50 protein-coding genes and 1 tRNA gene (1 of these 51 running past the window's edge) are annotated in these 57,671 nt (G+C 39.6%); 9 read left to right on the top strand and 42 right to left on the bottom strand.

Annotation, left to right across the window (positions count from 1 at the left end; translation table 11 throughout):
• The 4 genes in view from EKM69_RS01400 to EKM69_RS01385 are tightly spaced (at most 21 nt apart) and all read right to left on the bottom strand, a layout consistent with a single transcriptional unit that may run on beyond the window.
• A protein-coding gene (locus EKM69_RS01400; protein WP_125707368.1) for a GNAT family N-acetyltransferase crosses the window boundary here: on the bottom strand, window positions 1–282 show its 5' portion. It extends 183 nt beyond the left edge of the window; the window shows 282 of its 465 coding nt (coding positions 1–282); it begins with the start codon at window positions 280–282; its stop codon lies off the left edge, out of view.
• On the bottom strand, window positions 279–740 hold the full coding sequence (gene tsaE / locus EKM69_RS01395) for a tRNA (adenosine(37)-N6)-threonylcarbamoyltransferase complex ATPase subunit type 1 TsaE (RefSeq protein ID WP_125707366.1): 462 nt from the start codon (window positions 738–740) through the stop codon (window positions 279–281). The genes EKM69_RS01400 and tsaE overlap by 4 nt, the downstream gene beginning before the upstream one ends.
• Window positions 741–761: 21 nt before the next feature.
• Window positions 762–1,730 (bottom strand): phosphate acetyltransferase, encoded by a 969-nt coding sequence (pta, locus tag EKM69_RS01390; RefSeq protein WP_125707364.1) that lies wholly within the window; start codon window positions 1,728–1,730, stop codon window positions 762–764.
• Window positions 1,731–1,732: 2 nt separating this feature from the next.
• Window positions 1,733–2,425, bottom strand: coding sequence for a uracil-DNA glycosylase (locus EKM69_RS01385; protein WP_125707362.1), 693 nt, complete (start codon window positions 2,423–2,425; stop codon window positions 1,733–1,735).
• An 83-nt stretch (window positions 2,426–2,508) separates the two neighbouring features.
• Here EKM69_RS01385 and EKM69_RS01380 point away from each other — a divergent pair, with 83 nt between their 5' ends.
• Together EKM69_RS01380 and EKM69_RS01375 are read left to right on the top strand one after the other, a co-directional pair.
• Complete coding sequence (locus EKM69_RS01380; protein ID WP_125707360.1) at window positions 2,509–3,393, top strand: Cof-type HAD-IIB family hydrolase; 885 nt, start codon at window positions 2,509–2,511, stop codon at window positions 3,391–3,393.
• Window positions 3,390–3,929 (top strand): LURP-one-related/scramblase family protein, encoded by a 540-nt coding sequence (locus EKM69_RS01375; RefSeq protein WP_125707358.1) that lies wholly within the window; start codon window positions 3,390–3,392, stop codon window positions 3,927–3,929. Before EKM69_RS01380 ends, EKM69_RS01375 begins: the two co-directional genes overlap by 4 nt.
• A gap of 616 nt (window positions 3,930–4,545) precedes the next feature.
• Here EKM69_RS01375 and EKM69_RS01370 read toward each other — a convergent pair.
• The 13 genes from EKM69_RS01370 to EKM69_RS01310 all read right to left on the bottom strand — a co-directional run bounded on the left by EKM69_RS01370 (window position 4,546) and on the right by EKM69_RS01310 (window position 18,565).
• A complete protein-coding gene (locus EKM69_RS01370) occupies window positions 4,546–5,067 on the bottom strand; it encodes a GNAT family N-acetyltransferase (protein ID WP_225423799.1) in 522 nt (173 codons plus the stop codon).
• Between the two features lie 631 nt (window positions 5,068–5,698).
• Entirely contained in the window at window positions 5,699–6,223 is a 525-nt protein-coding gene (locus EKM69_RS01365) for a hypothetical protein (RefSeq protein ID WP_125707354.1), read from the bottom strand.
• A gap of 106 nt (window positions 6,224–6,329) precedes the next feature.
• Complete coding sequence (gene smpB, locus EKM69_RS01360; RefSeq protein WP_125707352.1) at window positions 6,330–6,800, bottom strand: SsrA-binding protein SmpB; 471 nt, start codon at window positions 6,798–6,800, stop codon at window positions 6,330–6,332.
• 6 nt (window positions 6,801–6,806) lie between these two features.
• Window positions 6,807–9,149, bottom strand: coding sequence for a ribonuclease R (gene rnr / locus EKM69_RS01355; RefSeq protein ID WP_125707350.1), 2,343 nt, complete (start codon window positions 9,147–9,149; stop codon window positions 6,807–6,809).
• Window positions 9,142–9,891 carry an alpha/beta hydrolase gene (locus tag EKM69_RS01350; protein WP_125707348.1) on the bottom strand — a complete coding sequence of 250 codons (750 nt, stop codon included), beginning with the start codon at window positions 9,889–9,891 and terminating at the stop codon, window positions 9,142–9,144. The genes rnr and EKM69_RS01350 overlap by 8 nt, the downstream gene beginning before the upstream one ends.
• A 56-nt stretch (window positions 9,892–9,947) precedes the next feature.
• Window positions 9,948–10,184: a preprotein translocase subunit SecG gene (gene secG / locus EKM69_RS01345; protein WP_125707346.1), complete on the bottom strand. Its 237-nt coding sequence runs from the start codon at window positions 10,182–10,184 to the stop codon at window positions 9,948–9,950.
• Between the two features lie 73 nt (window positions 10,185–10,257).
• A complete protein-coding gene (locus EKM69_RS01340; protein ID WP_125707344.1) occupies window positions 10,258–11,799 on the bottom strand; it encodes a ClC family H(+)/Cl(-) exchange transporter in 1,542 nt (513 codons plus the stop codon).
• 26 nt (window positions 11,800–11,825) lie between these two features.
• Window positions 11,826–12,878, bottom strand: a complete 1,053-nt coding sequence (locus EKM69_RS01335) for an oxidoreductase (RefSeq protein WP_125707342.1) — start codon at window positions 12,876–12,878, stop codon at window positions 11,826–11,828.
• Between the two features lie 87 nt (window positions 12,879–12,965).
• The gene (gene eno / locus EKM69_RS01330) at window positions 12,966–14,267 is read right to left on the bottom strand and encodes a phosphopyruvate hydratase (protein WP_125707340.1); all 1,302 of its coding nucleotides are present in this window, start codon (window positions 14,265–14,267) and stop codon (window positions 12,966–12,968) included.
• Between the two features lie 91 nt (window positions 14,268–14,358).
• A complete protein-coding gene (gene tpiA, locus EKM69_RS01325; RefSeq protein WP_125707338.1) occupies window positions 14,359–15,111 on the bottom strand; it encodes a triose-phosphate isomerase in 753 nt (250 codons plus the stop codon).
• Between the two features lie 21 nt (window positions 15,112–15,132).
• Window positions 15,133–16,347 carry a phosphoglycerate kinase gene (locus EKM69_RS01320; RefSeq protein WP_125707335.1) on the bottom strand — a complete coding sequence of 405 codons (1,215 nt, stop codon included), beginning with the start codon at window positions 16,345–16,347 and terminating at the stop codon, window positions 15,133–15,135.
• A gap of 108 nt (window positions 16,348–16,455) precedes the next feature.
• Complete coding sequence (gene gap, locus EKM69_RS01315) at window positions 16,456–17,484, bottom strand: type I glyceraldehyde-3-phosphate dehydrogenase (RefSeq protein WP_125707333.1); 1,029 nt, start codon at window positions 17,482–17,484, stop codon at window positions 16,456–16,458.
• 34 nt (window positions 17,485–17,518) lie between these two features.
• Entirely contained in the window at window positions 17,519–18,565 is a 1,047-nt protein-coding gene (locus tag EKM69_RS01310; RefSeq protein ID WP_125707331.1) for a sugar-binding transcriptional regulator, read from the bottom strand.
• Window positions 18,566–18,825: 260 nt separating this feature from the next.
• Between EKM69_RS01310 and EKM69_RS01305 the strand changes: the two genes are divergently transcribed.
• A tRNA-Arg gene (locus EKM69_RS01305) sits at window positions 18,826–18,897 on the top strand.
• Window positions 18,898–19,026: 129 nt separating this feature from the next.
• Entirely contained in the window at window positions 19,027–20,133 is a 1,107-nt protein-coding gene (locus tag EKM69_RS01300) for an acyltransferase (RefSeq protein WP_125707329.1), read from the top strand.
• Window positions 20,134–20,146: 13 nt separating this feature from the next.
• On the opposite strand, the gene EKM69_RS01295 is transcribed toward EKM69_RS01300, so the two are convergent.
• Complete coding sequence (locus EKM69_RS01295; RefSeq protein WP_125707327.1) at window positions 20,147–21,520, bottom strand: DHA2 family efflux MFS transporter permease subunit; 1,374 nt, start codon at window positions 21,518–21,520, stop codon at window positions 20,147–20,149.
• A gap of 92 nt (window positions 21,521–21,612) precedes the next feature.
• Here EKM69_RS01295 and EKM69_RS01290 point away from each other — a divergent pair, with 92 nt between their 5' ends.
• The 4 genes from EKM69_RS01290 to EKM69_RS01275 all read left to right on the top strand — a co-directional run bounded on the left by EKM69_RS01290 (window position 21,613) and on the right by EKM69_RS01275 (window position 25,254).
• Complete coding sequence (locus tag EKM69_RS01290) at window positions 21,613–22,038, top strand: MarR family winged helix-turn-helix transcriptional regulator (RefSeq protein ID WP_125707325.1); 426 nt, start codon at window positions 21,613–21,615, stop codon at window positions 22,036–22,038.
• 13 nt (window positions 22,039–22,051) lie between these two features.
• A complete protein-coding gene (locus EKM69_RS01285; protein WP_125707323.1) occupies window positions 22,052–22,591 on the top strand; it encodes a GNAT family N-acetyltransferase in 540 nt (179 codons plus the stop codon).
• Between the two features lie 122 nt (window positions 22,592–22,713).
• Window positions 22,714–23,304 (top strand): ATP-dependent Clp endopeptidase proteolytic subunit ClpP, encoded by a 591-nt coding sequence (clpP, locus tag EKM69_RS01280; protein ID WP_125707321.1) that lies wholly within the window; start codon window positions 22,714–22,716, stop codon window positions 23,302–23,304.
• Window positions 23,305–23,856: 552 nt separating this feature from the next.
• Window positions 23,857–25,254 (top strand): DHA2 family efflux MFS transporter permease subunit, encoded by a 1,398-nt coding sequence (locus EKM69_RS01275; RefSeq protein ID WP_125707319.1) that lies wholly within the window; start codon window positions 23,857–23,859, stop codon window positions 25,252–25,254.
• 70 nt (window positions 25,255–25,324) lie between these two features.
• On the opposite strand, the gene whiA is transcribed toward EKM69_RS01275, so the two are convergent.
• From whiA to rapZ, 3 genes are read right to left on the bottom strand one after another with little or no spacing between them, the layout of a single operon-like run.
• Window positions 25,325–26,260 carry a DNA-binding protein WhiA gene (whiA, locus tag EKM69_RS01270; protein ID WP_125707317.1) on the bottom strand — a complete coding sequence of 312 codons (936 nt, stop codon included), beginning with the start codon at window positions 26,258–26,260 and terminating at the stop codon, window positions 25,325–25,327.
• Between the two features lie 2 nt (window positions 26,261–26,262).
• The gene (locus EKM69_RS01265) at window positions 26,263–27,300 is read right to left on the bottom strand and encodes a gluconeogenesis factor YvcK family protein (protein WP_404825382.1); all 1,038 of its coding nucleotides are present in this window, start codon (window positions 27,298–27,300) and stop codon (window positions 26,263–26,265) included.
• A complete protein-coding gene (rapZ, locus tag EKM69_RS01260; protein ID WP_125707313.1) occupies window positions 27,281–28,195 on the bottom strand; it encodes an RNase adapter RapZ in 915 nt (304 codons plus the stop codon). The genes EKM69_RS01265 and rapZ overlap by 20 nt, the downstream gene beginning before the upstream one ends.
• A gap of 620 nt (window positions 28,196–28,815) precedes the next feature.
• Here rapZ and EKM69_RS01255 point away from each other — a divergent pair.
• Entirely contained in the window at window positions 28,816–30,822 is a 2,007-nt protein-coding gene (locus tag EKM69_RS01255; RefSeq protein WP_125707311.1) for a cation:proton antiporter, read from the top strand.
• A 31-nt stretch (window positions 30,823–30,853) separates the two neighbouring features.
• On the opposite strand, the gene uvrA is transcribed toward EKM69_RS01255, so the two are convergent.
• The 21 genes from uvrA to secA all read right to left on the bottom strand — a co-directional run bounded on the left by uvrA (window position 30,854) and on the right by secA (window position 57,262).
• Complete coding sequence (uvrA, locus tag EKM69_RS01250; RefSeq protein ID WP_125707309.1) at window positions 30,854–33,715, bottom strand: excinuclease ABC subunit UvrA; 2,862 nt, start codon at window positions 33,713–33,715, stop codon at window positions 30,854–30,856.
• 2 nt (window positions 33,716–33,717) lie between these two features.
• A complete protein-coding gene (uvrB, locus tag EKM69_RS01245) occupies window positions 33,718–35,730 on the bottom strand; it encodes an excinuclease ABC subunit UvrB (protein WP_125707307.1) in 2,013 nt (670 codons plus the stop codon).
• Window positions 35,731–35,843: 113 nt separating this feature from the next.
• Window positions 35,844–37,091 (bottom strand): MFS transporter, encoded by a 1,248-nt coding sequence (locus EKM69_RS01240; protein ID WP_125707305.1) that lies wholly within the window; start codon window positions 37,089–37,091, stop codon window positions 35,844–35,846.
• Between the two features lie 11 nt (window positions 37,092–37,102).
• A complete protein-coding gene (locus tag EKM69_RS01235) occupies window positions 37,103–38,395 on the bottom strand; it encodes an alkaline phosphatase family protein (protein WP_125707303.1) in 1,293 nt (430 codons plus the stop codon).
• A gap of 123 nt (window positions 38,396–38,518) precedes the next feature.
• Window positions 38,519–40,237 (bottom strand): phospho-sugar mutase, encoded by a 1,719-nt coding sequence (locus tag EKM69_RS01230; RefSeq protein ID WP_125707301.1) that lies wholly within the window; start codon window positions 40,235–40,237, stop codon window positions 38,519–38,521.
• Window positions 40,238–40,880: 643 nt separating this feature from the next.
• Window positions 40,881–41,516: a hypothetical protein gene (locus EKM69_RS01225; protein WP_125707299.1), complete on the bottom strand. Its 636-nt coding sequence runs from the start codon at window positions 41,514–41,516 to the stop codon at window positions 40,881–40,883.
• Between the two features lie 553 nt (window positions 41,517–42,069).
• Window positions 42,070–43,032, bottom strand: coding sequence for a thioredoxin-disulfide reductase (gene trxB / locus EKM69_RS01220; protein WP_225423805.1), 963 nt, complete (start codon window positions 43,030–43,032; stop codon window positions 42,070–42,072).
• A 12-nt stretch (window positions 43,033–43,044) separates the two neighbouring features.
• Complete coding sequence (gene lgt / locus EKM69_RS01215) at window positions 43,045–43,884, bottom strand: prolipoprotein diacylglyceryl transferase (RefSeq protein WP_125707295.1); 840 nt, start codon at window positions 43,882–43,884, stop codon at window positions 43,045–43,047.
• Window positions 43,884–44,843, bottom strand: coding sequence for an HPr(Ser) kinase/phosphatase (gene hprK, locus EKM69_RS01210; RefSeq protein WP_125707293.1), 960 nt, complete (start codon window positions 44,841–44,843; stop codon window positions 43,884–43,886). Before hprK ends, lgt begins: the two co-directional genes overlap by 1 nt.
• 65 nt (window positions 44,844–44,908) lie before the next feature.
• Window positions 44,909–45,274: a phage holin family protein gene (locus EKM69_RS01205; protein ID WP_125707291.1), complete on the bottom strand. Its 366-nt coding sequence runs from the start codon at window positions 45,272–45,274 to the stop codon at window positions 44,909–44,911.
• On the bottom strand, window positions 45,275–45,571 hold the full coding sequence (locus tag EKM69_RS01200; RefSeq protein WP_125707289.1) for a PspC domain-containing protein: 297 nt from the start codon (window positions 45,569–45,571) through the stop codon (window positions 45,275–45,277).
• A gap of 54 nt (window positions 45,572–45,625) precedes the next feature.
• Entirely contained in the window at window positions 45,626–46,309 is a 684-nt protein-coding gene (gene phoU / locus EKM69_RS01195; RefSeq protein WP_125707287.1) for a phosphate signaling complex protein PhoU, read from the bottom strand.
• Between the two features lie 11 nt (window positions 46,310–46,320).
• Entirely contained in the window at window positions 46,321–47,085 is a 765-nt protein-coding gene (gene pstB, locus EKM69_RS01190; RefSeq protein WP_125707285.1) for a phosphate ABC transporter ATP-binding protein PstB, read from the bottom strand.
• A gap of 12 nt (window positions 47,086–47,097) precedes the next feature.
• Entirely contained in the window at window positions 47,098–47,907 is an 810-nt protein-coding gene (pstB, locus tag EKM69_RS01185; RefSeq protein WP_125707283.1) for a phosphate ABC transporter ATP-binding protein PstB, read from the bottom strand.
• Between the two features lies 1 nt (window position 47,908).
• Window positions 47,909–48,796 (bottom strand): phosphate ABC transporter permease PstA, encoded by an 888-nt coding sequence (pstA, locus tag EKM69_RS01180; protein WP_125707281.1) that lies wholly within the window; start codon window positions 48,794–48,796, stop codon window positions 47,909–47,911.
• Entirely contained in the window at window positions 48,796–49,716 is a 921-nt protein-coding gene (gene pstC, locus EKM69_RS01175; protein ID WP_125707279.1) for a phosphate ABC transporter permease subunit PstC, read from the bottom strand. Before pstC ends, pstA begins: the two co-directional genes overlap by 1 nt.
• Window positions 49,717–50,595: a phosphate ABC transporter substrate-binding protein PstS family protein gene (locus EKM69_RS01170; protein ID WP_125707578.1), complete on the bottom strand. Its 879-nt coding sequence runs from the start codon at window positions 50,593–50,595 to the stop codon at window positions 49,717–49,719.
• Window positions 50,596–51,417: 822 nt separating this feature from the next.
• On the bottom strand, window positions 51,418–53,064 hold the full coding sequence (locus EKM69_RS01165) for a sensor histidine kinase (RefSeq protein ID WP_125707277.1): 1,647 nt from the start codon (window positions 53,062–53,064) through the stop codon (window positions 51,418–51,420).
• 2 nt (window positions 53,065–53,066) lie between these two features.
• Window positions 53,067–53,735 carry a response regulator transcription factor gene (locus tag EKM69_RS01160; RefSeq protein WP_125707275.1) on the bottom strand — a complete coding sequence of 223 codons (669 nt, stop codon included), beginning with the start codon at window positions 53,733–53,735 and terminating at the stop codon, window positions 53,067–53,069.
• Window positions 53,736–53,737: 2 nt separating this feature from the next.
• Window positions 53,738–54,854 (bottom strand): peptide chain release factor 2 gene (gene prfB, locus EKM69_RS01155; RefSeq protein ID WP_125707273.1). Its coding sequence is split into 2 segments (ribosomal slippage): window positions 53,738–54,781 and window positions 54,783–54,854, totalling 1,116 coding nucleotides; the frame shifts between segments, so codons are not numbered across the junction.
• A gap of 47 nt (window positions 54,855–54,901) precedes the next feature.
• Window positions 54,902–57,262, bottom strand: coding sequence for a preprotein translocase subunit SecA (secA, locus tag EKM69_RS01150; RefSeq protein WP_125707270.1), 2,361 nt, complete (start codon window positions 57,260–57,262; stop codon window positions 54,902–54,904).
• Window positions 57,263–57,671 lie beyond the last annotated feature (409 nt).

Genomic DNA, 57,671 nt, shown 5'->3' with positions numbered 1-57,671 from the left:
CCACAAAGCTTTTTCAACGACGATACCTAATTCAGAGGTATATTCGTCAACTTGTTCTAAACGAGTAAAACCAATGATGTCATCACCCAAAATGGCGATCATCAATTCATCTTGTGGTGAATTGTAGATCTGGTCTAAGGAATTCATCTCGTCAGAAACGGACAAATTGTCCAAAGACTCGTGTTCGATAAAAGTACTTTCATGACTAGCTCGTTTTAAAAAGTCGATCAGCTTGGCAGCATCATCAGGGATCGCTTCACGGATTACTAGTTCTTCACTCATACGATCGCTCCAAAATCTCTAGTTTCATATTTCTTGCCGTAGAGTTTAACGACGATATCCCGGTCATCCTCGTTGTGACGCTTAATATTGACCGAAATGTGATCTTCGGGGACTTCATCTTTGATGAACTGAGGCCACTCGACAACGGTCACTCCACTGCCGTGGAAATATTCATCAAATCCTAAGTCCTCATCCATATTATTTTCTAGACGATAAGCGTCCATGTGGTAAAGTGGCATTTTGCCGTCTTGATACTCACGGATCAATGTGAAAGTCGGACTTTTGACATTTTTACTGATCCCTAAACCACGAGCCAAACCACGGGTAAACGTGGTCTTGCCCACACCGAGGTCGCCATTTAATAAAATAACATCCCCTGGTTTGACCAGTTTCGCAAAATTTTGTCCGAAAGTTTCGGTGTCTTGATACGAATGAGTTTGTAAACTATATTCCTGCATTTTTCTCCTCAATTATTTAAATTAAAGTGCTAAAGCAGCAGTCAAGATCGACAACTTATAAACATCATCAGCGTTGCATCCACGTGAAAGGTCTGAGATAGGTTTGTCCAAGCCCAACAAGATAGGACCAACTGCATCGAAGCCACCAAATCTTTGAGCGATTTTGTAGCCGATGTTACCTGATTGAAGTTCTGGGAAGATGAAGACATTGGCGTGTCCGGCAACTTCTGAACCTGGTGCTTTTTGGTTAGCAACTGATTGTACGAATGAAGCATCAAATTGCAATTCACCATCGATAGGAACATCTGGTGCCATTTCTTTAGCCAATTTTGTAGCTTCTTGAACTTTAGTTACTTGATCACCTTTGGCACTGCCCTTAGTTGAGAAACTCAACATAGCAACTTTAGGATCGATGTCGAACAACTTAGCTGATTTAGCAGCTTGAACTGCAACTTCAGCTAATGTTTGAGCATCTGGATCGATGTTGATAGCACAGTCTGAGAATAAGTATCTCTCGTCGCCTCTTTGTAAAATGAAGGCACCACTAATACGTGAGTTGCCTGGAGCTGTTTTAACAATTTGTAATGCTGGACGAACTGTATCACCAGTTGAGTGAACTGCACCTGATACCATTGCGTCAGCTTTATCAAGATATACTAACATTGTTCCAAAGTAATTAACATTTTGAAGCATTTCTTCAGCTTGTTCTTTAGTATTCTTACCCTTACGACGTTCAACGAAAGCATCGACCATGCTGTCGAATTCTGGGTATGTTTTAGGACTAAGAATTTCAATATCGCCTAAGTCAAAAGAATTGTCGCTGGCAACTTGTTTGATTTCTGTTTCGTCACCAAGCAAGATAGGCTTCAAAACTTTCTCACTGTTTAGTTTTGCGGCAGCTTCTAAAATACGAGGTTCGTCACCTTCTGGGAAAACAACCGTTAGATCCTTTCCGTTTACTTTTTCTTTCAAGCTATCAAATAAATCCATTATCATTCCTCCATTTCATTGACAATCGTTGGTAATTGCCAATTGATTACCCTTTCATTGTATCGTAAAAGCGCTTTATTTGTTTGAGAAAATGGTTTTGATCCAAAAAATCCTCGATAAGCCGATAATGGACTAGGATGAACTGACGAGATGATCGTATTCTTGGAAGTGTCGATCAGAGCTGATTTACTCTTAGCAGCACTACCCCACAAAATAAAGACGACCCCGCCTTTTTCGGATAGTTTCTGAATGGCAAAATCAGTCAATTGCTCCCAACCTTTACCACGATGTGAATAAGCTTGACCGCGATGAACGGTTAAAACCGAGTTCAATAATAAAACTCCTTGATCGGCCCAAGCTTTCAAATAGCCATGATTGACCGGAGTGCAGCCAATATCCGACTGCAATTCCTTGTAAATATTAACTAATGAAGGTGGAATCTTGATCCCGGGAGCCACGGCAAAGCTACAACCAATAGCCTGACCTGGTTCGTGATAAGGATCCTGACCCAAAATAACGACCTTCGTATCTTCAAAGGAAGTCCACTGAAAAGCTTGAAAGATTTGATACATATTAGGATAAATTTCCTTCGTGGCATATTCCTCTTTTAAGAAATCATGAAGCTTCTGATAGTATTCTTGTTGAAATTGACTTTGTAAAACATCTTGCCAGTCATTTTTAATAAATTTATGCACAAACAACACTCACCTTATTGAAAAATTTATTTTAAAAATATGTTAATATGCAACTATAAGTTTAACGCATGGAGGCTGAATTTATGATCAAAATCATCGCATCAGATATGGACGGAACATTGTTAAATGAAAAAATGATGATTTCGCAAAAAAATATTGAAGCCATCAACCAAGCTACCGCAAATGGGATCGATTTCTTAATTGCCTCTGGCCGCCAACTTGATGAAGCCAAACCTTTTTTGATGAACAAGTTCCACCCAGGATACATTACCTTAAATGGTGCCGAAGTTTACAACAAGGATGAAAAATTAGTTTCCAGTAATCCTGTTTCAAAGACTTCTGCCCACAAAGTTGCCAATTATATGGAAGAGCACAACTTATATTACGAGCTTATCACTGACAGAGGTGTTTTTTCCAATAGCTTAGAAAAAAGGACTGTCAGCATCGCCCAACTTCTCAACGTCTTGAATCCAACGACGACTTATGAAAAAGCTTTGGCAGATACTAAAGAAGTTTTGAAGCACGCTAAAACGATCTACGTGGATAACTATGATGAAATATTGAACGACGAAAATACTAAAGTCATGAAATTACTAGTTTTTGACAATCGCCAAGACGAAATTTTTAAACCTCTGAAAGCTAGTTTGGGAGCAATTGATGATATAGTTATTACATCATCATCTCCTAATAATTTGGAGATCAATAGTGTGGATGCCCAAAAAGGTACGGCCTTGATGGAATATGCTAAACAAAAAGGCGTCAAACCTGAAGAAGTCATGGCTATCGGCGATAACATGAATGACTACTCGATGATCAAAGCTGCAGGTGTGGGCGTGGCCATGAAAAATGCCGTCCCTGAGATCGCAGCTATCGCTGACGAACACACTGATACGAATGTAAATGATGGTGTTGCAAAGATAATCGAAAAAGTAATTCAAAATAACAAAACCGTAGGTAATTGTGAATGAACTTGTATATTCGAACAGCAGATCTGTTAGCTGGTAACTTGATGGTTGTTTCTAACATTAATAAGGAAACGGTCTTCATTGCCACTCGTGATAAAGAGAACCCTTATTTGATCCAGCTGTTTAATCGATTAAACGACAAAGTTGCTGAGATCAAGATGAAGAATAGTTTTTTGCGTAGCTTTTCCATCGAAGTAAACGGTGAAGAAGTCGCAACGATCAATACTATTCCGATGATTGAAGTTAAGTATGTTCATATCGGCAAGATCAATTGGAATGTGATCGGCAATATTCCTTTGTCTAATTATCATATTAAGAACAAGCACGATGTTGTGATGGAGGTGTCTCCGGTGATTTTGAGTTTGGGACAACCTGGGTTGCAACTGCGGTTCCGTGATATTGAGGATCTGGAATGCGGGGTTTTGATTGCGATTTTTCTTAATAAGTATGTTAAGACTCCTGGTAAGCCGTTTGATGATGGTGTTGGTCATTTTCATGGTAAGAAGCGGTTGTCTTATCTCAATTGTGATAGGTCTTGATGGGGTTTGATTTTTGGGTTTGATTTTTGGTTTTTTATGGCTGCCTTTTGGTGGTTATTTTTTTTGGAGTTTTTCTTTGTGGTGGTGGTATTTTGGTTGGTGGTTCACTGCCGGTTCTGGGGGAATTCCGGAAAATTCGCTGTGGAACGCTGTGGGCACCACTCTGAGCTATCCGGGAAGTTCACCCGGACATCTCACAGCTGGGCCTTCCACTAAGCGGTAAACCGCTAAGTGGAATTTCACAGCTGACAGCGATTTTCCTCCATCCCCCCAGAACCTAGGTTTGTACCAACAATCTTTTGTTGTTTGGGGTACGGTACTTAGTTTTTTCCTGCTGAACTGTTTTGGTTTGGATTTTGTTCCCTTGCTTTATCTGCCTTTCTCCCATTCTTGTTTGTGCTCCTTATCTGTTCAACTTTTTTTAGCGTTCTTCATCGATTGCTATTCTATTATTGTTTTATTATTGCTCTCTTCTCGCTTCGCTTGAATATCGCAGTTCCTAGTTTCTCCTATCCCTTCCTGTTGTATACAAAATAAGGCCGCATCCCCGTTTACTTTGCTTGGGGTGCGGCCTTTCCTTTTTGTTTATCTAATATCTTATATTTCTTGATTTGATTTAGCTTACTTTTTCTTCTTCAATTTCTTGTTCTAAATCATACTGCATGTGATCGTAAAGGTGACTTCCAATGTATAGTTGCCCTACTTTTTTGAAGCCTACTTTGTCATAGACGTGTTTTGCTGGTTCATTTTCTACGTCTACGTTTAGGCTTAGGACTTTTTCGCCCTTTTCTTGTAGTAATTTGATGAAGTCTTTTAGGGTTTTGGTTCCTATTCCTTGATTTTGGAATTCTGGTGCTACTGCAAAGGAGTCTAGGTACCATTCTCCTGGCCAGGCTTCTTTATCTGTAAATAGTGATTCTTGATTGATTCCGTGTTTTTTTAATATTTTTATTAGAGGGGCGTCTATGGTGTCTTCGTCTTCTTCTGGATAGCTGATGGCGATGGCTGCTACTTTGCCTTTTTCTTCATCTACTAGGATGTTGTCTAGGCCGTAGCGATAGTTTGGTAGTTCGAAGCCTTCTCTTATTACTTGTTTCATGGTTTCGTTTCCTACTTCCTTGAAGACTTCTAGTTCCATTTCGTCAAAAATTTGAAATAGCGTGGGCAATATCTGCTCGGCGTCTTCCTCTTTTGCATATCTAAACATTATTTCACCTCGAACAATATCATACAGTATTTGCTGGAAATAATACAATTTTTGCGATTTTTTTCATGATTGCTGCGTTATATCGTTGCTTTTGATATTTTTATTAAAATTTCTTTTGCCTTTTCTGATATTAAAAAAAGGCCGCTAACTGGCCTTTTTACATTTATATTTTTAATTTGTGGGACTGAACACAACCTCCTCTTTTTTATTTTTTATAAGGAAATGTCCCGCCTTGCCTTACAAGTTATAGCTTACTTTAGTTTGTTTTTTCTGAAAATATACAGTATTTAAAATTTGTTTAATTATTGGACATTTTGTTGTTTTTGAGTTGTTTTTGTTCTTTTTATAATTATTTTAGATACTAAAAAAGACCGTTTTACCGGCCTTTTTTATTTATATTTGGTGGTGGATTATGGGACTGAACACTGCCTCTATGTTGCTTTCAATATAAGAAAATGTCCCTTTTTTCTTACAAGTTTTATCCTACTTTAGTTCGTTGTTTCTGAAAATATACAATTTCTTTGATTTGTTTTACTTTTGAACATTTTGCTTGATATGTTCGTTATTTTAGATAATTTCTCAATAAGTCACCTTGCTCTAATAGTTGATCTACCATTTCTACTTTGGTAAGTTTGAGATCTTTTTCGAACCACGTTTGGATCGTGTGGACTATGCCTCCCATTAAATGATATTGGGAGGGTTTTAATTTGTTGTCCGGCAATTCAAATTTGTTGAAGCAACTGGCAAATTTGTTTAGCAAGTAGTCTGGCTTATTTAGGATGTTGCTTAGATTGGCTAAGTTTTGACACAAGATTTTGTTGGATAAAATAAAATCGACGACTGAGACGACTAGTTCTTCGTACGAGCTACATCCTTTCGTCACTTCTGCGATTATGTATTTCTCAAATAATTCGAAGTAAAAGTCTTCCATGCATTGGAAATGGTAGTAAATGACGCTTCGACCCTTTTGAGATTGCCGTTCTAAATCAGTTATCGTATATTTCATCATCACCCGGCTCGATAATGCTTCTTTGGCCGTGGAAAACAGGTGAAGCTGGGTCAGATTGATACTATTAATATTTTCCATAAGTAAATTCTATCACAACGATAAGTTTCAACGTATGATATTGGGCACTATACATTGTAAAGATTCATTTACAAAAACTATACAAAAAACGTGATCAGACTCGAGTCTAATAACGCATTTTCGTTGCGCGTTGGATCTCTCGTTCTTGATCACGTTTTTTGATTGTTTCTCGTTTGTCGTATTGTCTTTTACCTTGAGCAACACCGATCAATACTTTAGCAAAGCCATGTTTTAGATAGACTTTCAAAGGTATGACGGTGATTCCTTTTTCTTGGATGGTGCCGACGATACGATGGATCTCTTTCTTATGAAGCAGTAAGCGACGATTTCTCAATGGATCATGATTAAACTGGTTTCCTTGATCGTAGATGGCAATATTGACGTTTTCGAGCCATAATTGGCCATCCCTTGCTTGGACGAATCCATCTTTGATATTTATCTTACGAGCACGAATCGACTTGATCTCTGTTCCGGTCAATTCGATCCCTGCTTCGTAAGTATCGAGGATAGAGTAATCATGTCTTGCTTTACGATTGGTTGCTACTTCATTAGCAGATTTTTCATGATGTTTCTTCACAGCTCATCACCTGCTTTCGTATTTACCACGTCTCTTGTTATTGTTGTTAGAACGTCCGTGTCCACCACCACGACGATTGTTACCACCTTTGCCGCCTTTGTTACGGAAAGTGCTACGACTGTGGCTGGCACGACGTTTCTTGAATTCTTCTTCACGTTTCTTAACTTGTTCTTCTTCTTCTGGTGTTAAGACCCGTTCGAAGTCGATCTTACGTTGTTCAACGTCTGCTCTCATGAGCTTAACTTTGATCGGTTGACCAACTTTGAAGATCTTACCGTTACTTCTACCATGCATTGACATACTCTTTTCGTCAAATTCATAGTAGTCGTCTTTCATGTTTGAAATGTGGATCAAACCTTCAACGGTATTTTCCAATTGGATGAACATTCCAAAGCTAGTTACAGAACTAACAACGGCGTCAAATTCTTCACCGACTTTGTCTGCCATATATTCAGTCTTCTTCAGATCGTCAACGGCACGTTCAGCATCGATCGACTTTCTTTCACGACTAGAAGTATGGTCAGCAATTGGTGAAAGTTTTTCTTTCCACTTGTCTTTTTCTTTATCAGTAAATCCGAATTCTGCATATTCGTGGATCATTCGATGCACGATCAAGTCAGGATAACGTCTGATAGGTGAAGTGAAGTGAGTATAGTATTTAGCGGCTAAACCAAAGTGGCCTAGCGCTTCGTCAGAATATCTAGCTTGTTGCATACTACGAAGCAACATGATCGTGACAACTGCTTCTTCAGGTGTGTCAGTAACTTTAGCTAGCACATTTTGGAACATCTTAGGTGTGATGTCTTTGATATTACCTTTGACTTCAACGCCGATTGCAGCCACGAATTCGAAGAAGTTTTTAACTTTTTCTGAATCAGGCTTTTCGTGGACACGATACAAGAACGGTACGTGACTCAAGTTATAATGCTTAGCCACTGTTTCGTTAGCAGCCAACATGAATGATTCGATCATTCTTTCGGAAGTTCCACGATTTCTCAGCTTGATGTCGATTGGCTTACCGTTTTCATCAACGATGATTTGTGCTTCAGTTTCTTCAAAGTCGATCGCACCACGTTCATGACGCTTGTCGAATAAGATCTTATGAAGATCAGCCATGTCTTTGAGCATTGGTACTAAAGCAGAATATTCTTCAGTTAACTCAACGTCACCTTTTAAGATCTCGTTAACGTTGTTATAAGTCATTCGATATTTAGATTGGATCACACTTGGGAAGATGTCTTGTGTCAAAATATCGCCGTTTTCGTCGATCTCCATCTCACAAGTGAGAGCTAGACGATCTTCTCCTGGATTCAATGAACAAATACCGTTTGACAATCTAAATGGAAGCATTGGGATAACACGGTCAACTAAATAAGTACTCGTCCCACGTTTATAAGCTTCCTCATCGATCGGTGATCCTTCGCGAACGTAATGAGTAACGTCGGCGATGTGCACACCTAAATGATAATGACCGTTAGCCATTTTTTCGACTTCAACGGCATCGTCAAAGTCTTTTGAGTCATCCCCATCGATAGTGATGACGGTATTCTTAGTTAGATCACGACGACCTTCACGATCTGCTTCAGTAACATGATCAGGGATCTGTTCAGCAGCTTGAAGGACTTCTTGTGGGAACTCAGGGTTGATATCGTTATCCAAGACGATGGAAATGATATCAACACCCGGATCATTTTTATTACCAATGATCTCCAGAGCTGTACCTTCCATACTTTGTGGATGAGAATCACTAGGATATTCATCGATCGATACTTGGACCATATCGCCCATTTGTGGGTGAAGTCCCTTGTCTGAGATAAAAATCATATAAGTCGAAAAACGTTTTTCGTGACTTTGAACGTAACCGAAGTGACCGGACTTTTTAACTTGAGCATCACTATATGGGTGGAATTCACCCACCAATTTAGTTACAGAACGTTCGATGATCTTAGTGATCTTACCTTCAGGACCCTTATCGTCCCAAGGATTTGATGGTTTAGTGATCTGGATCTCGACCTCATCACCATTGACCGCATGGAGAGTGTTGTCGCGCATAATAAAAGCATCTGGTTCTACTTCGTCATAACGAACGAAACCAAATCCTTTTTCATTAGCCTTAAAAACACCTTCCAAGACTTGTGTTTGTGTTGCCATCTTAAATTCATCTTTGTTAGTCAAAGTGATCTTTCCTTCACCTTCTAAGACTGCCAAAGCTTTAACAACACGTTTGAATGCGGATGAACCGTGCATTCTTAGTGAATCCTCAACTTGTTCAGAAGTGTACCGACGATCGGGATTGCTTCTGAAAAATTCGAGAATATCTGAAATTAATTTATTTTCTTTATCAGGCATTTGTTTCCTCAATTTTTTCTAAAAAGTTTAGGACGTCAGTTTGGACGTCTTTATGAGCCTTATTAACCGTTAAAACGTGTCCTGCATCGTACCAATGAAGGTCAACGTCAGGAAGTATTTGTTTCACTTTATTCGCACCGTCGGGATCGACCATCACATCACTAGTTCCTTGTCCGACGAAATATGGGCCAATGATCTTGTTCAAGTTGTTTTCGACATTGTGCGTTTCTGAAATAATTTTGTTTAAAAAGTCATCTAAACGACTATCGATCATTGCCAACTTATCATTCATGACAGCTTCATCAGTCTCACTGATCTGATAGACTTTTTTCGCATAAATTAAAAATTCTTTTCGGACCATTGCGTAGCTACTATTGAATAATGGTGAACCAAAAGTCCCACCAGCTTCCACTTCGGGGAGTTCCTCGATGGCCTTCGTGGCAAAAATCGCACCGAGTGAAAGTCCAAAGAAATAAAACTTCGTCTTACCTTGTTCCTTCAAATAATTGACTGCATCGATTGCTTGTTGCCACCAAACGGTTGGATCACCTTGATCGATAATATCCAATGGCTCATAAGTTCCGTGGCCTTTAAACATTGGTGCATAAACGGAATAACCGTTTCTTTGTAAAAAACGTCCTAGCAAGCGCATGTCATTCGGTGTTCCTGAAAGTGAATGCATCAAAACGACAGCGGTTGGGCCGTTATCAAAATAAAATGGTTTCGGTTCAATCAGTTTCATTAAAATTACTCCTTATAACAAAAAACCCCCTGAGATTCTTCAGGAGGATAACTTGTCTAGTGAGATGATAAATATACTAAAACTAGTGACAAAGCGAAGAAGATGACTAGAAGGACATATGTTACCTTAACCATAAAGGCTTCAAATCCACGCTTCTTTTGGTTACTGAATAAATCTCCGCCACCACCGGAAAGTGCGTTCAAAGCATCTTGTTGCTTTGTTGGTTGCATTAATACCGCAATGATGATTAAGATCGAAACAATAATTAGTAATACTTCAAAAAGATTATACACCGGCAAAACCCCCGTTCATGGTGTTTAAAGCTGAAATCACTTCTAAAACAATAACACAAAACCATTCAAATTTCTAGTCTATTCCGTTGATAAGATCAGTCAGTTTTTTCTTCAAAACTGCTCGAGTTGCTCCATTGACCATCATCACGATCCGATCACCTGATTTAACAAGGGTATCGCCTCGTGGAATGATCTGCATTTCGCCTCGATAAATCGAAATAACTAAGACTGATTGTGGAAAATTAATATCCCGGATGTACTTGCCATCGATCGGACTGCCTTCAAAAACCGGGATCTCGACTCGATCATTGAATTTCGAAACTCGATTCAAGTATTTCTTGTTAACTGTTAGTTTTTCCTTCAAAGCTTCATAAATTGGCGAGCCGTTCATAATATCGACAACGATGTACGCTACCAAAGAGATCACCACTAACGGCATCAAGTGTCCTAAAGATCCAACCATTTCGGTCACTAAGATGATTGCTGTAAATGGTGCTTTAGAAATACAGGCAAAGTAACCGGCCATTGCAAAAATAATCAAGTTGCTTTCAAACGACAGTGGCAGAAAACCGATCTGATGCATGAATACTGCATACACTGCACCAATGACAGCACCTAAATTCAAGATCGGCAAGAAAATTCCACCCGGTAGTCCCGATCCGTATGAGATCATTGAGAAAACAAATCTCAACACTAAGATTCCGATTAGAACTAATAAACCAACTTTCATATTACTTAATGAAACGATCAAACCATTTCCACCGCCGATATATTTGGGAAACATCATCCCGATCGGCAATAGCAAAATCAAAGGAATTAAGCCTTGGAAACTCCGAGGTATTTTAGTTTTGGCAAAAATACTAGGCATCTCCAGCAAAACTACTTGATAAAGTCGTCCTAATAATCCCAGAATGATCCCTAAAACTAGCAAATGCCAATACATGTTGATCGGCAAACTGAATTTATAAGGGATGTTTAAAACTGGCGTCAGGCCAAAGACATACAGTGCTACTAAATTTGAACTGACCGAACTGGCCAAAGCCGTGATCCAAACCATTGGTGAAAAATTATGGTAGATCTCTTCAAGCACAAACATCGAGCCAGCTAACGGTGCGTTAAAAGCTGCTGCTAAACCCCCAGCAGCCCCACTAGCAATCAAGATCCGTTTTGAAACTGGTGAATCTAGTCTCCCTAGCTCACCAACTCCTTGACCAACTGAGGCACCTAATTGGATGGCTGGACCTTCACGACCTAGAAACAATCCTGGACCGATACTAATGATACCTCCGACGAATTTACGCCAAAGGACTGACCACCATTTAACTTCTAGTTCTCCGTCTAATTGAGCTTCAACTTGTGGAATACCCGAACCGGAAATATTTGGCTCTTTTTTTAACATCAAACTGACGATGATCCCAACTACGATCAAGCAGATCAAAACTAATACCCCTGTGATCAAACTAGTTCGTGCTGAAACGTAAAATCCTTGAAAAAGTTTGAGAAGCTGACCGATCGACCAGCGGAAAGAACTGACGACTGCTCCGGAAAAAATTCCGACGATGATCCCAAACAAAATCAACTTCAATTTATAAACATCGATTGAAGTGCTTTTCATTAAATTCCCCTCTATCTAATTAAATCTTAAAGTTTTGGTAGCTGGTAAACACTTGGAGAAGGTTGTTTAAATCCTGCTTCCAGTAATTCAATATCAGTGATTGCTTGTTCGTCAGTCACGATTTTTGGTCGATCATTGATCAGTGTTTCGTATACTGAATCGTAAAATTTCCCGTAATCACCTTGTGGCGTCTTGATCTGCTTTTTGATCCAATCGCCATTTGAATTATGATAATTTGCTACTCCATAATACATCGGACTATCTTCGCCAAATCCAGGAGTACCTGGCATGATTCCAGCCTTGAGGTCATTTTCTTGTTGGTCAGCGCCATACTTGATGAATGATCCGTTAGTTCCATGTACGATAAAACGTGGATAATCACTGGCAACGACAAATTCAGCTTTAACTTTCACTTTATTAGTCGTTCCATAATGCAAGTCGACGTCAAAATAATTGTCCACAGCATCGGCCTTTTCATTGTTGCGGATATCATAAACGGCACTATCTGGGCGACCAAATAAAGCTACCATCCGATCCATTAAGTGGATCCCTAAGCCGTAAAAAGTCCCTTGTTCTTTCGTTCCAGGATTAATTACCGTATTAGGACGATAATAATCGATATGAGATTCAACTTCCAAAATATCTCCTAAAAATCCTTGCTCGATCACTTGCTTGACTGCCAAATAATCACCATCAAAACGACGGTTTTGATAAGGAATAGCAATCACACCGATTTCTTTAGCCAGTGCTAAAAGTTCTTTGGCATGTTCAACACTATCAACAAAAGGCTTTTCAACGATAACGGATTTCTTAGCCAAAATAACTTGCTTGGCTAAGTCGTAATGCGTGCTAGCAGGCGTACAAATCGTCACTAAATCGATTTCAGGATCGTTTAGGACTGATTCCAAATCATTAGTAAAAATCGTACCTTGCTCTTCATATGGCTTTCTCAAAGATTCTGCTACTGGTTTTCTAGTAAAAACTTTTACGACTTCAAAGTCGGGACGAATATTTAAATAAGGTAAATGATAACGGTTGGCAGATTTACCAAACCCGATAAACGCTATTTTTAATGACATGATATTCTCCTTGTCTAGACATACTACCATCATATAATTTTAGGCAAAAAAAAACAGTCCCGAGGGGCTGTTTTATTTTGTGAACAATTATTTTCCAAGGTTGTAGAAACTGTGGATACCCTTGTATTCTGCTTGTTCGCCAAGTTGATCTTCGATTCTCATCAATTGGTTGTACTTAGCAATACGGTCTGTACGACTCATTGAACCAGTCTTGATTTGACCTGCGTTTGTAGCAACAACAAGATCAGCAATTGTTGTATCTTCTGTTTCACCTGAACGGTGAGAAACAACGGCTGTAAAGCCAGCTTCTTTAGCCATTTCGATAGCTTCAAATGTTTCTGTAAGTGTACCGATTTGGTTAACTTTGATAAGGATTGAGTTTGATACTCCCATATCAATACCCTTCTTCAAGTAGTCAGTGTTTGTAACGAACAAGTCGTCACCAACTAATTGAACCTTGTCACCAAGAGCCTTTGTAACTTTTTGCCAATCTTCCCAGTTGTTTTCGTCAAGTGGGTCTTCGATTGTGATAACTGGGTACTTGTCAACGATTCCTGCAAGTAAGTCGATGAATTCGTCAGTGTTCAATGAAGCACCGTTGTCGCCTTCACCCTTAAGTTCGTACTTGCCTGTTTCAGCATTGTAAAATTCTGATGATGCACAGTCAAAACCGATAGCGATATCGTCACCAGGCTTGTAACCTGCTTTTTCGATAGCTTCTACCAAGATCTTGAATGGTGCTTCGTTGTTTTCAAGGTCAGGAGCAAATCCACCTTCGTCACCAACAGCAGTGTTAAGGCCCATGCCTTCAAGAACAGCTTTAAGTGCGTGGAATGTTTCTGAACCCATACGTACGGCTTCATGAATTGATTTTGCACCAACAGGCATGATCATGAATTCTTGGAAGTCAACGTTGTTGTCAGCATGCTTACCACCATTGATAACGTTCATCATTGGTGTTGGAAGTACGTGAGCATTTGGTCCACCTAAGTATTCGTACAATGGAAGGCCGATTTCGTCAGCAGCAGCACGTGCAGCAGCTAATGAAACACCAAGGATAGCGTTAGCACCAAGGTTACCTTTGTTTTCTGTACCGTCAAGCTTGATCATAGCTTCATCAATAGCTCTTTGGTCAGTTACGTCCATGCCGATAACTGTCTTAGCAATCTTGTCATTTACGTTTGAAACAGCTTTAAGAACACCTTTACCACCGAAACGTGATTTGTCGCCGTCACGCAATTCAACAGCTTCGTGTTCACCAGTTGATGCACCTGAAGGAACATCAGCACGGCCAAAGCCACCTAATTCAGTATAGATTTCAACTTCAACAGTTGGGTTACCACGTGAATCTAGAATTTCACGACTTAAAACATCAGTAATTACAGACATATTTGTAAATCTCCTTTATGAGTTTAATACGTATTCATTCTAACTTGAAATAGATTCATGTCAAAACAAATTTAGTAGTTTTATTTATAAATTATTTTTGATAGTTAACTAATGCTAAGTATGATTCAGGATCCATACTTGCACCACCAACGAGTCCACCATCGATATCTTCTTTTGCCATCAATTCTTTAACGTTAGCAGGTTTTACTGAGCCACCGTAAAGAATTCTGATCTTGTCAGCTGTATCTTGATCATACAAGCTAGCAATCTTTTCACGAATAACGTGAACCATTTCTTGAGCTTGTTCAGCAGTAGCTGTTTTACCAGTACCGATAGCCCAGATTGGTTCGTATGCAATAACTGATTTAGCGATATCTGCAGCAGAGATTCCTGCAACAGCATTTTCGATTTGACCAGTTACCCATTCTTCAGCTTTTCCAGCTTCACGTTGTTCAAGAGTTTCACCACAGCAAATGATTGGCAACATGTTGTTGCTCAAAATTGCTTTAGCTTTCTTGTTGATATCTTCATCAGTTTCCTTGAAGTATTGTCTTCTTTCTGAGTGACCAATGATTACGTAGTCAAGACCCATTTCTGAAAGAGCTTTTGGTGATGTTTCACCAGTAAATGCACCAGCATCTTCAAAATATGAGTTTTCAGCAGCTGTCTTAAGAGGTGTACCTTCTGCACCAGCAACCAATGTTGTAAGGTCGATAGCAGGAGCACCAATAATAGCTTCAACGCCAGATTCTGGCAACTTGCCTTTGATACCGTCTAAAAATTCTTGGGTTTCTTTAGGATTTTTGTTCATCTTCCAGTTACCCGCAATAATAGGTGTACGCATAAAATAAATTCTCCTTAATGACTATTTGTCTGAAATTGAATCAATACCAGGTAATACTTTACCTTCAAGGTATTCAAGTGAAGCTCCACCACCAGTTGAGATGTGTGTCAACTTGTCTGCAATACCTAAACTCTTAGCAGCAGCTGTTGAGTCACCACCACCAACGATTGTGATAGCATCTGACAATTCACCTAAGGCACGACCTACTTCAAGAGTACCTTCAGCAAATTTGCTCATTTCGAATGCACCCATTGGTCCATTCCATACAACAGTCTTGGCACCGTTAAGCTTGTCTTTGAACAATGCAACAGTCTTAGGACCGATATCCAAGGCCATCTTGTCATCAGGAATATCAACACCGTCTGTTGTTTCTGCATCTGCATCATTTGAGAATTCTGCAGCAACGATATGGTCTACAGGAAGAACGATCTTGTCACCAGCCTTTTGAAGGAGGTCCTTAGCTAGTTCAACTTTATCTTCTTCGAATAGAGACTTACCGATCTTATGTCCTTGAGCAGCAAGGAATGTATAAGCCATTCCACCACCGATAAGGATGTGATCTGATTTTGGAATTAAGTTTTCGATAACTTCAATTTTATCTGAAACCTTTGCACCACCAAGGATAGTTACAAATGGGTGTACAGGGTTATCAACGGCATTACCTAAGAACTTGATTTCTTTTTCCATCAAGTAACCAGCAGCAACGGGCTTGCCAGCAGCTTTCATAGCTGTTGAAATACCAACGTTTGAAGCATGGCTTCTGTGGGCTGTACCGAATGCATCGTTAATGAATACATCACCTAATGATGCCCAGTATTCACCAAGTTTAGGATCGTTTTTACTTTCACGTTTACCGAAGTCATTGTCGATATCTTGGAAACGAGTGTTTTCCATAAGTAAAATGTCGCCATCTTTTAATTCGTTGATAGCATCTTCAAGTTCTTTACCTTCATTTTCAGGTACGAACTTAACAGGCATTCCACTTAATTCTTGTAGTTTAGCAGCAACTGGCTTCAATGATAAAGCTTTCTTATCTTCATCACTCTTAATTCTACCTAAGTGAGATAGTAAGATAACTTTTCCACCATTTTCTGAAACATATTTAATAGTTGGGATTGCACCAACGATACGGTTAGTATCGCCAACAACACCATCTTTAATAGGAACGTTGAAATCAACACGCATCAAGACTTTTTTACCTTTAACATCAACGTCAGAAACAGTAAGTTTTGCCATTTTAAATCCTCCGATTATATCTTTAAAAAAAAGCGGAAGGAGTTAGCCTCCCTCCGCCAATTTAATACATTAAATTAGGTTGTAAATTTTGCTATTTAAATTAAATGATTAGTTTAAGCTAGCAAATTTTTCAAGTGTACGAACCATTTGTGCTGTAAATCCTGATTCGTTGTCATACCATGCAACAGTCTTTACAACTTGGGCGTCACCTGTACCAACGATTTGTGTTTGAGTTGGGTCAAATACTGAACCGAATGATGTACCGATGATATCTGATGAAACAATTTCATCATCGTTGTAACCGAATGAAGGGTTGTTGTCTGTATATTTTTTAACAGCAGCGTTAACTTCGTCAACTGTAACTTCTTTTCCAAGAGTTGCAACTAATTCTGTAACTGAACCTGTGATAACTGGAACACGTTGTGCATGTCCATCAAGCTTACCTTTCAAGTCAGGAACAACAAGACCTAAGGCCTTAGCAGCACCAGTTGAGTGAGGGATGATGTTAGCAGCAGCAGCACGTGCAGCACGAACATTACCTTTACGTTCTGGACCATCTTGAAGCATTTGTGTAGCTGTGTAAGCATGGATTGTTGTCATTGTACCAGCTTTGATACCGAATTCTTTGTTTACGGCATTAGCTAATGGTGCAAGACAGTTTGTTGTACATGAGCCAGCTGAAGCAATCTTAACGTCGTTAGTTAAGATGTCATCGTTAACACCATAAACAACTGTAGGAAGGTCACCTGATGGAGCTGAGATCAATACACGTTTTGCACCGGCATCCAAGTGAGCTTGTGCCTTGTCAGCTGATGTGTAGAAACCAGTACATTCAAGAACGATGTCAACGCCATCGTTTGAAACCCATTTAAGGTCTGCAGCATTCTTTTCAGCGTATACAGGGATCTTGTTACCATCAACAACGATTCCATCTTCAGCAGCTGAGATAGCGTCAGCCTTGAAGTTACCATGAGCTGTATCATATTTAAGTAAGTGAGCAAGCATTGCAGGTGATGTCAAATCATTGATTGCAACAACTTCCAAATCTGTGTTTCCTTGAGCTTTTAGTTCGGCAATACGGCGGAATGCCAAACGACCAATACGTCCAAATCCATTAATACCAACTTTTGTAGTCATACAAAAATTCCTCCTTCAGGAAAGTAAAAATATATTATTTTAAAGGGTTATCCCTTAAAATCATCTTTGAGGCACCTTCATCAGTGATCAACACTGTATGAGATGGTGCATTTTTCATGTAAGCCTCAATGGCAGTAGCCTTAGATTTGCCACCAGCGATTGCGATTACATGTTTAATATTAACAAGGTCCCGGACGTGAAGTCCAATTCTAGGCACCTTGTAGACGAGTTTGCCATCACGGTCGAAGAAATCTCCGAATGCTTCAGCAACGGCTTCGCCATTACTGATCGTAAGCTTATCTTCATCTGAAAGATTTCTTCTTTCAGCCATGATGCTCGCAGTTCCTACACTGTGAACAACGACATTACATTGATAAATCAATTCAAGAACTGATTTAATAGAAGCTTCATTTTGAAGTGATTCAAAACTTCGTTCACTAATGTCTTCGGGTAAATACAATGCCCGATGTTGTCCATGTGTTCTATTCGCCATTTCAGCACAAACACTGTTTGCCTGAATTATTACTGACTCTCCAACTCCACCTCGGGCTGGTAAGAATAATAAATCACGATTCTTTGAAAGACTTGGTGATAAATTCCTAGCAACTCTGGCTAAAGTGCTACCGCCAGTAACAGCAATTAAACTCTTGCCATTAGGTAGAATAGATCCAAGTAACTGGTTAAGTCTTTGACCGAAGGAATCAACTACTCGATATTGTTTATCTGAATTACCAGGTAAAACAATGCAGCGTTCAATTCCTAGCTTCTTACTCAACTGTTGCTCTAGTAGTGCTGTTCCTTGAAAGTCAGCTAACATTTTATTCAGTTGACCATTGGCTTGAATCCCCGTCTTAGTCAATGACATCCCCGACTTTGAAGAATTGATCAATCCTTGATTCTTCAAAAGGTCTGTCTCAGTCCTAAGACTTCGTTCAGTAACATTAAGGTCATCTGCTAGGACCCGACGGCCCACCGGTTCCATTAATTTAATACTTTGTAGTATTCTAAAACGCTTCTCAACGGTCTTAATGAAATCGGGAGCAACCAAATCCAACAATTCTAAATCCTTATTGATTGTCATTTGATTTACTCCTTGGGACTAATCTCGTCCCTGTATGTCCTTTTGTGACCCATATACTCAAAAAATAAAAGCCCGGATAAACTTTGTTACCTCTCAAGCACAGTTCTTATTATAGACGGTCTTGGCTCAATTGCAAGTGGTATGGTTCAAAAACATGATATTTTTCTTCAAGCATTATTATTTATTAGATTGCCAGAGTTCATTCCTATCACAATAAATGTTTTACTTTTGTAGAATTTTTGCGATAATAGATAACAGATGCGTCGTTAGTATAATGGATAGCACTCAGGATTCCGGTTCCTGCAATGTGGGTTCGACTCCCACACGACGCATAATTGACCCAAGCAAAGTTGACGACTATTAGTCTGACTTGCTTGGGTTTTCTTTTTGCATTAATAGTAAATTTTAAATCCATAATGATCGACCAACAATTAAAGTTATCAAGTTAGTAAGGAGAAAATATGCAAAATTTGATCGATAAAAAAGCACCAGCTGATATTGGTGACTACATGAAAGTCTTTGCTTGCACTGCCGTCATGTTACAGTCAACTTTGAGCTTAGTTTTGACCACTAGTCCCAATACTCAAATCCAGTTACTGATCGGTTTTCTTTACAATTTAGTCAAATTCACTGCACCAGTGTTTATTTTCGGGATCTTGTACACCACTACGAGAACCTCAAAAAATAAAAATTTATCAGATTATCCTCATTATTTGCGTTCGCAGTGGTCCGCACTGTTTGTTCCAACGATTTGGTGGACGCTCATATACTTATTGATCATCCCTAACGTGCAAATGAAAAATCCTTACACTAACATTGGAAGCTTCCTCTGGCAGTTTATTAATGGAAACGCCGCCCCACATCTTTGGTACAACACGATGATGCTCCAATTCATCATTCTCATGCCTCTCTTTTGGGCACTAACTAATTGGATTGATCGTCATCCACAAATGCTGATATTTGTCATTATTGCTTCATTTATTTTATTTTTTATCTGGATCTGGTTTTATGACGCACAAGTCTTCCGAGGTCCTCATGAACACTCCTGGTATTTACTCGATCGGGTCTTTATCAGCTTTTTTCTCTATGGCATATTGGGGTCAATTGCATGGACTGCTCGGGAAAAATTTAACCGATCTATCAAAAAATCCTTCTTATTATTAATCCTTTTTTTCGCCAGCACTTTATTTTGGACTAATTCAGAACTAATGTCATACGGTTTTCCGCTCCATTTAAGTAATGCTCCTTATTACAAACCTTCCATGACCTTGTACAGTTTGGCGGTGATTGGATTAATTGCCTTTTTCGCCATCAAACAAATTGAGGCAAAAGCTAAATCACTACCTTGGTTCCACTTTTTAGCTACTTATGCTTATCGAGCTTACTTGTCGAATGTTTTTTGGCTCCAATTGATCTGGCAGCTCTTTGGAAAAAAATTAGCTAATACTTCTATCTTGTTAGCTTTAATCATTTCCTATTTATTGACTTGGATACTTTCGTTTGCTTCAGCCGTTGGTTTCCATCTTTTGTGGAAAAACATCAAAGAATCAAATAAGGCCCCCGCCTAATGACGGGAGCCTTTTAAATTGCTCTGGTTGTATAAAGTTTTCTGATGAAGATAAAACAAGTTAATAATAGGATCAAACAAGTGGTGAATCCTAATTTAATACCTACTAAGCCACCGGTGATTGTCGCTGCGTTGTGGTGTTGATTGCTTAATGTGATGACTGCAATCAATAATGCTGTACCAAACGAGGCAGCAACTTGTCTTAAAGTATTATACAGGGCAACGCCATCAGGAATGATTTCTGCTGGCAAATACGACAAGGCTTGTGTTTGGATCGGGATCAGCACTAAGACTAATCCAAACTGGCGCACGGTTTGTCCTAAGGTGATAGTCAAAATCGAAGTATCTTTATTGATCAAAGCTTGCATAGTTGTTCCGATGCAATCGATGGTGATTCCGGTCAAGACTAAATATTTTACAGGGTATTTATCAAACAAGTGACCACTGATCGGCGACATAAAAAATGTTACCATCGCACCTGGCAGTAAAACTAATCCAGATATCAAAGCCGATTTATGCATGACATTTTGAACCAAAATAGGTAATAAAATCGTATTTCCATACATCGTGACCATTAAGATCATGTTCAAAATACTGGCAACGTTGAATTGTTTATGTTCGAAAACATCCAAGTTGATAAAAGGATTTTTTGAGCCTTCTTGAGTTTTGAAAAATAAGAATCCAAAAATCAATCCTAAGACTAACAATCCTAAAATATTAAACGAAACGAAGTTGTACTCACCGACGTTTGAAAATGACCAAAGTAAACATAGTAACCCTAAACTGGCTGTGATCAATCCTTTGACATTGAAGACTAAATCAGTCTGGTGCTTGATTTTTGGCATTAAGACGATGGCTAAAATTATGGAAAGTAACGTAAATGGCATCGTCAGACTAAATAAATAACGCCAAGAAAGACTGTCGAGAATGAAACCTGAAACAGTTGGTCCAACAATCGGCGAAAAATTGAAGACAACACCGATGATACCCATGACGGCCCCACGATGCTTCTTATCAGCAGCTCGCATTGCAATCACATTGACTAATGGAATCATAACTCCGGCTCCGATAGCTTGGACCATTCGACCAATGATCAAGATCAAATACTGGTTGGCAATCGTCCCGACCAAGGATCCTAAAAGAAAAATCGTTGAAAAAGTTAGAAATAAATTTTTAAAGGAAAAACGTTTCATCAAATAAGCACTCGTTGGGATCATCAAGGCATTAGCTAGCATGTACCCGTTTGTCAACCACTGTGCCGAAGAATACGAAATGTGAAACACGCGCATGATCGGTGGAAGTGCCGTCGTCATCATTGTCGAGCTCAAGACCCCGAAGAAACTTCCAAATAAAACGATAAATAATGATAAGCGCATGCCTTTTTTCATGATGATCTCCAATTTATGATTTAGTTGACAAAAGCAACTTGAATTACTATATTAAAAATTAGTTGCTTTTGTCAACCGTAGGAGGTAAATAAATGGAAAAAGAAGAAATCTACAATGTCCGCGAGTTTGACCGTTTTTATACAAACATTCTTCAATTGACTGATAAATATCACTTACACACTAAATTCACCATTTTAGAATCACGGATCCTGTTAGAGATCGACCGTGGCGTTAATACTGCTAATCAGTTACTTAATTTGTTGAAGCTGGATAAAGGCTACATTAGTCGCGTTTTGAAAAAATTAGAAACCGAAGGTCTGCTTTTTAAAACAGCTGATCAAAACGACCTCCGAGTCAAATTTTTGCAGCTGACACCTGCTGGTCATGAAGCTTTGGACGAAATTAATCGTCGCGCCGATAAGCAGATCCAGGAGCTGTTCAAAAATGTTGAAAAATCAGAAATTAAGCCTATAATCAACGCCATGAAGAAGATTCAAACGGAGTTAGTTAGTGATTGATTGAGGTATTACTATGGCAAATATTTATTTGAGAAGATCAACTTCTTCAGACTTAAATAATATTATGGAGATCATCTATCAAGCGAAAGCCTTACTGAAACAAGATGGTAGTCCGCAATGGCAAAGTGGCACCCCGAATCGAGAAATGCTGTCCAAGGACATCGAACGAAAGATGCACTGGGTATTGATCGTCAATGGGGAAATTGCTGCTTGTGCTACACTCCAAACTTTTCCCGACCCGACTTATCGGATGATCCAAGGTAAATGGGAAAACGATATCGATCCTTATGCCACGATCCATCGAGTTGCCATTGCCAGTCAATTCCGGGGAATGCATCTCACTAAATACTTATTCAGCAATTTAATAACTATGGCCTTAGTTCAAGGTTTTAAAAACATTCGCATCGATACCTTCCGAGAAAATGTTCGTATGCAAGGCTTGATCAAATCGATGGGTTATCACTACTGTGGTCTGATCCACATCGATGATCCCCTCGATGATGAAAGATTAGCTTTTGAGTTAAATTTGCAATATAGCTCGATGATCAGCTAAATAATATGTCTCCTATTAGATAAATTTTTATTTACTAATGCTTCATTGTTGACCCTATATGATTTATATGCTAAATTAGCACTGTACTTTTAAGAGTGCTAATTAAAAATAGGAGGCATCTTATGTTAGTTCCTACAGTTATTGAACAAAGTTCACGTGGCGAACGTGCCTATGATATTTATTCAAGATTATTAAAAGATAGAATCATTATGTTATCTGGTGAAGTTAATAGCCAAATGGCAAATACAGTTATCGCTGAATTACTATTCCTCGATGCTCAAGATTCAGATAAAGACATTTCTATGTACATTAACTCACCCGGTGGTTCTGTTACCGACGGATTAGCTATTATGGATACAATGAATTTTGTTAAATCAGACGTGCAAACAATTGCTACTGGTTTGGCAGCTTCAATGGGAAGTGTCTTGTTGTCATCAGGTACAAAAGGCAAGCGTTTTGCCCTACCTAACTCAACAATTCTTATTCACCAACCACTCGGTGGTGCTCAAGGACAACAAACAGAGATTGAAATTGCTGCTCAAGAGATCTTGAAGACTAGAAAGAGATTGAACCACATTTTGGCAGACAACTCTGGCCAAACATTCGAAAAGCTTCAAAAGGATACAGATCGTGATAACTACATGACTGCCGAAGAAGCTAAGGATTATGGTTTGATTGACGGTATCATGACAAATAAACCAACTGAGAAATAATAGAGAGCGGAAGGCGACGGTCAGCTGCTGAGGATTTAAACACAGAGAGCGCAGCGAGGTTGGTCAGCTGCTGAGGATTAACGCGTATAGTCGAACAAGGTGCGGCGAAGCCGTGCCTCGACTATATGTGTTAACCGGAGGCCGCTACCTCGCGGAGATCGTTTTCACATCCTTGAGGATAAAGCAAAAAAAACACTATCAAAATTGCTGCAAGTTTAGCTATCCAAAATAAAAAGCACTATCCAATTTACAGCAAGTTTAACTAGCAAAAATAGATAGCACTATTTTATTTTTGAAGGAGCACCTCCGAATGTTGATTAATCGAAATCCGCAATCTTCTAAAATTAGTTCCAAATACTAAATAAGAGACTTCCACGGAAGTCTCTTTTTTTATATCAAAAAAACTAATTCGATAAATGAATTCAATTATTTTCGAAAACGATTCCATACTTATAAACAGTCGCTTAAGCCCACTCTAAAAGAATTCACAAGGATTCAGTCAATTGACCTAATTTTTTATTTAGTCTATTCTAAACTTCGAAGGGAGCAAATATGAACAATACAATAGAAAACTCTGTAAATCGTAAGTTTTTCGTCAGTACTTTATTAGCCGGAACTTTTACGATGTCGATCAGTCAGTCTTCACTTTCGACTGCTTATCCGACATTGATGAAGTTCTTCGGGGTCACTGCACCAACCATCCAATGGTTGACCACCGGATTCATGTTGATCATGTGTATCATGATGCCGATCAGTCCTTGGCTATTAAGTAATATTTCATTTAAGCAATTATTTTTAGGGGTCGTTGGGATATTTGGTTTGGGAACATTAGTCATCATCATTGCACCAAACTTCCCTATCGCAATGTTAGGACGAGCGCTGGAAGCCATTGGAGTCGGGATATTATTCCCTTCCTTCCAATCAGTCCTCTTGGAGATCACGCCAGAAAACCGGCGTGGTACAACGATGGGATTCGCCGGGCTAGTCATGGGATCAGCACTAGCTAGTGGTCCAATTATTTCCGGTATCGTCTTAAATTGGCTACATTGGCAGGGATTGTTCGTTATCTTTTTGATCATCATGGTAGCAATCTTCGTCTTAGGATTATTTTTTATCAAAGACGTCATGCCACGTAAAAAAGTCAGATTGGACTTCATTTCGATTGTCTACTTAGTCGGCTTAATTGGTTTACTTTACGTTGTGAACCAAGCCGGTTCAAAGCATCAACTAGATACTGTTTTATGGATCATCCTAGGTATTAGTATTATTTTGACCGCCTTATTCATCCACCGTGAGTTGACAGTCGATCAACCACTACTAGATCTTAAAGTTATGAAAAATTTCAACTTTGACTTATCAGTCTTACTAACTGGTTTTTCATACATCTCATTGATCGTTGTTACGATCATTTATCCACTTTATTATCAAAATATTTTACACACTTCAGTCTTAGTTTCTGGACTAGCCTTAGTTCCACCAGCAATTTTATTGAGTATCTTGAACCCACTAACCGGAAAACTCGCCGATAAGATCGGTTTCAAACCAACTCTATTAGTCGGCATGAGTATGATCGTAGTTGGTTGGTTCTCACTATTTATCATCAATACTAAATTAGGAATATGGCCAATGATCATCATCGCAATGTTGATCGAAGGTGGAAATGCCTTCGTTATGATGCCTGCAACTACCCTAGGTGGCAATTCCCTGCCTCAAGACCTAATTCCACACGGTACAGCTATTATCACGACTGTACGTCAATTATTGGGATCTCTAGGTGTTAGTGTCGCCACATTAGTATTAGTAACAGCAAACACTAACCATGGCTTACCTGCTAATGGTGGCTTAGCTGGATATCATGCCGTATTTAGATTTTTCTTCATCGTTGCTTTAGTCGGTTGGATCTTCGCTATCTTAGTCAAAGATTACAAGAAAAAAGCCGTTGCAAAATAATTAAGCTTATACCAAAAAGAGAGATTTTTATCTCTCTTTTTTTGTGACCAAATAAAAAAGCAAGTGCCCCTTAGACTCTTGCTTCTTCCGCAATACTATTCAATTTTCTAAGACGGTGATTGATCCCTGACTTAGAAATGGCCCCACTTGGTACCATTTCGCCTAATTCCTTCAAAGATACTTCCGGATTGTCCAATCTTAACACGGCAATCTCTTGAAGTTTGGCTGGCAGCGAATCCAATCCAACAGTGTCTCTTAAGTACTTGATATTTTCTACTTGTCGTTCAGCTGCAGCAACTGTTTTATTAATATTAGCATTTTCACAGTTTACTAAACGGTTGACCGAATTTCTCATGTCGCGCACGATCCGAATATCTTCGAATTTTAGCATGGCATTAGTAGCGCCGATCAATTGTAAAAAGTCGGCTATCCGCTCTGCTTCTTTCAAGTAGACGATGTAACCATTTCTTCGTTTAGTAGTCTTAGCGTTCAAACCGAAATGATTCATCATTTGAGCAATGTCATCGTTATGCGATTCATATAATGAATAAATCTCTAAATGATAGCGCGATGTTTCGGGATTGTTGACACTTCCCGTTGCCAAAAATGCTCCACGTAAATATGAGCGCATTCTTTGGTCTTCATTTAAGATGTCAGGTGTCACGTCTGTATTGATCGATAAACCTGTCTCATCTAAAATTCCTAGATCTTGCAACACTTTATTAGTGTCACGTTTTAGTCGAACAAGATATTGATTATTCTTCTTCAACTTCATTTTTTTACGAACTAAAAGTTCAGACTCCATGCCATAATTTTGCTTGATCAAAGAGAATATACGCCGAGCGATTGCAGGATTCTCAGTTTGAGTCGTCAGCACAAAATGATGATTTTGTAAGCTCAATGAGCCATTCATTCTGATCAGTGCTGACAATTCAACACGTGCATGCTCTGGATGGACCTCTAAACCAGTGAGTTCTTTCTTTACCTCACTTGCATATGAAGCCAATACTATCTCTCCTCGTTTTTTCTATTTCCTGATTGAAACGCTAAATTCAAAATTTCCGCAGCGATCTTGTCACCATCGTGGAAGGCTCCGTTATCCCGCAACAATAAAAAGTCGTCTTGGATAACACGGCAGCCCATTTTTCTTAAAGTATCAAAGTCAGGCTCTACTTGATTAATGTACTCGTCATATTTCTTATGATTGACGTAGTTCTCGAGTACTGGTCTAGTGTTGACTAAGACAGTATCGATGTAATTGCCACCGAGATGTTCGTCTAGCACCTTAACGTGATCAGCATCCGTAAAGTTTTCAGTTTCACCGATCTGAGTCATGATATTACAAATATAAACAACTTCAGCCGGCGTTTGTTTGACTGCCTCACCGATCTGTTTAATCATCAAGTTCGGCAAAATACTGGTGAATAAACTACCAGGACCTAGCACGACTACATCGGCCTGCATGATCGCAGCCAAAACAGGTAGAACCGTTTCCGGTTCTTTTTGTGGTTCATCGGAATTAGTCACCCAAACACGTTTAACATGTTTTCCTGAGTGAGTGATTTCATGTTCACCAGACAAAGTTGACCCATCAGTGAATTCAGCATTCAGAGTCAACTTAGATGTTGAAGCTGGAAAAACATTTCCATCGATCCGCATCATTTTTGACAATGTTTGGACGGCATCAAAAATATTCGGTCGCATTTCACTCAATGCGGCGATGATCAAATTACCTAATGCATGTCCTGAGAAAAAGTCGTCATCACTCTTGAAACGATGTTGGAATACTTCCAACTCTTCTTCTGGTAGATCTGACAATGATGCTAAAACATTTCGAATATCCCCTGGTGGGACTACGTTGATGTAGTTACGAATAATACCAGATGATCCCCCATCATCAGCTACCGTAACGATTGCAGTAATATTAGCGTCCTTTTTTCTTAAACTGTTCAAGATGACTGGTAAACCAGTTCCCCCACCTATAACAACAACTTTTGGACGACGTCCCTTTACAACACGAACAATCCTATTGGTTGCCATTTTCAATAACCTTCTTTTGAGATTTATCTTTATCACGGTGAGTGATATCGACATAGTAGTCTTTCTTCAAGTCTTTACCTAATCGTTCCGCAATTGCGACTGAACGATGTTGACCACCAGTACAACCAATGGCGATGGTTAAACTTGTCTTACCTTCTTTTTCATATCCCGGAGTAATGTAATGCAACAGATCGTAAAGCTTTTTATAAAAAGTTTCCGTCTCAGGACTATCCATGACATAATCATAGACCGCCTTATCCGTTCCTGTTTGTGGTTTTAATTCGGGAACGTAATACGGATTTCTTAAAAATCTGACATCCATCACAATATCTGCATCGATGGGCAAGCCATATTTAAAGCCAAATGACATGACCTCAATGTGAAAAGTAGGAACCGAGGAGCTTTCTTGGAAATTGTCAAAAATTTCTTCTCTGAGCTGACGCGGTGTTAAGTCAGTCGTATCGATCACAACTTGAGCTCGTGACTTCATCTCACCTAAAAGTTCACGTTCTTTTTGGATACCATCAAGCAGACGACCTTCCATAGCCAACGGATGGCTACGACGAGTCTCCTTATAACGAGAAACTAATTCTTCGTCAGAAGCATCCAAGAACATGATCTTCATCTCAACCTTTTGATCAACACCTTGTTCATCAACTTGCATTTCCTTAAGCATAGAGAAAATTTCATCGTAAAAAGCCCGTGACCGAATATCGACCACCAAAGCAACTTTCGAAATCTTCCCCGCTTCATGAACTAATTCCCAAAATTTGGGTAATAAGTTAGGTGGCATATTATCTATACAAAAATAACCAAGATCTTCAAAGGATTGCATAGCAACAGTCTTACCTGCCCCACTCATCCCAGTAACAATAACTAAACTCAAAACCTTCTTTGCCATCAGAGCACCTCGCATTCGCATTCAAGTGTAACATAACAATCCGGGCGTGTCATTCAAAAGAACACAGAGAGCACAGAGAGCGGAGGCACACGGGTAGCTGCTGAGGATTAACGCTGGTGGTCGAACAAGGTGCGGCGAAGCCGTGCCTCGACCACCTGTGTTAACCGGAGGCCGCTGTGTGCCGGAGCTCGTTTTCGCATCCTTGAGGATAAAACAAAAAACCACTATCCAATTTTCTGCAAGTTTAGCCACCTAAAATGGAAAACACTATTTAATACAAACAATTCAGTACCTCGATTACCCACGTTAACCGGAGGCCACTGTCGCCTTGAGCTCGTTTCAGCATCCTTGAGGATAAAGCAAAAAAACACATGCCAAATTGCAGCAAGTTTAGCAAATAGAAATAAATAGCACGATTAAATACATGCAAAATAGTGCTGCAACCACATATGTTACTCGGAAGCCACTACCTGGTGGAGTTAGTTTTCATATTCTAATAAAGCTAAACATCTCTACCCAAACACACCAATACTCCCCCACTCAAACCAAAACCCAAGTTTACAACCCAACAATAAAGCGTAAACTAAACCTATAATTACGACTCCAGGAGGACTAATCCATTGAACACAGTCTTTTCGATCCTACTATTAATAGCAGCAGTAATAGTAGCCAATGCGATTTTTACTAAATTCCAACAAGTACCAGTAGCATTTCTTCAGATAGCAGCGGGATTGATATTAGCGACCTTCCCACTTTATCGTCATTTCGAACTCGAACCAGAAATTTTCATGCTAGTCATAATTTCCATGTTGATGTTCAATGACGGCCAAAATACTAGTCTGAAAAAGCTAACTCAAAACTTCAGTACGACTTTTTCCTTAGCGGTCGAATTGGCCGTCATTTCCATCTTAGTAGTTGGAGGTATCACTAACTTTTTCCTACCTCAGTTCAGTACGGCTCTGTGTTTTGCTCTCGGTGCGATCATCGTTCCTACCGATGCCGTGGCTGTTTCCTCGATAACTTCGAAAGTGCTAGTGCCGAAAGAAGTCATGTCCACCTTGGAAAATGAGTCACTGTTCAATGATGCGTCCGGTATCGTCGCTTTAAACTTAGCCACTGCTGCCGTGATCACAGGTCAATTTTCTGTTTGGGCAGGGATCGGCAATTTTCTGTACGTCTTTTTTGGCGGAATTATTGTTGGTACTATATTGGGCTCAATCATTATTTCCGTCCGGATCAAATTCATCAACAATCACGTCGACACGCCTTCAGTAATGGTGCCCTATACATTGATGACACCATTTGTCGTCTATTTGATTGCGGAAGCATTAGGCGTTTCCGGTATTTTAGCAGTAGTTATGACTGGATTGCTTCACGGAGTTCAACAAGAAAGATTACGTCTGACCTCGTCACGCCTGCAAATAGTCATGAATACTACTTGGTCGGTCTTTGCTTCGATTTTAAATGGTATTGTTTTCGTCTTATTAGGATTATCTCTTCCGCGAGTCATTCAAGATTTAGCTCATCGAGGAACCAATTCCATCATCAGTCTAATCGGCATCGGACTATTGCTTTATATCGCAATGACGGTGATGCGCTTCTTATGGATCCAACTAGGATTTGCCCGGATCCGTTCATTCAACAGTCACGATAAAAAAATGAACAGTCTCGTTTCAGCATTTAGTGGCGTGCACGGAACTATCACTTTATCTTTGGCCTTCTCGCTTCCGCTAACTTTGAATGGCCAGCCTTTCACTTATCGAACTGACATCATCTTCATTGCCACCGTAGTCATTTTAACTAGCTTGATCATCCCAACCATCGTACTGCCAAGAATGTTACCGAAAAAGGTTGATCACTTTACCCAAGCGGAATTGACTAAAGCCAAAAGTGAGATGGTCACTAATTCGATCAACAATTTAACGGCAAAACATCCTAATTCACCGGTCGTCAGTGAAGTTATCAGCATTCTTGAAGGACAGCGTGTAGTTGAAACCGAAGTAGATCGTACCAAGTTGAATGACATTTTCAATCATTGCTTTGATATTGAATCTAATTTCATCCAAAACCTGGTCGATGACAATAAAATCGATCAAAGGATGGCGGACTTTTACATGCGGATGACGCAAAAAACTATCTTCCAATATCAACAGAGAGCCTGGAAACGACTTTGGTGGTTTATTAAGTTTCAAATTGTTGGCCGACTTTCGCTCAGCTCTCGTGCCCGAGCAAATCGGAAAAAGAGGAAAGAGCAAATGGCAAAATTTACCTCTCGAGAAGATATGCTAGCTCAGCGACAAGAATTTTGGTCGCAATTTACCGATGTAGAAAAAGAACTCTACCTAAAAATAACGGAATTTCTTAATCAAAATACTACCAACGAAAATGCCCGCGAAATTAGCATTGTTCGCCGTGCATACGATGAAAAACATCGTCGTTTATCAGGTGATAATAAATATGCTGAAGAGCAAAATGAATTGCTGATTCAGGCTTTTCAACAAGAATATAATTTCATCCAATCGCAAACTAACCAAAAAATTTATAGCAATGCACTCAGCAATGCCCTATATGAACAAATATCAACTGACCAATTGGTTTACGTTCAATCGGTCGGTCCAGAAGAATGACACAAAAAAAAACAGCCTGATCGGCTGTTTTTTATTTACTCTTATTTAACGATTCTTCAGTACGCTTAGTATCACGTTTTAAGATCGGTGCTAAATATTGGCCAGTATAACTTTCTTTGACCGTAGCGATTTTTTCCGGAGTTCCGGTAGCGACTATTTGACCGCCACCTTCACCACCGTCAGGGCCGAGGTCGATGATCCAGTCAGCATTCTTAATAACATCAAGATTGTGCTCAATCACTAAGACGGTATTACCTTCATCGACTAGTCGTTGCAAGACATCGAGCAAACGCTTGATATCGTCAGTATGCAATCCAGTCGTTGGTTCATCTAAGATGTAGAAGTTTTTACCGTTGGAACGTTTATACAATTCTGAGGCTAACTTCATTCTTTGAGCTTCACCACCGGACAATTGTGTAGCTGATTGGCCTAATGAAACATAGCCTAAACCAACATCAACAATAGTTTGCAACTTGCGCTTGATCCGTGGGATATTGCTGAAGAAATCTAAGGCTTCAGCAACCTTCATATCAAGAACTTCAGCGATATTTTTACCCTTATAAGTTACTTCCAAAGTTTCTGAATTGTAACGAGTACCATGACAAACCTCACAAGGTACATAAACATCTGGCAAAAAGTTCATTTCGATCTTGATAATACCATCACCACGACAGTTCTCACAGCGTCCGCCTTTTATGTTGAAGGAGAATCTCCCCTTCTTATATCCACGGAGTTTTGCTTCGTTAGTCTGTGAGAAGAGATTTCGGATATCATCAAAAACGCCAGTATAAGTAGCTGGGTTACTCCGAGGAGTACGTCCTATCGGACTTTGATCGATAGCAATCATCTTGTCTAATTGCTCATAACCTTTAATGCTCTTATATTTACCAGGCTTTTGTGAATTTCGGTTCATCTTTTGTGCTAATGCCCGTTTCAAAATCATATTAACTAAGGTTGATTTACCAGATCCAGAAACACCGGTAACCAAAGTAAATTTACCTAGTGGGAACTTAACGTTTAAGTTCTTCAAGTTATTCTCGCTAGCACCTTTTACTTCAATAAATTCACCGTTACCTTTTCGACGTTCCAATGGCACTGGCACAAACTTCTTACCAGCCAAATATTGTCCCGTCAATGACTTAGGATTCTTTTCGACCTCTTCAGGAGTTCCGGTAGCAACGATCCGGCCACCATTTTCGCCGGCACCAGGACCGACATCGATCAAGTAATCAGCCGCACGCATCGTATCCTCATCGTGTTCAACCACGATCAAAGTATTTCCTAGATCACGCATCTTTTTCAAGGAACTGATCAAACGATCATTATCACGTTGGTGCAATCCGATCGAAGGCTCATCCAAAATATACATAACCCCTGATAAGTTCGAACCGATCTGAGTTGCCAAACGGATCCGTTGAGCCTCACCACCTGAAAGCGTTCCGGCAGAACGAGACAATGTTAAATAATCCAAACCAACATTGATCAAAAAGGCGAGACGATCTCTGACCTCTTTTAAAATTGGTTTAGCAATAACAGTATTTTGTTCACCTAATTTAACTGCTTTGAAAAATGGTAATGAATCTTTGATAGACAAATCTGAAGCTTCAGCAATATCTTTGCCTGAGATCTTAACAGCTAAAGCCTTCCGATTGAGTCGCTTACCGTGACAAGCTGGACAAGTTAACTCAGTCATATATTTACGCATTACTTCACGTGTGAAGTCACTGCTAGTCTCATGGTAACGACGGTTAACATTTGGTATGACTCCTTCAAAAGGAACATCTACGTCACGAACACTTCCGAAATCATTTTCGTAGTGGAAATGGAACATCTTACCATTGGAACCATTCAAAATGATATCTTGTTCACGTTTCGACAATTTATTGAATGGTGTATCCATATTGATCTTAAATTCTTTGGCAGCTTGAGCTAACATTTGTGGATAATATTGCGAACTGATCGGATTCCAAGGTGCAATTGCACCTTCAGCTAAACTCTTACTACGATCAGGGATCACTAAGTCTTCATCGACTTCTAGTTTCATCCCTAAACCATCGCAGACCTCACAAGCACCAAAGGGAGCATTGAAAGAAAATAGTCTTGGTTCCAACTCACCCACAGTAAATCCACAGAGAGGACAAGCATTTTTCTCGGAAAAGACCATCAAGTCAGAACCAATTACATCAACGTTCATGTAACCATCGGATAAACGTAAGGCTGCTTCAACAGAATCAGTCAAACGTGATTTGATATGATCATTGATCACGATCCGGTCGACTACGACGTCGATATCGTGTTTTTTATTCTTATCAAGATCAAGATCCTCGCTGACATCGTGGATCTCACCGTCAACACGAATTCTGACGTAACCTTGTTTCTGGATCTGAGCTAAGGCCTTTTTATGTTGACCTTTCTTGGCACGAATAACTGGTGACAAAACTTGGAGTTTGGTTCCCTCATCCAATTTCAAAATTGCATCGACCATTTGTTGAGCCGATTGGCTCGTAATGACCGTTCCATCATTTGGACAGATCGGTGTACCAACTCTTGCCCAGAGCAAACGTAAGTAGTCGTTGATCTCAGTTACAGTACCCACGGTCGACCGAGGATTCTTTGAGGTAGTCTTTTGGTCGATCGAGATTGCTGGACTCAAACCATCGATCGAATCAACGTCTGGCTTATCCATTTGTCCTAAAAATTGTCTGGCATAAGAAGAAAGACTTTCTACATAACGTCTTTGCCCTTCTGCATATAAAGTATCGAACGCTAAAGAACTCTTCCCTGATCCAGAAAGTCCTGTCATTACGACTAACTTATCGCGGGGAATAGTTACGTTAACATTCTTTAAATTGTGAGCACGTGCCCCATGAATTATTATTTTATCATTCAGCATACTTAATTCATTTCCGCCTTTAATTCTAGAATTGTATCACGAAGATTGGCAGCTCCTTCAAAATCAAGTTTCTTCGCTGCTGATTCCATTTGTTCAGTTAAGTTACTGATCAATTCGTTCTTTTGCTTCTTCGTCATATTTTCAAAGTCTAAGTTTTCTTCTGTGATCTGTTCCTTCTCAGATTCCGAATTATCAACTTTGTGGAACATCGAGATCGCATCCCTGATCGGTTTAACGATTGTCTTCGGAGTGATCCCGTGTTCTTTGTTGAATGCCATTTGGATCTCACGTCTATGTGCCGTCTTATCGATAGCAGCTTTCATAGACTCGGTCACACTGTCAGCATACATTATAACTTTACCATGTTCATTTCTAGATGCACGTCCGATGATTTGGACTAAGGAACGTTCAGCCCGTAAAAAGCCTTCCTTGTCAGCATCCAAAATCGCGATCAATGATACTTCAGGAACATCAATACCTTCACGAAGTAAGTTGATACCGATCAAGACATCGAACTTACCTAAACGCAAGTCACGGATGATCTGCGACCGCTCGATAGTCTTAATATCACTATGTAAGTAACGAACTTTGATCCCAAGGTCTTTAAAGTAATCGGTCAGATCCTCAGCCATTTTCTTCGTTAAAGTCGTGACAAAGACCCGCTCATTTTTTTCAACTCGGTCATTGATCTCGGCAACTAAATCATCGATCTGACCCATGATCGGTCTGACTTCGATCTCTGGATCGAGCAAGCCTGTTGGACGGATGATCTGTTTAACGACGTCATCAGTTCTTTCAAGTTCATAAGGACCTGGAGTAGCCGAAACGTACATGATCCGGTTAACGTGCTTTTCAAATTCTTCGAGCCGTAAAGGACGGTTGTCCAAGGCACTAGGAAGTCGGAAACCATAATTAACTAACATTTGTTTTCTGGCACGGTCACCGTTATACATCCCTCTGATCTGTGGCATAGTAACGTGAGACTCGTCGATCATGATATTGAAATCTTTCGGGAAGAAGTCGAGCAAGGTAAATGGTGGTTCACCTTCTGCACGGCCTTCCATGTGTCGTGAATAATTCTCGATACCGGAAGTGTAACCCATTTCTCGCATCATCTCGATATCGTATTCAGTTCTTTGCTTGATCCGTTGTGCTTCAAGCAATTTGCCTTCACCTTCAAAAGTCTTTACTTGGACATCAAGTTCCTTTTGAATCCGATCCAAAGCTTGTTCCATCTTGGCATCGCTGATCATAAAGTGAGTAGCTGGGAAGATACCAATATGGTCCATTGAGCCAATGATCTCACCAGTTAAAGCATTCATTTCAATGATCCGGTCGATCTCATCGCCAAAAAATTCCACCCGGATGGCATTATCATCCCTTGAGGCTGGAAAAATATCGACTACATCCCCACGAACACGGAAACGTCCACGTTGGAAGTCGATGTCATTACGTTCAAATTGGTTTTCGACTAATTCTTCAAGCAACTCATTTCTGGAGATCTCTTGTCCAGTTCTTAAAGAAATGATGCTATCTGAATATTCTCGTGGATCACCTAATCCGAAAATACAAGAAACTGAAGCGACCACGATCACGTCATTTCTTTCTAGTAAGGAACTAGTTGCCGAGTGTCGCAATTTATCAATTTCATCATTGATACTCGAATCTTTTTCGATGTATGTATCACTTGAAGGCACATAAGCCTCCGGTTGGTAGTAATCATAATAACTAACAAAGTATTCCACAGCGTTGTGTGGGAAAAATTCCTTCATTTCTCCGTAAAGCTGACCGGCTAAAGTCTTGTTGTGAGAAATGATCAGAGTTGGTTTGTTCAAATTCTTAATGACATTGGCCATCGTAAAAGTCTTACCAGTACCAGTGGCACCTTCAAGGGTCATTTCTTTTTCCCCATCTTCAAAGCCCTTGGTCAACTTATCAATGGCTTGTTGCTGGTCACCAGCTGGTGAGTACTTTGAGACCAGATCAAACTTATTATCATCCACTCTATCTATCAAATTGAAACCTCCCAAAGACAAAAAATACATCTAACTCAAACTGAATTAGATGTAATTTGCGTTAGAAAATATATATCGATTACATATTAACATATCGAACATACTTTCGCTATTTATTTAACTGGTTTTGATAATCGAGGTAACATGGCAAAAATGATCAAGCCAACTAAGAACAAGACGCTCAAAGAACCGGCTCCGATCGTTGATCTACCAGTCATTTGTGTCACAATACCGACTAAGGCAGGACCCATGACTGCAGAGAACTTACCTAAAATATTGTAGAAACCGAAAAATTCGCTTCCGGATTCTTTAGGAATGATTTTACCGAAATAAGATCTACTCAAGGCCTGTAGTCCACCTTGAACTGTTCCTACCATGATGGCAAGGATCCAAAAATCAGCGGTCGTATGCAGGTTCAAAGCGTACAAACAAATTACTAAGTAGACGAAAATACCTAATAAAATACCAGCACGAGTTCCAGCTTTATCGGCGATCCAGCCGAAGACAATCGAGAATGGGAATGCCACTAATTGAACGACTAACATGATGATCATCAAGGTACTAGTCTTAACACCAATGTCCATTCCGATAACCGTTGCCATCGTAAAAATAGTATCAACGCCATCGATATAGAAGAAATATGCGACTAAGAACCAAGCAACTTCTTTATATTGAGCAATGTGTTTGATAGTTTTAAAAACTCGTTTGAAACTTCCTAATAATGGAGCAGATGTTGGTGGTACTGAATAAATTTGATGAACGTTTTTTTGCAGTGGTAAGTAAAAGACGAACCACCAAATGGCGGCAATCAGAAAAGCTAAGCGCGAAACGCCGTAGCCGGTCATCGCACCGAACCCATTCGTCAAATACAAGACTAAGAAGAGCGCGAAGACTACGACTCCACCTAAATAACCGTAGGCATAACCGTGAGTCGAGATCTTATTCATTTGCTGATTGTCAGCCACATCCATTAAAAAGCTATCATAAAATAAATTACTGGCAGAATAGCCGATCGAGGAAATTATGTATATGGCCAAAAGCCACTGCCATTGACTAGTTGGCATCAAGGCTAAGCCTAAAGTCATGATCATTCCTAACCAACAAAAGCCATTCAATAAACGTTTTTTAAAGTTGGGATAATCGGCTAAAGCGCCTAAAAATGGTGCTAAGAGCGAGACTAATAATGTCCCAAAACTATTGGCATATCCCCAGTATGCCGTAGCACTAGCAGCTGCGACCCCATCGGCTTGAGCAACTGACTTAAAGTAGACTGGTAAAACTGCAGTCGTAACGATGATCCCATAACCAGAATTAGCCCAGTCATAGAGGATCCAACTCCATTGTTTCTTATTGATTTTCAAATTGACACCCCTTATTTTTTGAAGACCTCATCAATGCATTGACCTGCAATTTCACTTTCAAATTTCAAACCGAGGAGTTTAGCAAACGTTGGTGCTTCATCGACCAAGTTAGCTTTTTCAACGGTCGTTCCTTCTTTAATAGCTGGTCCGTTAAAAATCAAGGTAGTTTGATAGTCTGTTTTGTCGGGATCATAGCCGTGGACACCATGATAACGGTCTGGTTTTCCGAGTGACTTGGGATCGACCCGTTCAACAACGGTCGGACGATCACTTTCATCGGTGAAATAATAACCAGCTTTTGCTTCCACCATCAAACTACACTTAGGATCAGCCCCGCGAGACTTTGCTTCTTGTTGAGTGTAGACTTTCTCGACCCCCTCAACATTTTGGATGAGCTGTTTTAATTGTTCGAGCTGCTCAAAATTTTGTGTGTAGATGTAAGTCGAACCATCACAAGTTTTGGCCATTGCTTGCCAATCTTTACTAAAAGTTTGATCAGCTTTAGCTTTGAGCCATCCCTTTTGCGCAAATAGCGTGTTTAAGTGGATCATCTTCGTAACATTGATCTGATAATGATCACCTAAGACGACGAAGTTAGTTTTATCGAAGGTACCGGCATTTTTAGTTGCTTGTATCAATTGTTCAACATGTTTATCAAGTCGGCGTAAAGCTTCCATAGCTTCTATTGATCTAACTCCGTATCGATGACGCATACTGTCCATATCCACTAAATGGATCAAGGTCAGATCAGGCTGTTTATTTTCGATCGTATCGACTGCACAAGCAGTAATAAAATCATCGAGTTGTGGTTGTTTAATGCCATTGCGCAGTTTGCCGTATTTATGATTCATTTCGAGTAAAAAGACGGGTGAACTAGCTTTGAGCGAAACTAACACTTGGTTGGTCCAGATCCGATTAGGAAAAATCTCGGCTAGATTGTAGTTGATCTTACTCCCAGCAGTGACCGGCCACAAAAAAGCAGCCGTCTTCAATCCTGCTTGACGAGCTAAATCGTATACCGTCGTCGAACGGACGTCTTTTTGATACCAATACCAATCTGGTGAGCGACGCTCCGGTTGGATCTTAGTATTATTAACGATCCCGTGGTCCTTCGGATATTGACCCGTGATGATCGATGTATGTGATGGATAAGTCAGTGTTGGGTAGATCCCAGTAACTGACTTGACCCAAGTACCGCCATCAACTAGCTTATTCAAAGTTGGTAATTCTTGTTGATGCTCACGGATGTCTCTATACCCTAATGAATCTAACGACATTACTAATAAATGTTGATTTGATGACAAAATAAAAATCCCCTTTGATCACACTTCGATACAAAATATTATATCGCAACGCAATAAAGGTTGTCACAAACCTTAAAAAACATAAAAAAATAGATGTGAAAATTATTCACATCTACATATTTTTTATTCCCAAGAATCAACGACTTTAGCAAAACCTGCTAATTTTTCAGCGGCATTTTCGTCCGTATCACTCGTGATTCCAATGTAAAATTTCATCTTAGGTTCGGTTCCTGATGGTCTAACAGCAACCCAAGTACCGTCTTCCAAAATAAATTTCAAGGCATCGGCCTTTGGCAAACCAGTATCGGAAACTTGACCATTTTTATTATCAGTTTTATTTAAGTAATCTAACGTTTCGACTACTTTGACTCCGTTGATCTCAGTAAATCCGTCTTCACGGAAACCCTTCATGATCGAGGCCATCCGTTCTTTACCGGAAACTCCATCAAAAGTCTTCGAAATAGTCTTCTCACGATAGTAACCGAATTCTTGATAAAGATCTTCTAAGGCATCATAAATGGTCTTACCTTTAGACTCATAATAAGCAGCTGCTTCAGCCAAAAGAATAGTTGATTGCATAGCATCCTTATCACGAACGAAAGGTTTAACTAAGTAGCCATAACTTTCTTCAAAACCAAAGAGGAATTCATGATCTTTGTTATCTTGGAAGTTTTGGATCTTTTCAGCAATGTACTTGAATCCAGTCAAGACGTTATACATCTTGACGCCATACTTTTCAGCAATGGCTGTAGCTAACTCAGTCGAAACGATCGACTTAACTACGGCACCGTTGTTAGGTAATGCATTAGTTTCTTTTTTAGCTTGGAGCAAGTAGTTTAACAAGACTGAAGCAATTTGATTACCAGTCATCAACTTGTATGAACCATCTGGTTGACGAACGGCAGCACCCAATCTATCGGCATCGGGATCTGTTGCGATCAAAATGTTAGCTTCGATTTTTTGACCTAGGGCAATAGCTAAGTCAAAAGTTTGAGCAAATTCCGGATTTGGGAAAGGTGTTGTCGCAAACTCTGGGTCTAAGATAGCTTGCTCTTTGACCATGTTGAAGTTTTCAAAGCCTAAGTCTTGGAAAATCTTAGGTGCGATCATCTTACCTGTTCCGTGCAATGGTGAATAAACAAACTTCATCTTGTGTCCGACTTTTTCGATCAAGTCATGATTTACCACTACGGTATCAAGTTTAGCTAAGTATTGTTGGTCGACATCTTCACCGATCAATTGCATTAGCTTTTCTTCACGAAGTTGGTAAACCGTCTTAACCTTAATGGCAAAAAGGTCATCTGCTTTACGTACGTATTCAGTAATCTTGTCTGATTCTTTAGGAGGCATTTGTCCACCATCAGGACCGTAGATCTTGAATCCATTGTATTGCTTAGGATTATGACTAGCTGTGATCATGATCCCGGCGTATGTATTAAGTGTTCTAACAGCAAATGATAGTTCAGGTGTTGGACGAAGGCTGTCAAAAACGTAACTCTTGATTCCATGAGCACCTAAAACTTTAGCTGATTCAATTGCAAAGTCTTGTGAGTGATAACGTGAATCGAAACTGATTGCTACCCCACGGCTCTTAGTTGCATCATCCAATGTGTCCATGAATAAAGCCAAACCTTCTGCTGCTTGTCTGACTGTGTAAATGTTCATCCGGTTGATACCAGGTCCAAGAACGCCACGCATTCCGGCAGTTCCAAATTCCATTGGAGCATAAAAAGCTTCTTCAGCTTGGTCGTTGTCTTTTTTTAGTTCGTTTAGTTGTTGTTTTAATTCTGGCTCTAGTTCAGTATTGTCGAGCCATGTTTGCATGTTTGTTTGCCAAGACATTTATATGTCCTCCTAGTTTGAAAGTCCTTACAATTTATTATAGCAATATTTGTTTGTTTTAATAGGGGGGTTACGTAAATTATTAGTAAAATTTATTGATGTTTTACTTTTATTTTAGTAAATGATATTGGTTGGAGGTTCACTTCCGGTTCTGGGAGGGTTCCGAGAATTGCGCCGTGGAACGCCATGGACGCCACTTTGAACCAATCGAGCACGACCCGCTCGCTTGTTTCAAAGCTGGGTCTTTCACTAAGCGGTAAACCGCTAAGTGAAATTTCATGGCTGACGGCGAATTCTCTCCACCCTCCCAGAACCTAGGTTTTTACTAATATTACTTTGGGGTGGGTTTATCTGGTACTTAGTTTTGATTCGGCTGGTAATTTTTTACTTCAATTCCTTATCTATTTCATATTTTCTTGAGCACGCTATTTTGTTACTTTATTCGAAGATTGCTCTGAAAACCACGGTGTTGCTTTTGGTTTGGGCTATTCGTCTACTGATTTATTTATATCTTATTTCATTACTCTTAAAAGTAACTTTAATTTTATTTGTAACTAAAAGTGGCGTAATTAAAAACCCTCCTGATAGAATTTTTTCTAACGGAGGATTTTTTTTGATTTTACTACACTTACTTTCTGCTTTTTTATTGTTGGCTCCACTGGTATTGTCTGTTGCTTTCTTTTGTGGAGTGGCCTTGGGTTGTTGTTCCGTATTTTACTGTTGTGTAGAAGCCTTTGTTTCTGTCGCTTCCTGATACTGCTTTTATTGACATGATGAAGCCGCTTATTGCACAGTCTTGGGCGTAGTTTATTGCTTTTTCTTTTTCTTCATTGCTTAGTGATACGAAGGTGTCTGTTACTTTTACTTTTAGTTTTTTGTTTCCTAGATATTCGATTGATTTTATTTTGTCTGGATAGGCGTATCTTGGATCTGAGAATGGTGGATTTTTGGCGTCTGTTTGATCTTCTTTTAGTGAGACTGCTATGGCTTTGTTTACTTTGGTGATTTGTGCTTTGCTGTCGGTGGTTTTGGGATCATTTTGTTCTTTTTGTTTTGCTTGTTGTTTGATTGTTTCTCTTTTGGCTGAAGCTGTTTGTTGATGGTCGTGGATCGTTAATAGTCCTGAGGTTGATAGTACTAGGATGCTTAGTATAGCGGAGATTTTTACTATTGTTCTGGGTTTTGTTGATTTGGAGTTTGATTTTGAGGTTTTTATTGCTAAAACTATGGTGATTATTGTCATTGTGGATCCGATGATTAATAATGCTAGGTTTAACATGTTTTCTCCTTTTTGGATATATATTATGGTATATATTTAATTTTATCTTATTGATTTTGATTGCTCTATTTGGATTTTGTATATGTTGGTATTAATTCATTTGTTGCGGATTGTGGTGGTATTTTGGTTGGATGTTCATTGCCGGTTCCGGGGCGGGGCGCTATATGGGACTGGAACGCTGCCGACTCGATTTGAGCTCTCCGAAGAAGTACGCTTCGCAGATCTCAAATACGAGTCTTCTTGTAGGCAATAAATTGCCAACAAGAATGTGGCGGCTGAGCCCATATAGCGCCCCGCCCCTCCACCTAGATAGTGCAAATCAATATCTCTTTTTTTGTGGGTGTGACCGATCTTTTTTGGTTAAAACGGCAATTTTTGCTGCCCTGTTTCTTTGGGTCTATCTCAGTCTTATTTATGAATTGTAAAACCAAAAAATAAAACGACTAAAAAATAAAAGAAACAATAAAAAATCCCATAAGCGTTAGACTTAGCTGCCTAACTCTTATGGGATATTTGTTGCTGCTATTATTTAATCAGCAGTTTCTTTTTTTTATTATTTTGCGTCTACTTTATCTGATAATGTTTGGATGTAATTGAAGGCTTCTTGTCCTGCTATTCCACCTTCACCGACTGCTATTGCTACTTGGCGTAGGTCTTTTTTGCGGACGTCTCCGATTGCGTAGATTCCTGGTTTGTTGGTTCTCATGTGTGTGTCTGTGTCGATCCAGCCGTTTTCGTCTAGGATTCCTAGATCTTTGAATGGTTCTGTCATTGGTTGGATTCCTACATAGATGAAGGCACCTTTTGCTGGTACTACGTGTTCTTCACCTGTTTCTTTATCTTTGTAACGTACTCCCGCTACTTTGTCGTCTTCTGAGACGATTTCTTCTACGTCGGCGTTCCAAACGAATTTGATTTTATCGTTCTTGAATGCACGATCTTGTAGTACTTTTTGGGCACGCAATTGATCACGACGGTGAATGATTGTTACTGATTTTGCCAATTGAGTTAGGTAAATTCCTTCTTCAACTGCTGAATCTCCACCACCAATTACGACTACGTCTTGATCCTTAAAGAATGCTCCGTCACATACGGCACAGTATGAAACTCCACGTCCTGATAATTCTTCTTCACCAGGTACGCCGATTTTCTTGTATTCTGAACCAGTTGCGATGATCAATACTTTAGCTTGATAGTCACCGTCATCAGTATGGATGATTTTGACATCGCCTTTGTCTTCAACAGATTCAACTGTTCCGTATCCGAATTCGGCACCGAATCTCGTTGATGAGTTGTACATCTTTTCACTTAGATCTGGTCCTAAGATTGAATCAAATCCAGGATAATTTTCAATTTCTGCTGTGTTATTCATTTGGCCACCGTAAATTCCACGGTCCAAGATCATAACTGACAAGTTAGCACGTGATGCGTAAAGAGCTGCGGTTAAACCACCAGGTCCTGCACCAATAATTACTACGTCAAATTCTTTCATTGCGTCTACCTCCTTAACACTTATAAAATCTTACCATTATTTTTTATTTAATCCATTATCTTGCTCACTGAGGTCTGAATACCACGATAGGTCATATTTTTTGCGTCGATAAATTAGCAAGCCAATTGCGACTACTAATAAAATCACGGATAGTACTTGTGAAACTCGCACGCCAGGCATGATGTACAAGCTATCAGTTCTCATCCCTTCGACAAAAAAGCGACCGATCGGATACCAAACTAAGTAACTTAAAAAGACTTCACCGACTTTATAAAATTGCTTGCGGTGTCTTAGGGCTAAAATGATGATCAAACCAACGACATTCCACATTGATTCGTAGAGGAATGTTGGTTGACGATAAGCACCATTGATGAACATTTGCTCGATCACAAAATGCGGCAAATGCAGCGACTGTAAAAAGTCTAATGTCGTCTTGGCACCAAAGGCTTCTTGGTTCATGAAATTGCCCCAGCGACCAACTATTTGTCCTAATAAAACAGAGGGAGCGGCTATGTCTAGCATTAGCCAAATCGAAATCTTTCTTCTCAGGCATAACCAAACTAAAACGATGAAACCACCGATCAAGCCACCGTAAATGGCGATACCTCCGTGCCAGATCTTAATGATCTCACTGGGATTCTCTAAATAAAACGGTAGCTCAAAGACTACATAGTAGATTCGCGCACAGATCAAAGCGACTGGAACGCCGATCAAAACTAAGTCCAAAATATTATCGGAGTTTACACCACGTTTGGTAGCTTCACGCATAGCCATGACGACCCCAACTAAAGCTCCTAACGCGATGATGATTCCGTACCAATGGATCTGGAGACCGCCCAAATTAAAGGCAATCGGATTTAATGCTAATAAACTCATTACTTACCTTCTCCATTTTCAGCGTTTTTTTGGCCATTTTCTTGGATCAATGAACCGAGGTTTTCTTCAAACTTCTTCGTTGCGTCAAAGCCCATTTTCTTAGCTCTGAAGTTCATGGCAGCAACTTCAATGATGATAGAAATGTTACGACCAACTTTAACTGGAATAGTGATCTGAGGAACACCAACGTCAAAAAATGTTCTCGTCTCTTCCATTGAACCGAGACGGTCATAATTCTTGTCAGCTTTCCAGTCTTCCAAGTTGATGATCAATTGCACGTCGCTGGAAGTTCTAACGGCACCAGCACCGAATAAGTTCATGACGTCGATAATTCCGATACCACGGATCTCTAATAAGTGATTCAATATCTTAGGTGCCTCACCAACGATTGTTTTTTCATCTTGTTGGAAGATGTCGACACGATCGTCAGCAATCAATCGGTGACCTCTTTTAACTAATTCAAGCGCTGTTTCACTCTTACCAATACCAGAGTGACCCGTTAGTAAAATACCGATACCGTAAACGTCGACTAAAACACCGTGGACTGATTCTCTAGGTGCTAGTTTTTCATCTAAGTATTCAGTGATCAAACTGGACAATCTAGTAGTTGGTAGTTCGGAACCAATTACTGGTACGCCGTTTTTTTCGGCAGCTTTCAATAATTCTTCACTAGGTTGAATGTTTCGAGAAACTAATAAAACTGGCGTGTCATCACGACAGATCTCAAGCATTACTTTGTAACGATTGCTGTCAGTCATAGACTGTGAGTAAGCCGATTCAGTTTGTCCGAACAACTGGATCCGTTCACTTGGATAGTAATCGAAATAACCCGTTAACTCGATACCAGGTCGAGAAATATCACTCGTTGTGACACGTTTTTTATCGAGCAATTCACTTCCGCTATAAACTTTTAATTTGTTTTCTTCAACTAATTCAGAAACTGTTACGTAATTTGCCATACTCTAACCCCTTCATCGCCTTTTTATTAATTCTATCATCAATGCTGGAATAAAAAAAACGCGTATTAGACGCGTTTTTGAAAATTATCCATTGTAAAGCTATTAATAATTGAATTGCAAATAGCTAAAATAATTGCCACGATCAAAGCTGAGCCGAATCCATTAAAATAAAAATGCTCAGCTCCCATGATCAATGACGTCAATTCTAATGTCACCGCGCTGATTACGAATGAGAACAACCCAAAAGTAATGAACGTGATCGGTAAAGATATGATGTGCAAAACGGGCTTTACAGTCCAATTTAGTAAAACTAACACAAAACTAGCAATTATTGCCGTTACGACCGTGTCGATCCGAAATAAGTTCGGTAATACTCGAGCAATGGCCATAAAAAGTAATGTATAAATACCTGTCTTAATCAGTAATCTCATTTATTTCCTACCCTTTTTAGATCGGTCATGAGTGTCACGATTCTCGATCCGGTGGTGCAATCGATGCAAAATATCATTCATGTTTCCCTTGATATCGGTATGTTGAATATTACGATTCTCTGGGATCAAAAAGATACAAACAATATAAACTAATACTGATAAGAAATAACTGAACGGAATCAAGGCAACAAAGGCGAGTCTGATCCAAGTCGAATCGACTCCAAAATACTCGCCTAGTCCACCGCAAACTCCGGCAATGAATCTATCAGTACTAGATCTAGTTAAACGTTTCCTCATGGTTCCACCTCAACTTGTTACAAAATATATAACAAAGTGGCGTAAATTACAAGATTACTCATCATCGTTATCTACGACATGCTTCTGACTTAGTTCTACCACATGTCCGGTGTTTAGGTAAACTACCCATTCACAAATATTGGTTGCATAGTCACTAACACGCTCCAAATAACTTTCTACAAGCATGTATGATGAACCAGCCAAGACGTTGTCGACTGACTTTTGCATGGCACGGATACTAGCATCATTGATCTGTTTACCTTCACGATGAATATCGCCATCTTGAGCAGCCACTCTTTTGGCCATTTCGCCGTCTTCTTTTAAGTAAGCTTCCAAGGAATCTTCCACGATAGCCGTTGATAAATCCCCCATATCAGCGATATCTTTTTCGATTTCTGGAATCCGTACTTGTCCTTTGACCCTAATAGTCTCTTGGGCAATACTTACCGCGTGGTCTCCCATTCGTTCAAGATCTGAACTTGCTTTCAAAACAGTTACGACCATTCTTAAGTCTGATGTAACTGGTTGTTGCAAGGCGATCATTTCAAATGATTTCTTTTCTAGGTCGACTTCACGCTTGTTGATGAAACGGTCGTTTTCGATTACTTCACGAGCTAACGCTTTATCATGATTTACATAAGCTTTAACAGATTTCATGATAGCTTCACTAGCCATCATCCCCATCTCTGAGAATCTTAAATGTAAATTGTTCAGTTGTTCTTCAAATGTGCTTCTCACGCCAATTCCCCCTATCCGAATTTTCCTGAGATATAATCTTCGGTTTGTTTTTCTGCAGGATTTAAGAATATTTTCTTTGTATCGTTAACTTCAATCAAATCACCGTTCAAGAAAAAGGCAGTTTTGTCTGAAATTCTCGAAGCTTGTTGCATATTGTGAGTAACAATAACAATTGTATATTGGTCCTTCAAGGTTAACAACATATTTTCGATTGCTGCTGAAGAAATTGGATCTAGAGCAGATGTTGGTTCATCTAATAAAATAATATCTGGTTTCACGGCTAAAACACGAGCGATACAAACTCTTTGTTGCTGACCACCAGATAATGATAAGGCACTGTCATGAAGTTTATCCTTAACATTATCCCAAACGGCGGCATTACGCAAACTAGTTTCGACAGCTTCATCGAGCACAGCTTTATCTTTGACCCCCGCCAATCTTAAGCCGTACACAACGTTGTCATAAATCGAAAATGGAAATGGATTAGGTTGTTGGAAAACCATCCCGACTTCTTTTCTCAATTGAACCGTATCGATGTTTGGTGCATAAATATTCTTACCGTTCAATGAGATAGTTCCTGTGATCGTCACATCTGGGATCAAATCGTTCATTCGATTCAAACAACGTAAGTAAGTTGACTTACCACATCCTGAAGGTCCGATCAAAGCCGTGATCTCGTTTTGATTAAAATCGAGGTTGATACCTTTCAAGGCTTCTTTTTTTCCATAAAATAAATGCACGTCTGATGAAGTTAATAATTTTTTTGCTTCAACCATGTTTGTCTTCCTTTATCCAAAATGTCCAGATACATAATCTTCCGTAGTTGAGATCTTCGGACGAGTAAATATCTTTCTTGTTTCATTAAATTCTACGACACGTCCCATGTGGAAAAATGCGGTATAGTCGCTGATTCTTCCGGCTTGTTGCATGTTATGTGTCACGATGATGATCGTATAATGATCTTTCAAACTGAGCATCGTTTCTTCAACGTTTGAAGTTGAAATTGGATCAAGCGCACTAGCAGGCTCATCCATCAATAAGATGTCTGGCTTCATGGCGATCGCACGAGCGATACAAAGACGCTGTTGTTGACCACCAGATAAAGCTAAAGCACTCTTGTTTAGATCGTCTTTAACTTGATCCCAAAGCGAGGCTTGTTTCAAAGTCGTTTCTACGATCTCATCTAGCTTTTTCTTGTCATGCATTCCATGACGTTTCAAAGCGAAAGTAATGTTGTCATAAATTGATTTTGAAAATGGATTAGGTCTTTGAAAAACCATTCCAATGTGCTTTCTAGTTTCGTAGATATCAACGTCATTTTTGTTAATGTCCAAACCACGGTACATGATCTGCCCCTTAACTGTTGCATTAGGGATATTATCATTCATTCGGTTCAATGAACGCAAATAAGTTGATTTTCCGGAACCAGAAGCTCCGATCAATGAAGTTATTTTATATCTTTCAAATTGCAAAGAAGCTTTTTGCATAGCTTCTTTTTCCCCATAAAACACTTGTAGGTCTTTAGTTTCCATAGCAATTTCATGTTTATCTTCATCAAGATGATAGATGTATTGTTGGTCGTTATTTTGTTCTTCCATATTATGCTCCAGTCATCTTCTTGTATACCAAGTTTCCGATATAGCGAGACAATAAATTGAATAGTAAAACAGCAATGATCAATACTGCTGATGCCCCGGCAGAAACTTGAACGGCATCAGGAATCAGTCCTTCTGAGTTAACTTTCCAAATGTGAACAGCCAATGTTTCGGCTGGACGGAATAAGTTAAGTGGACTAGTGATGCTGAAAATATTGAAGTTAGTAAAATCTAGCGGTGGTGCACTTTGCCCTGCTGTATAGATCAAGGCAGCAGCTTCACCGAAAACTCTACCAGCGCCAATGATCATACCAGTAATGATACCTGGCAATCCGTCTGGGATAATTACGTGGATCACGGTTTCCCATTTGGAAAGTCCTAAAGCCAATCCTGCTTCACGTTGTGATTGTGGGACTGATCGTAATGAATCTTCTACGTTACGCGTTAAAATCGGTAAGTTGAAAACTGTCAAAGTCAAAGCACCGGAAATAATTGAGAATCCGAATTTGAAACTAATTACAAAAATCAAAAATCCGAACAAACCAACTACGATCGAAGGCAATGAACTCAATACTTCGATTGAGATCCGGATGATCTCAACTAGCTTACTTTTTCCAGCATATTCTGATAAGAAAATACCTGCTGAAATAGCAATCGGGATCGAGATCAACATTGACAAGACCAATAGGAAAAAGGAGTTAAAAAGCTGAACTCCGATACCACTTCCAGCTTGGAAAGCTTTGGAAGCCGAAGTCAAGAAATGCCAGTCGACATATCTCAATCCACTTCCGAGGATGTACAAAAGTAATCCTGCTAGAATCAATACGATGACACCGGACATGAAATAAATTACGCCCGTGGCGATTTTATCTTTTACTTTTTCATTAAACATTAAAATTCACCCCGCTTAGCAATTTTGCGGATCACGAAGTTGAACAGTAATGACATCAAAAGCAAGAGCAAGGCTAATGACCATAGAGCATTGTTAGCCGTTGAACCTAAGATCGTATTACCCATATTCATCGTCAAGACACTGGTCAAAGTCGATGATGGCGAAACGAGATTTTGAGGCAAGAGCATGGCATTACCGATAACCATTTGAACAGCAAGAGCTTCACCAAAGGCACGTGACATACCGAAAACAACGGCCGTCAAAATACCAGGTGTAGCTGATCTTAAAATAACTTTGGAAATAGTTTGCCAACGCGTCGCACCAAGAGCCAATGATGCTTCACGATAATAACGTGGAACAGCTCTTAAAGCATCGACTGACATCGATGTGATTGTTGGCAGTATCATAACGAATAACACGAAAGAACCGGCTAAAATACCGAATCCGCTACCACCAGCGATATTTCGTACAAATGGTACAACGATCGTCAAACCGATGAAACCATAAACAACTGAAGGAATACCAACCAACAATTCAATAACTGGTTGTAAGACCTTACGACCCCATTTAGGCGAGATCTCAGTCATAAAAATCGCCGCAGCGATAGCAAAAGGCGTTCCGATCAAAGCAGCAATCAGAGTAACCGCAAATGATCCCACGATCATCGGAGCGGCCCCAACGATCGGATGACCAGCACTATCCAATTTATTAGGTGACCAAACTGAATGGGTCAAGAAATCGATTGGATTAACACCATCTTTGAAAAAGATCAACAATCCCCTAGATGCAACGAATCCAATAATAGTAACAACTAAAAGTACAATAATTGCCGTAAAACTAAATGAAATGATTTTTCCCCTAGTTTCTCTCTTAGCTGAAACTGACTTTTTGAGTAAACTTTCTTTAATTGGATCTTTCAATTACTTTCCCTCCTGAGAAACCGGCGTCACGTTACCTTTATCGTCCTTTTCGAACTGCATTTCATTAATAGGAACATAACGTAATTTCTTAACTACATTATTTTGAACCTTGGTAGTCATAATGTAATCCAAAAACTCTTTTGTCATCCCGGTTGGTTGGCCATTAGTATACAAATGTTCATATGACCAGATCTTCCAACGATTAGTTTCAATATTCTTGATTGTCGGTTCAATATTATCGACCTTCAAAGTCTTAACAGTATCGTTCAAATATGGCATAGCTAAATAACTGATCGATCCCTTAGTATTATCAACAATCTGACGGACCATCCCACTAGAATCTTGTTCTTGAGCTCGAGCAAATTGAGCCTTCCCCATAACATCAGCTTGGAAAGAAGCACGAGTACCAGAACCATCAGCACGGTTGATCAAAGTAATACCAAGATCAGCCCCACCAACTTGCTTCCAATTAGTAATTTCCCCAGAGAAAATTTGACGAAGTTGTTTGATCGTCAAAGAATCCACAGAAACATCACGGTTAACAACCGGAACCATCCCAACAGCAGCAATGCGGTGATCAACTAATTTAGAAGAATCGATCCCACTCTTTTGTTCTGCATATAAATCAGAATTACCGATATCAACGGCACCTTGTTGAATTTGGCTAAGACCAGTACCAGTCCCACCACCTTGAACGTTGACATACTGATTAGGGTTATTCTTAGTAAACCCTTCACCAGCAAGCTCAACCAATGGCTGTGCAGCAGAAGAGCCAACAGCTGTAATAGTTTGTTGTCCCTGGCTTCCTTTGCATCCCGATAAGACAAAGACCGCCGTCAAAAGCAGACCAAATAAAGCGACAATTCTCGTTTTCAATATCCTCACCTCTACTGGTAAACATAATACATATCATTTATATATTTTTTGTATATTTTTACCCGAAAATCCGAAAATTAAAGCAACAAAACAGCAAAAGAAAACAAAGCACAACAAATAAATTCGTAAAAACGCAAACAACAAACAAACCAGTTATAAATAACCGAAACCAGTCATTAAAAAAAATAAACCCATACCACCCCAACTCAAAAAAAGAAAAAAGCGAACCCACCGCGAGAGTGTGAGAACCGAGCACGCGAGCCAGAAATCAATAAAAATCGAAAAATGAACTGGGTCGATTAAGGATTTTTGTTTGGAGTTTGGTTTGGGTTTGGTTTTAAAATCTTACAAATCAAGGTAGAAACTGAGATAGACCACAAATCCTAGGACGAGCAAACAATGCCAACTTGCACTATAAAAATCGGTCCCCACCCCAAAAAAGGGGGGGATTGTTGCACCATCTAGACGGAGGGGCCCGGGGATACAGACCTCAGCAGCTAAATTTTACTTGGCAATTTATTGCCTAGTAAAAGACCAAGTTTTGAGATGTCCGAGCGCACTTCTCGGATAGCTCAAAATTGTGTCAGCTGCGTTCCAGCGTCTGTATCCCCGGGCCCTGGAGTCGGCAGTGAACCACCACACCAAACTACCACCTCTATCCCACCAAACAAACATCAAAACATCAACCAAGCAAAACGCCTCTCGTCTGCTAAAAACTCTCTCACCTCTAGCACACCTGCTCCAAACAAAACGCTTCAAGTCTGCCAAAAACTCTCACCTCAATAAAAAAGACGAGCAGCCATAAGCCACTCGCCCAAAAACAATCTATAAAGGAATCTCAAACGTAAACGTACTACCCAATCCAAGATTAGACTCAACTTGCAAGTTACCATCCAAACTCTCAACAGTTTCCTTAACAATAGCCAATCCCAAACCAGTACCACCAGTCTCCAAACTACGAGACCGGTCAACCCGGTAAAACCTCTCAAACACGCGATCAAGATCCTTCTGCGAAATCCCAATACCAGTATCAGCAATCACAACACGAAGCCGATTCTCAACCTCATCATGATGCATCTCGATCTTCAAACTACCATCTTCAGAATTATAAGAAATAGCATTCTTGATCAAATTGTTCAAGATCAGTTCAACCTTAGACTTATTAATATTAACTTCTTTATTACCGAAAAACTTCTTCTCGACCTTCAAATGATGCTTATTGATAGCAACCGTCATACTCTGCAAAATGCTATCGATCTCGTGTTCCATATCGACCAATTCAGTCTCATCTGTCTCCTTTTTAACTTTGGAAAGAGACAAAATATCTTGAATCAAGTCTGTCAAACGAACACTTTCATTGTGAATAATCTGCAAGAAATGTTCCCGTTTCTTCGGATCATCTTGTGCACCGTCAAGCAACGTCTCAGAAAATCCTTCAATCGACGTGATCGGTGTCTTCAACTCATGGCTGACGTTATTGACGAAATCGACTTGCATTTGTTCCATTTGGCGACTCGCCGTTAAGTCGTACAAGATGACCAAGATCTGTTTATCAAAGTCTTCTCGTGAATGAACTAGATGGATCACATTAGCATCAACGTATTTTTGCGAATTACCGACTAATTGGATCTCTTTACGATAATTCTTATTTTTTCTCAAGGAATGTTCGATCATCCGACTCAAACCATAAGTCTTCACGTCTTCAATGAATGGATGAACTTCATCAGAAATATTTACATCTAATAAAGCTGCCATCGCCTGATTATGCATCATGACTTCACCTTGTGAATTCAACAACATAACTCCGACTGGTAAATGGCCGATCAAACTCTTGAAACGACGTTCACGGATCTTAGCGTTATCACGCAATTGATTGATATCTTGATTGATCTTATTAGTTTGTTCCACTAATTCGTAAAGATCCTCATCTGGTGATAGGATCAAAGAAGAAATATCTTTATTTTTGCGTACGCGTCGCAAATTAACGGCTACTCGATCGATGTCAGATCGCAGAATCAAACGTTTACGATAGTAGTAAATAATGATCCAATCGGTGATGACGAAGTACATGATGGTGAACAAGGCGAAGGAGATCCAGTCTTGACACCATAAGCGTGAATACTTTTTAGCTAAAACGTAATCGCCGCCATTGAATCGATAAAACATTGTCCGACTACCGAATGATGCATCAGTGACATATTGCTCACTCATCGACAAATTGCCACGATGGACCATATCTGAAGCTTGACGGGAAATTTTATTTTTAGCGTTAATATCAACGTACTTCAAACTGCTATATCTAGCAGCTTCCGCTTTAGTGTGATTTTTCCGAAGCTCCGTAAAAGTGGAGACCTCTTCGGAAAAAGAATTCTTCTGCGAATTACTCAAAATATTATCCGCAAATAACGACAATGCTAAAAATAGCAGCACTGAAACGGTGATGGAAACAATGGGGCCTAAGCTTTTTTTCATCTCTACACCTCTAAAATATATCCAAACCCATGAACGGTTTTGATTATTTGTGGATTCTTAGTATCTTTCTCGATTTTATCACGTAAATGGCTAATTTGGATATCGACCATCCGAATTTGTGAATTCGAATTGATACCCCAAACATTATCAAAAATTTGATCTCGTGACACAACAATACCTTTATTTTTGATCAAAAAGGCGAGCAGTTCATACTCTTTTTTCGTCAATGAGATCTCAGTTCCATCCATGTTCAAACTCTTCAAAGCATGATTGATTTCAAAAATATGATTAGCATTTTGATCGTGACTCGTACGTCGCAAGACAACTTTGATGCGAGCCAATAATTCTTTGACCGAAAAAGGCTTGGTTACGTAGTCATCGGCCCCGCTGATCAAACCAGCAATTTTACTTTCCTCAGTATCAACAGCTGTTAAAAAAATCACGGGGGTCAAATTGGCATTTGAGCGCATCTTTTTTAAAACGGTCAAGCCATCGACTTTTGGCAGCATTTGATCAAGTAAGATCAAATCAAACTTGCCTTGAGCTAACTTGTCTAGGGCAATTTGACCATCAGTCGCAGTCGCAACTTCATAACCGTTACTTTCTAAATTGTATTGGATCAATTCTAAGATAGCTGGTTCATCATCAACACATAAAATTTTCTTTGTCATAATTACTTCGGATTTTCTCCTTGAAGTTTCCATTGTAAGTAGGCATAAATAAATGGATCTAAGTCGCCGTCCATGACTGCTTGGCCATTTCCGGTCTCAAAACCTGAGCGGTGATCTTTGACCATCGTGTACGGATGGAAGACGTAGGAGCGGATCTGTGAGCCCCAACCAATGTCCATTTGTTCACCTTTGATCTCAGCATTTCGTTTGGCTTGTTCTTCTTGTTCTCTTTGGAAAAGTTTAGCTTTCAACATACTCATGGCTGTCTGTCTATTTTGGAGTTGCGATCTTTGAGCTTGCGAACTAACTACGATACCAGTTGGCAAGTGAGTCAAACGTACCGCTGAAGATGTCTTGTTGATATGCTGACCACCAGCACCACTCGAGCGAAAGACATCGACACGGAGATCTTCATCATTAACTTCGATGTCGATCGATTCGTCCAGTTCTGGCATTACTTCGACAGAAGCAAATGAAGTGTGGCGACGTCCGGCTGAATCAAATGGTGAAATTCTAACTAAACGGTGAACGCCTTTTTCAGAGCGCAACAATCCATAAGCATTCAATCCTTTGATCATGATCGAAACACTCTTGATACCAGCTTCGTCACCAGGTTGATAGTCTTCAAATTCAACACTGAAATCGTGTTGATCTGCCCAACGTTCGTACATCCGCAACAGCATGGCACCCCAGTCCTGGGATTCGGTCCCACCGGCTCCGGGATGGATCTCGAGAATGGCGTTATTGGCATCATATTCTTCTGACAAAAGCATCGTCAACTCATAAGACCTTAATTCCTTGTCGACAGTCTCGATCCCTTGTTCCATTTCTGTTAAAAGATCTTCATCTGGTTCAGCTTCATAAAGCTGTTCTGAAACCTCCAGATCTTCAGCTGAACTTTCCAGCTTTTTGAAGTTAAGATATTTATCCTTCAAAACATTAGTTTCATCGATCAACTTTTGAGCTTTATCGTGATCGTCCCAAAAGCCACTCTCAGTCATTTTTGCTTGATTTTCAGCTATGCTTTCTTCCAAATTGTTGAGGTCAAAGTGACCTCCTGAATTGATTTATTTTGTCTTCAATTTCTTGAATTCTGCTTTTTATTTCGCCAAATTCCATATTTTCACCTTTCAATAAAAAAAGCAGGCACAAGGCCTGTTTTTTTATTATCTTTCCATGTTTTGTCTGATTTCGGCCTTCATGAATAATCTAGTTACATCATATTCAATGTCTGAGATCATTTCTTCAAACATACGGTAACCTTCTTCTTGATACTCAACTAAAGGATTAAGTTGTCCGTATCCACGTAAACCAATTGATTGACGCAATTGATCCATGGCATCGATATGGTTAGTCCAGTGTTCATCAACCACTCTTAGGATAACAACCTTTTCGAATTCAAGCATTTGTGAAGGATCGCCAAGATCTTCAGATTTCTTCTTGTAGTTTTCGTGAACAATGTCCATCAAGTATGACTTGATTTCTTCTGGTTCACGCATTTGAATGTCGACTACGCTGAATTTCTCATCAGAAATAATTGCAGCTTTAGCAAAGTCAACGATTGCTGGAAGATCCCATTCTTCTTTCTTACCTTGAGTATGAACGTCAACTTGAGCGTCAATTGTACGTTCGATCATTGGCATCAATACGCGATCAAGGTCTTCATCTTCGGAAATGACTTCCATTCTTTCTTTATAAATAACTTCACGTTGTTCACGCATAACATCATCATATTGAAGTGTATTCTTACGAGTATCGTAGTTATTACCTTCAACACGTTTTTGTGCGGATTCAACTTGTCTAGTCATCATGCGACTTTGGATAACGGCATCGTCATCTTCGATCTTCAATGTCTTAAGAACACGTTTGATTCTTTCTGAACCGAAACGTTTCATCAAGTCATCTTCTAGTGACATGTAGAATTGTGTAACACCCGGATCACCTTGACGACCTGAACGTCCACGAAGCTGGTTATCGATACGACGTGATTCGTGTCGTTCAGTACCAATAACAGCTAAACCGCCAAGTTCAACCACACCAGGTCCAAGTTTAATATCAGTACCACGACCAGCCATGTTAGTAGCGATAGTAACGGCACCACGTTGACCGGCATTCATGATGATTTCAGCTTCCTTAGCATGGTTCTTAGCATTAAGAACAGCATGAGGAATACCTTTTTGATCAAGAAGTTTTGATAAGTATTCTGATGATTCAACCGCAACTGTACCAACTAGGATCGGTTGACCCTTAGCGTGACGAGTTTCGATATCATTAACTACAGCGTTGAACTTACTCTTAAGTGTTGGGTAAAGAACATCATCTTTATCATCACGGATAACTGGTTTGTTAGTTGGGATCGAAACAACTTCCATGTTATAAATTTCTCTGAATTCTTCAGCTTCTGTCTTAGCAGTACCTGTCATACCAGATAACTTATCGTACATACGGAAGAAGTTTTGGTAAGTAATGTTGGCCATTGTCTTAGTTTCATCTTGGATCTCAACACCTTCTTTAGCTTCAATAGCTTGGTGCAATCCATCTGAGTAACGACGACCTTCCATAACACGACCAGTAAATTGATCAACGATCATTACTTGGTTATCTTGAACCACGTAGTCGATATCTCGACTCATGATCTCGTTAGCACGAAGTGCTTGATCCAAATGGTGGTTCAAAACAGTGTTATCAATATCGTACAAGTTATCAAGCCCAAAGTAGTCTTCAGCTTTACGGATACCAGTTTCAGTTAAACTGATCGATTTTGTAGGCCAATCGATCTTGTAATCTTCTTCAACAAGTGTCTTAACGAATCTATCAGTACGAACATACATAGCAGTAGATTTTTCAGCAGCACCTGAAATGATCAAAGGAGTTCTAGCCTCATCGATCAAAATTGAGTCAACCTCATCGACAATAGCAAAGTTCAATGGACGTTGAACCATTTGTTCTTTGTAAACGACCATGTTGTCACGCAAGTAGTCGAAACCTAACTCTGAGTTAGTTGAATATGTAATGTCACAGTTGTAAGCATCACGTTTTTCTTCTGAGTCCATTTGGTTAACGTTAAGTCCAACAGTTAGACCTAACCATTTGTAAAGTTCACCCATCTCTTTAGCATCACGGCCTGATAAGTATTCGTTAACAGTAACAACGTGAACACCTTTACCACCTAATGCATTCAAGTAAACAGGAAGAGTAGCTGTCAAAGTTTTACCTTCACCAGTTTTCATTTCAGCAATATTACCTTCATGAAGTGTAATACCACCGATCAATTGCACTCTAAAAGGATAGAGACCAAGCACACGCTTTGCACCTTCACGGGCAGTTGCGAAGGCTTCTGGCAAAATATCATCCAATGTTTCGCCCTTTTTAAGTCTCTCTTTAAACTTGGGTGTCTTAGCTTGAAGTTCTTCGTTTGATAATTTGCTGTATTCATCGGCATAAGCTTCGATCTTATCAGCAATCTTACCCATACGTTTAACTTCTCTTTTATCGCTTTCGACCCATTTTCTTAATGGATTTGCCATATTAGTATATCTCTCCTAAACGTTATAAACATATCTTCTATTCTATCATTATTTAAAGTACTTTTAAACTTAATATTGTGTTAAGAATTAGTACTGTCAGCTTTATAATTCTACACCTATTTGTATAAAAGTCTAAACTATCTGCATAAAAAAACTGTTTTCAGTAAAAATTTGATATTTTGTTTGGTATTTTGATTAGTTATACGTAGTAGTTTGGGTGGAGGTTCACTGTCGGCTCCGGTGGTCCGGGGATACAGCCGCTGGAACGCTGCCGGCTGCTACAATTGTTTTAACCGGAAGAATGATAAACAAGAACGAGTCCGGGAGACGATAACAATGAGTAAGAAAAATAAGAAGACCCCTTTCGAAATTAAGAGAAAGGCAGTGGAACGTGTATTCAATGGAGAGA

This window comes from Companilactobacillus zhongbaensis (assembly GCF_003946515.1).
Lineage (GTDB): Bacteria > Bacillota > Bacilli > Lactobacillales > Lactobacillaceae > Companilactobacillus > Companilactobacillus zhongbaensis.
The sequence above is the reverse complement of the archived record's forward strand: the minus strand, read 5'-3'. Positions and strand labels throughout refer to the sequence as shown.

Excerpts from the sequence above, each read along its gene's own strand:
- tpiA (WP_125707338.1), bottom strand. The coding sequence starts at position 15,111 with ATGCGTACACCTATTATTGCGGGTAACTGGAAGATGAACAAAAATCCT.
- EKM69_RS01295 (WP_125707327.1), bottom strand. The coding sequence starts at position 21,520 with ATGAAAAAAGGCATGCGCTTATCATTATTTATCGTTTTATTTGGAAGT.
- EKM69_RS01230 (WP_125707301.1), bottom strand. The coding sequence starts at position 40,237 with ATGTCTTGGCAAACAAACATGCAAACATGGCTCGACAATACTGAACTA.
- EKM69_RS01200 (WP_125707289.1), bottom strand. The coding sequence starts at position 45,571 with ATGAGGAAACGTTTAACTAGATCTAGTACTGATAGATTCATTGCCGGA.
- EKM69_RS01380 (WP_125707360.1), top strand. The coding sequence starts at position 2,509 with ATGATCAAAATCATCGCATCAGATATGGACGGAACATTGTTAAATGAA.
- clpP (WP_125707321.1), top strand. The coding sequence starts at position 22,714 with ATGTTAGTTCCTACAGTTATTGAACAAAGTTCACGTGGCGAACGTGCC.
- EKM69_RS01165 (WP_125707277.1), bottom strand. The coding sequence starts at position 53,064 with ATGAAAAAAAGCTTAGGCCCCATTGTTTCCATCACCGTTTCAGTGCTG.
- uvrA (WP_125707309.1), bottom strand. The coding sequence starts at position 33,715 with ATGCTGAATGATAAAATAATAATTCATGGGGCACGTGCTCACAATTTA.
- EKM69_RS01320 (WP_125707335.1), bottom strand. The coding sequence starts at position 16,347 with ATGGCAAAACTTACTGTTTCTGACGTTGATGTTAAAGGTAAAAAAGTC.
- pta (WP_125707364.1), bottom strand. The coding sequence starts at position 1,730 with ATGGATTTATTTGATAGCTTGAAAGAAAAAGTAAACGGAAAGGATCTA.
- pstA (WP_125707281.1), bottom strand. The coding sequence starts at position 48,796 with ATGTTTAATGAAAAAGTAAAAGATAAAATCGCCACGGGCGTAATTTAT.
- EKM69_RS01290 (WP_125707325.1), top strand. The coding sequence starts at position 21,613 with ATGGAAAAAGAAGAAATCTACAATGTCCGCGAGTTTGACCGTTTTTAT.
- pstB (WP_125707285.1), bottom strand. The coding sequence starts at position 47,085 with ATGGTTGAAGCAAAAAAATTATTAACTTCATCAGACGTGCATTTATTT.
- rapZ (WP_125707313.1), bottom strand. The coding sequence starts at position 28,195 with ATGGCAAAGAAGGTTTTGAGTTTAGTTATTGTTACTGGGATGAGTGGG.
- rnr (WP_125707350.1), bottom strand. The coding sequence starts at position 9,149 with ATGCCTGATAAAGAAAATAAATTAATTTCAGATATTCTCGAATTTTTC.
- tsaE (WP_125707366.1), bottom strand. The coding sequence starts at position 740 with ATGCAGGAATATAGTTTACAAACTCATTCGTATCAAGACACCGAAACT.
- EKM69_RS01300 (WP_125707329.1), top strand. The coding sequence starts at position 19,027 with ATGCAAAATTTGATCGATAAAAAAGCACCAGCTGATATTGGTGACTAC.
- EKM69_RS01285 (WP_125707323.1), top strand. The coding sequence starts at position 22,052 with ATGGCAAATATTTATTTGAGAAGATCAACTTCTTCAGACTTAAATAAT.
- pstB (WP_125707283.1), bottom strand. The coding sequence starts at position 47,907 with ATGGAAGAACAAAATAACGACCAACAATACATCTATCATCTTGATGAA.
- hprK (WP_125707293.1), bottom strand. The coding sequence starts at position 44,843 with ATGGCAAATTACGTAACAGTTTCTGAATTAGTTGAAGAAAACAAATTA.
- EKM69_RS01160 (WP_125707275.1), bottom strand. The coding sequence starts at position 53,735 with ATGACAAAGAAAATTTTATGTGTTGATGATGAACCAGCTATCTTAGAA.
- EKM69_RS01225 (WP_125707299.1), bottom strand. The coding sequence starts at position 41,516 with ATGTTAAACCTAGCATTATTAATCATCGGATCCACAATGACAATAATC.
- EKM69_RS01335 (WP_125707342.1), bottom strand. The coding sequence starts at position 12,878 with ATGTCATTAAAAATAGCGTTTATCGGGTTTGGTAAATCTGCCAACCGT.
- lgt (WP_125707295.1), bottom strand. The coding sequence starts at position 43,884 with ATGAGTTTATTAGCATTAAATCCGATTGCCTTTAATTTGGGCGGTCTC.
- EKM69_RS01350 (WP_125707348.1), bottom strand. The coding sequence starts at position 9,891 with ATGAAACTGATTGAACCGAAACCATTTTATTTTGATAACGGCCCAACC.
- eno (WP_125707340.1), bottom strand. The coding sequence starts at position 14,267 with ATGTCTGTAATTACTGATGTTTTAAGTCGTGAAATTCTAGATTCACGT.
- EKM69_RS01365 (WP_125707354.1), bottom strand. The coding sequence starts at position 6,223 with ATGGAAAATATTAATAGTATCAATCTGACCCAGCTTCACCTGTTTTCC.
- secA (WP_125707270.1), bottom strand. The coding sequence starts at position 57,262 with ATGGCAAATCCATTAAGAAAATGGGTCGAAAGCGATAAAAGAGAAGTT.
- EKM69_RS01370 (WP_225423799.1), bottom strand. The coding sequence starts at position 5,067 with ATGGAACTAGAAGTCTTCAAGGAAGTAGGAAACGAAACCATGAAACAA.
- EKM69_RS01340 (WP_125707344.1), bottom strand. The coding sequence starts at position 11,799 with ATGAAAAGCACTTCAATCGATGTTTATAAATTGAAGTTGATTTTGTTT.
- gap (WP_125707333.1), bottom strand. The coding sequence starts at position 17,484 with ATGACTACAAAAGTTGGTATTAATGGATTTGGACGTATTGGTCGTTTG.
- EKM69_RS01205 (WP_125707291.1), bottom strand. The coding sequence starts at position 45,274 with ATGAGATTACTGATTAAGACAGGTATTTATACATTACTTTTTATGGCC.
- EKM69_RS01375 (WP_125707358.1), top strand. The coding sequence starts at position 3,390 with ATGAACTTGTATATTCGAACAGCAGATCTGTTAGCTGGTAACTTGATG.
- EKM69_RS01275 (WP_125707319.1), top strand. The coding sequence starts at position 23,857 with ATGAACAATACAATAGAAAACTCTGTAAATCGTAAGTTTTTCGTCAGT.
- EKM69_RS01310 (WP_125707331.1), bottom strand. The coding sequence starts at position 18,565 with ATGACAATCAATAAGGATTTAGAATTGTTGGATTTGGTTGCTCCCGAT.